Below are 51,018 nucleotides of genomic sequence, written 5' to 3'. Positions count from 1 at the left end.
AAGTGTACAATATGAATGATTCTGTTATAAAATAGTTAAACGGAATTCCATGGTTTTAAACAAGCATGGAATTTTTTAGTTAGAAGAAGCTTCTTCCCATTTATCCATCATTTCCAATAACTGCGCCTCATTTTCTTCGATTTGGCAAGTTAATTCATTGTATTTTACGTAATCATTAATGTATTCATCTAAATGAAGCAGGTCACTAAGCTCTTGAATCTTTTTTTCTAATTCTGAGATAGTCTTTTCTATTTTGCGAATTTCATTTTGTTTCTTTCGATCGATTATCTGTTTTGCTTTGTGTTCAAAATAATCAGTCTCTTTTTTTACTTCTACTTTCTGATTACTGATTTGTTCAATATAGTGATCATAGTTACCTGGGAAATTGATCAATTCTTTGGGTGTCATTTCTACAATTCGAGTGGCAATCTTATTAATAAAGTAACGGTCATGGCTGATGAACAAAACTGTTCCTTCAAATTCTAAAAGAGCTTCTTCAAGGATTTCTTTTGAAGCAATATCTAAATGGTTAGTCGGTTCATCTAAAATCAGCAGGTTGGCATTGGTTAAGATTAGCTTTGCTAAAACGACACGACCTTTTTCTCCTCCACTTAGCATTTGAACCTCTTTAAATACATCATCATTTTTAAATTGAAATGAGGCAAGGATACTGCGAACCTGAGTATTATTCATTTTGGGATATTCATCCTGAATTTCATTAAAAATAGATTTAAGCGGATGCAAAGAGGTATGCTCTTGATCATAGTAGGCTGTCTCGACATGTGTGCCAAAGGTAATCTTTCCTTCGCTTGGTGATAATTGCTGCAAGATCAGCTTAAACAGAGTAGTTTTTCCAATTCCATTGGGTCCAATTAAGGCGATGCGCTCACCTCTTTTTACGTCTAAGCTAAGATGCTGAAACAGCCACTCCTGATCATAGCGATAACTTAGATTTTCCAACTGTAATACATTATAACCACTTTGAACCTGTGGGTGAAAACGCAGGCGAATAGTTTCCGGATCACTTTCCGGTTTATCCATCTTTTCCATTTTTTCTAACTGCTTTTCTTTGCTCATCGCTCGCTTAATTGATTTTTCACGATTGTATGAACGCAGCAATTGAATGCTTTCTTCCTGCTTTTTAATTATTCGCTGCTGGTTTTCGTAATGTTTCATTTCTACTTCTTTATCTTTTGAACGAGTATTGACATAAAAACTGTAGTTACCACGGAAAAGCTTAGATTTTCCATGTTCGACTTCCAAGATAGATGTACAGACCTGATCGATAAAATAGCGGTCATGGCTGATGATCACTACAGCGTGATTATAATTCTTTAAATAAGTTTCCAGCCACATGATCGCTTTAGTATCTAAATGGTTCGTCGGTTCATCAAGCAATAAAAGAGTAGGCTGAAGCAATAATAGCTTCGCAAGAGAAACACGAGTTTTCTGCCCTCCGGATAAAGACTGAATACTTAAATTAAAGTCACTTTCATTAAATCCCAGACCTTTTAATACTCCTTTGATACGGCTTTGATAACTGTAGCCATCAAGCTCACTGAAACGATGTGTTAATTCATCATATTCCTTCATGATCGAATCAAGCTGCTGCGTTTGGCTCATTTGGCTTTCTAATTCACGCAGTCTATTCTCCATTAAAATGATTGGTTCAAACACCTTAATCATTTCCGAATAAATCGTTTCATTTAAATGAAGATTACTTTCCTGTGTTAAATAGCCGATAGTTGTTCCCTTTGCTTTATATATATCCCCGCTATCAAAGCTTTCCTGATCAGAGATAATTCGCATTAAAGTTGATTTTCCTGCACCATTAACACCGACGATGGCAATTTTTTCGTTATTTTCTATTTTAAAAGTAATATCTTTTAATATAGATGTCGTTCCAAAAGACTTAGAAATATTACTGCATTGTAAAAGCATTTCTCTCACCTCACATAGTCTTTATTGTAACAAAAATATTTTTTAATTTATATATTGTGTATTACACAGTTACGTGGTATACTGTGTTTGACACATAGATGTGTATTACACATATAAAGAAAGGGGATGGGCAGCTATCAAGAGATTAAGTTGCCAGTTAACTTGGAGTAAGTGTATAATGAGTGATAAAGAGAGTAGGTGAGGACGATGGATACTCAATTTAAAAAAGGAGTGTTAGATATTTGTGTATTAGCGGCCATATCGAAGAATGAAATGTACGGATATGGTTTGAAAGTAGAAATGTCCAAGTTAATGGATATTAATGAAAACACTTTATATCCATTGCTGAGACGATTAGAAAAAGACGGATTATTGGAAACATACACAAAAACAAGTGAAGCAGGCAGAGCTAGAAAATATTATTTAATTACTTCCAAAGGAACTGATTATTTGGAAACAATGAAAAAGGAATGGAAACAATTTACTAAAAGTGTGGATAAGATCCTAGAAGGAGGATATACAAATGAGTAAACAAGAATTTTTAGATATTCTGGAAGAAAAGTTAAGTGCTAAAGTTAACCGTGAAGAGACGGCTTCCTTAGTTCAATATTATGACGGGTATATCGATGAAGCCCTGGATTTTGGAATGAGTGAATCAGAAATTATTGAGCAATTGGGAGATTTAGATTTATTGGTAGATGAAATCACTCAGGGATTGTCTCAGGAAAATATTGATATTTCCACAAGAGAAATTGCAGTCACAACAAATGATCTTGAGGGATTGGAAATGGATCTTCGCAATACTTCGGTAGAGGTTGTATATGATGATACGGTCAGTGGAATCAGTGTGAAAGTAGATAAACGCTTTAAGCAAGATTATTTAGTAAAAACGATTGACGGTGTATTTAAGATTAAACAGATTAAATCATCAATTTCTGTTGGACCGGGATTTGTTGTACGCTATAACCGCGGAGAAGATAAACGTTTGTTTGATTTTGATTTTAACTTTGATCTGGAAATTAAATCTCGTAAATTATATGTCAGAATTCCAACTAGCTATGATTTGGAGACTTCGATTGTTACAACGAACGCTAAAATTGATATTAGCGAGGGAAACAATAAAGTTCAAACCGCACCGGTTCATTTATCGACGACCTGCAGTTCAATTACAGTCAATAATATGAAAATCAGGGATCTGCATTTAAAAACATCGAACGCAGCGATTCGTTTAAATAATGTGGATAGTGAAGTTTTAGAAGCCATAACTTCTAATTCGAAGATTGTGATGGAAGACGTGCTGGCAAAACAATTAAAGGTTCAGACTACCAACGCTAAAATACAATTAGATGATGTCTTATTTTTAGATGGCAGAATAAAAACAACGAATGCAAAGATCAGCTGTGCATTAAGAAACAACGATCTCTCTAAACGTGTTCGCTATAAAACAAGTAATTCAAAGGTCGTCATTGATGGTGTTCGCTATGATAACAGAGGTGAATTGGATTTCAATGATCAGGGAGAATTGATGAAGTTAGATGTTCAGACAACCAATGCGAAAATCGAATTAGAAAACTTTAGGTAGAAGGATGGCAAGGTTGGTCTTGCCGTTCTTTTAGTTTTTGATAAATTTAAATTATCTTTTAAGAAAAATAATAAATATAAACAGAAAGATGTTAAGATTTCGTTAAAAATAATAAAAATATATAAAACGAAAACTAAATATTTAATATTAGTATTTTAAATACAAAAATATATTAAATATATCTAAATTTCATAAATTATTAATATAATTATATTGTATTCTCAATAAACATCATGTATAATTGTATACAATACGAACTATGTATAATGGGGGGATCAGTTTATGAACTTAGCGTATAAGATCTTAGCTTCTAAATTAGTATCTGGAGAATTAGTGCCTGGTCAGGAAATAGGAATTCGATTGGATCAAACATTAACGCAGGATTCAACGGGAACAATGGCATATTTACAGTTGGAAGCTATGGGGATTGACCATGTGGCTGTTGATAAAGCAGTCGCTTATATTGATCATAATATGCTTCAGACAGGGTTTGAAAATATGGATGATCATGAATTTATTCGTTCAGTCGCTAAAAAACATGGGATTGTTTTTTCAAAACCGGGGAATGGTGTATGCCATCAGCTGCATTTAGAGAATTTTGCGAAGCCGGGAAAAACATTGATCGGATCAGATTCGCATACACCGACATGTGGAGCGATGGGAATGATTGCGATTGGAGCCGGTGGTCTGGATGTCGCTGTAGGAATGGCATCAGGAATTTATTATTTATCATGCCCAAGTGTCATGCAGGTTGTGTTGAAGGGGGAGAAACCGGCTTGGGTGAGTGCCAAAGATATTATTTTAGCGGTGTTAAGAAAATTGAGTGTTAAAGGCGGGGTCAATAAGATTATTGAATATGCAGGTACTGGTGCAGCTTCTTTATCTTTGACCGAAAGAGCGACCATTTGCAATATGGGAGCTGAACTGGGGGCAACAACTTCGATCTTTCCTAGTGATGAGCATACTCGTGAATACCTTCTTTTGCAGGGACGTGCTGAGGATTATATAGAATTAAAAGCGGATGATGATGCGGTTTATGATGAAACGATCGAGATCGATCTTTCTCAACTGGTACCCTTGGTTGCACAGCCACATTCACCTGATGCTGTCTGCGAGGTCAGTCAATTAGAGGGCATGTTAATTGATCAAGTCGTAATTGGAAGCTGCACAAATTCTTCATTTGCCGATATGATGAAAGTCGCACATTTATTAAAAGGAAGGAAAGTAGCAGATCATGTCAGTCTAGTAATTGCTCCGGGATCAAGCAGTATTCTTGCGATGCTGGCTGAAAACGGTGCTTTGGCAGCCATGATTCAAGCGGGGGCTAGAATTTTGGAATGTGGCTGCGGACCTTGTATCGGAATGGGACAGGCACCTAAAAGTAAAGGTGTTTCATTGCGTACGATTAATCGTAACTTTAAAGGACGCAGCGGTACGAATGATGCAAATGTCTATTTAGTTTCACCGGAGGTAGCGGCTTTATCAGCGATCAAAGGATATCTGTCCGCTCAGTTTGACGAGGATATGTATTTAGCGGAAATTCCCAATATACCATTTATTAAGAATCCACACTTCTTTATCAATGAATATGATTCTAGGCAGGATGTGATCATGGGACCTAATATCAAACCGGTTCCGCGTGGTCAAAAGATAGCCGATTCGATCAGTGGAGAAGTGGTTTTAAAAGTAGAAGATAATATTTCAACTGACCATATTGTCCCATCGGATTCAAAATTGCTGCCTTATCGTTCTAATGTAGAACACTTGGCTAAATTTGCTTTTAGTAAAGTGGATTCTGAATTTTATGAACGTGCGGTTTTGGCTAAGCAGGGATTTATTGTTGGCGGAGATAATTATGGACAGGGTTCTTCTCGTGAACATGCGGCATTGGTGCCAAGCTATTTAAATATTCGTGGAGTTATAGCGGTGAGCTTTGCCCGAATTCACCGTTCAAACCTAATCAACAATGGGATTTTGCCATTAGTAATCAAAAAAGAGGATTATGAACTGCTTTCAAAAGGCGATCAGTTAGAGCTTGTTGATGTTAAGAATTGTGTAGAAAAGGATCGGGAAATAACGATCTTGAATAAGACAACTGATAAAACATTAAAAGCAGAGCTTAATTTGAGTCAAAGAGAAAAACAGATGCTGATGTATGGCGGCTTATTGAATATGATTAAAGAAACTGGAGGGCAAAAAATATGAAAGCAGTATTGATACCCGGAGATGGAATTGGCAAGGAAATATCAGAAAGTATTCTTCAGATTACGGAAGCATTGCGTTTGGATATCGATTGGGTAACCTATCAGGCAGGAGCGGATTATGCCTTAGCACATGGTGAACTTTTTGAACCGGGCTTGCTGGAGGCGATTAAGGAATATAAATGGGCTTTAAAGGGACCGACAGCAACACCGATCGGAACCGGCTTTCGCAGTGTCAATGTTGCGCTGAGACAATATTTTGAAACTTATGCGAATGTTCGCCCGGTGAAATCATTAGTGGGAATTGCTTCACGCTATGAATTTATTGATCTGGTGACAATTCGTGAAAATACTGAAGACTTATATAAAGGAATTGAATATAAAGTAAACGATAATATGGCAAACGGAGTAAAGCTGATTACTCGAGAGGCCAGTGAAAAAATCTGCCGCTATGCGTTCGAATATACACGAAAGCATAATCGTAATAAAGTGACGGCAGTGCATAAAGCAAATATTATGAAATTAACGGATGGACTTTTTTTAGAAGCCTATCGTGAAGTCGCAAAAGATTATCCTGAGATTCAAACCCAGGAGATCATTGTTGACAACATGTGCATGCAGCTAGTCTTATATCCGGAAAAATATGATGTGTTAGTGGCACCGAATCTGTATGGAGATATCATTTCTGATTTATGTGCCGGGCTTGTCGGAGGATTAGGCTTTGCACCGAGTGCGAACATTGGTGATGACTATCACATCTATGAAGCGGCTCACGGTTCTGCCCCGGATATTGCCGGCAAGAATATTGCCAATCCGAGTGCATTGATCTTATCTTTTGTCATGATGCTGGAAGCACTAGGTGAAGAAAATGCTGCTCAGAAAATTAAAGATGCTTTAAACATGGTAGTAAAAGAAGGAGTGAAAACAACTCCGGACATCGGTGGTCAGGCTACGACAACAGAATTTACTCAAGCCATTATTAATAAAATTCAAGCGGGGAGGTAATCTATGGATACAGCTACAAAAAGTAATATGTTAAAAGAACGCGGGTCATTAGGAAATCGAACATTCTTGATATTAAGAGATAAGATTTTAAATGAAGAATACACTAAAGGGCAAAAATTGAATGAAGTGACTTTGGCAAAGGAACTGGAAATCAGTCGTACGCCGATTCGTGAAGCGTTAAAGCAGCTGGAACTGGAAGGACTGGTTCGCAGCATTCCTAATAAAGGTGTCTATGTCATTGGTTTTAGTGCCCGTGATATCGATGATATGTTTGAAATACGCTTAGCACTGGAAGGATTGGCAATTGAACTGGCAATTGATCGTATGGACGAAGATCATCTTAATAAGATCCAAGAAATTTTTGAATTAATGGAATTTTATACAATGAAAGATGATCAGAAAAAGATCGCTTCATTAAATATCGAATATCATGATGCGATTTATCAATCAACACGTTCTCAATACTTTGCGCAGTTACTAAAAGATATTAATTATTATGTATCGGTTACTTCACGTCATTCGATCTCTCAGCCGGAGCGATTGGATACAGCGCTGGAAGAACATAAAGCAATCTTTGAAGCAATCTTAAATAAAGATAAAAAAAGCGCACGTGAAATGATTAAACGTCATATTCGTTCCACTCAGACATTAGTAAAACAGTTTTATGCGAAAAAGGCGCAGTAAGCTGTTTTTTATGGATAAAAAAATAATCTCTGCTCAATTGTCAGGAAGAACAATTGCTGTCAGCGATATACATGGTCATTTAGATTTATTTGAGCAGCTTCTTGATAAAGTTCATTATTCTGTGCAAGATAACTTGATTATTATTGGGGATTATGTAGAAAAAGGGGAACAGATCTTAGAAACGATCCATCGCATGCAAGATTTAGCGCTATGTCAGAATGTTTATATTTTGAATGGGAATTGTGAATGGGCTGTCTTGGATATGGTCTATCATTCTTTTCATCTGAAGCATTATCTCAATAATGTAAGCTATAGTATTTTTCATGAAGTGTTTCGCAAACACCGTATTGATTATCGTCAGCATGAGGAATCGACATTAAAAATTTTAGCACAGCTGCTTTTAAAAGAAGAGCTGGTTTTTATTGAGTCTTGTGCGGTGATGCTGAAAACGAAGGAGTATATCTTTGTTCATGCCGGGATTGAGGATCGTTTGGATTTTGAAAATAGTTCACTTTCCTCACTATTGGAACAGCGCTATTTTATGAATGGTCAGCATCCTTTGGCGCAGTGTGTAGTCGTCGGGCATCTACCTGCCGCTAATTACCATCTATACCATATTGATAACCGCATCATCATTGATGAAAATAAGCGTATGATCAGCATCGATGGCGGTGTTGGAGTAAAAATTGTCTGTCAGCTAAACGCATTGATCATTAATCAAGGATATCAGACACAGTATGTGCGACCATTTAAACGTGCCACTATTAGGAAAGCCTATTATCCGGGGATATGCCATCATCATAAAGTGACATGGCCGCATTATGAGGTCGACGTGCTTAAAAGACAGACAGAATTTTCCCTTTGTCAAAAAGTGTATAATAAAGAAAAACTTTCGATTAAAAATGAATTTTTATATTTAAAAAATGATCAGTGGTACTGTAAGGATGACTATATTGACTACCATGTGAGTGTTGAGGTAAACGATGTCGTGGATGTGATTGATATTTACGGACAATATGCCTACATTATAAAGGATCATGAGGTTGGCTGGATTTTAAAAGATTGTTTAATGAATATGTAATAAAACGATTAGAAACGCTCAAACTATAATGGGTGATAAAAATGGAACACGATATTGAAGTGTTAGAAAGTTTAGTATCCGGAATTGATATGGGAATCAATGCCAGCGATGAAGTCATGAAAAATGTTGAGGATGAAAAGCTGAAAATGGTCTTGATTGATCAGGCGCGTTCATATAAAGCATTGAAGGCGGAAGCGGAAGAACAGCTTGAAATTTATCAGCGTGATAAAGAAAACAAGCATGTTTTTGAAACCGCAATGCTTAAATCAATGGTGAAAATGAAAACAATGATGAATAATGATGATCATAAAATCGCAAAAATGTTAATTGAAGGAAGCACACAGGCGATTATGTCAATGCAGACATTGATCAATGATTATCCGGATATTGAGGAAAAACCAAAAGCGTTATGTGAGCAGTTTTTGAATTTATCAAAAGAGCATATTAACCAATGGAAGGATTTTTTATAAGCAGGCAAAAGCCTGCTTTTAACGTCTTTATTATTAAAAAAATAAATTGTTATTACATTAGATTTCGTCTATAATGTTGATAAAGGAGTGTGGAAATATGCATCCAATATTAGAGCCATACGCTAAATTTGTTGACTTCTTAGGAGAAGCCTTAGGAGACAACGTAGAGATCGCTTTACATGATTTAACGACTAAAAATAAAGAGATCGTTGCTTTACGAAATGGGCAGATTAGCGGTAGGGATATAAATTCGGGGTTATCCAGCTTAGCTGTACATCTATTAGATGACAAACAGTATTTAACCAAGGATTATGTATTTAACTATAAAACAGTCGGTGCAGACGGCAAGTTGCTGAGAGCTGCTACCTATTTTATAAAAGATGGACAAAACGCCGAACCGGTAGGAATGATCTGTATCAATGTTGATATAACCGATTTTAATTATATCGAAGATACATTGAAAAAAATCTTAGGAATCAAGGATGAGACACCGGCTGAATTCGGACGTGAAAATCCTATCGAAGTTTTATCTAATTCATTGGATGAAACCGTTGAAAGATATATTAAAGAAGCACTGGAGGAAATGGGATTCCCAAGCTATTTCCTGCCGGAACGCTTAAAGGTTGACGAAAAAATCAAAGTCGTGAAGTTTTTACAGGAAAAAGGAACATTCAAAGTTAAAGGGGCGTTGGTTTTCGTTGCCAATAAATTAGGGGTATCTGAACCCACCATTTACCGTTACTTAAAAAAAGATGCTATATAGGAGGAATAAGAATGGCAAATAAAGTATACGTTTCAGGTCACAAAAATCCTGATACAGATTCAATCTGTTCTGCAATCGCTTATGCAAACCTTGTAAATCAGTTAAAAAAATATGATGCAAAACCAGTGAGATTAGGAAATGTCAGTTTAGAGACACAATATGTTTTGGATACCTTTAAAGTACAGGCTCCGGAATTATTGAAAACAGTCAGACAAACAGTAGCTGATTTAAAATTTGATCGTGTTGTGAAGTTTACAAGTGACTTTACATTAAAAACAGCTTGGGATCTCATGAAAGCAAAGTCATTAAAGACAGCACCGATCGTAGATAAGAATGCAACATTATTGGGAATCCTTTCTTCAACAAGCCTGATTGAAGGCTATATGGGAGGATGGAATGCAAATATTTTAGCGGAAAGTAAAACACCTGTGGAAAACATTATCGAAGTGTTGGAAGCTAAATGTTTATATCGCAATAACGATGATACTTATTATGGAGAATTACAGATTGGTTCGATGTCTTCAGCGGAAATGAAAAAACGTATTCAAGAAAAGGATATTGTTTTAGTAGGCGGAGATCGTCGTTCAGCAATTGAAGTATGTATTCAAAATAAAGCCGGATTGATTGTTCTGACAGGTAATCTGCCATTAAGTCAGGAATTGGCAAAACAAATCCGAGAAGCAAATATCACAACTATCTTAACTCCATATAATACATACATGGCTTCACAGATTATCGTACAGGCAATTCCGGTAAGCCATGTTATGGATACGGATAACATTACCTGTGTTCATGTAGAAGATTCAATTGATCAGGTTAAAGAAGTGATGACCGAAACACGTTATCATAACTATCCGGTATTGGACGTTAATAATAAGGTGTTAGGAACACTGAGCCGCTATGATGTGATTGTAGATGAAAAGAAACAGATCATTCAGGTGGATCATAATGAACGCGGTCAAGCTGTTGATGGCATTGAAGAAGCTGAAATCTTAGAAGTGATCGATCATCACCGTGTCGCTGATTTTGCAACAATGTCTCCATTATATTTTCGTGGAGAACCGGTTGGCTGTACAGCGACGATTGTTGCGAAGATGTATCATGAAAATGGGGTAGAAATTACTAAAGAAATGGCGGGATTAATGTTGGGCGCTATTATTTCTGATACCCTGTTGTTTAAATCACCGACATGTACGCCGGTTGATGAACAGATGGCAAGAGAACTGGCGAACATTGCCGGAGTAAAAATCGAAGATTTTGGGATGGATATGTTCAGAGCCGGAACTTCATTAAAAGGAAAAACAGTTTCTGAAATCTTAAATGCGGACTATAAACCATTTAAATTCGGTGACAGCAAAGTGGGAGTAGGACAAGTAAACAGTATGGATATTGATGGATTCTTACCATTGAAAGAAGAAATGCTGGCATACATGAATGAAAAAGTTGAAAAAGATGGCTTAGATTTCATTATGTTGTTAGTGACAGATATTATTAATGCCAATAGTGAAGTATTTGTTGCCGGAAAAGAGCAATTAGTGGAACAGGCATTTAATTGTCAGTTAGTAGATCATCAAGCAACTTTACCGGGGGTAATTTCACGTAAAAAACAAGTTGTTCCGGTGATTACGGCTTTATATTAAAATAAAAAGATTTACCAAGTGGACATCTCGGAAAGGTTAGGTCAAAACGCTAACCAATAGAGGAGTTTAAAAGGTAAATCTTTTTTGTTAACGATGCTGTGTATTTTTCAAAAGCAGCTGTCGATAGGCAGTGGGGTGACTCGAAAGGCTTTAGGATTTTTATGAAGCAGCTTACAAAAAACGGTTTGTTCAGGATAGAAACAGACCGTTTGATAGTTCGAATCTTCTGTTTTTCAGGGGGACTGCCATCTTTTATCAACATCTATTGAGATCGGCTTGGCTTGATGAGTACACAGACTTGAGGAATGTTGACAGACTATATTAAAAAGTATAAGTGGATGTTGGCGTTATCATTGGTGTTAACATTTATTATTATTTTAAATTATCCTAAAATCGAACAGGATAAAGAAAGGAACTGCTATCAAAGATATAGAAATCTTTTGAAAGATAACTCTTTCTTATTTATCTTCTTTTTAGCGGTATTCAATAATATTCCTATGAAAAGTGTATCTTCCTATATTGGCAGTGCTCACTAGTTCAGGCTAGCGGTTCTGATAAGCACAAAAAGATTTAATGCGCTGCGTCAAAACAAACAATAGAACATTCAAAAAACAATCGGTAAACATAGGTGGTGTTTTCATTTTATCTGCACAAACAACTCCTTTTTTATTTTCTGAAAAGATTTTCTTTATAAGAAGAATCGAGTATAATAGGAACATGGAGGTCGTGATATGGCAAAAATATTATTTAGTGATTTAGATGGAACTCTTATTGAAAAAGGAGGACCAACATCAGATAAGAATTTTGAAGCGATGAAGAAAATGCAGGAACAAGGGCATTTGATTGCACTATGTACAGGAAGAAACCATATTGACATTCAACCGGTGTTAAATAAAATGCATATCCCGTATGACTATTTGGTTTTATGCAATGGTTCTTATATAGAAGATAAATCCGGGAATATTTTATTTGAAGAACATATTTCCAAAGAAGTAGGACAGTCAGTCATTCGTTTGGCTTTGAGTCATCCGGATATTGTTGCAGCTTTTTGCTATGATGATGGGTGTCCGGTATTAGTGGATGGAGAAACTAAAATTTTAGATCTTGACGGGTTAAAAGACAGTGAAGATGATTTTTATACATTATTGGATAAGGCAGAGCGTTTCTATATGCTCTCACTGCATCATAAAGATTTGTCTGTCGACATTATTAAAGAAGTCGCAAAAGAAATCACGGACCACTTTGGTGAGATTGAAACGCACTTGAATCAGCAGTATATTGATGTGGCACCACGCGGACATTCCAAAGGAACCGGTATGAAAAAACTGATATCTTTGTTAGAGAATATTGAATCTTCTTATGCGATTGGCGATTCTTTTAATGATTTACCGATGATTAAGGCGGCAGATATCGGGGCAACCTTTACCTATGCTGTTCCTGAAATTCAAGAAGAAGCGAATAAAGTAGTACGTTATGTTTATGAACTTATTGAAGAAGAAATTTTAAGTTAATCTGAAATTCATTTATATGGGGTAAACTAAGGGGGAATAATGAAATGAGCTGGAAAGATTATTTAAGAGATGTTGAACCGTATGTAGCTGGAGAACAGCCTAAGATGGCTAATTTGATTAAGCTGAATACGAATGAAAATCCATATGGACCCAGTCCAAAAGTAGAAGCGGCACTAAAAATGTTGAGAAGTGAAAAGCTGCGTTTATATCCGGATGCGGATGCGTCAGGACTTAAAAAAGCACTGGCAGATCTTCACCATTTAAAGCCGGAACAGATTTTTATCGGCAATGGATCAGATGAAGTGTTAGCGTTAAGCTTTTTAACGTTTTTTAACAGTGAAAAACCTCTTCTTTTTCCGGACATTACCTATTCGTTCTATCCGGTGTATACACGTCTATTTGATATTCCTTATAAAAGTATACCGTTAAATGATCGGTTCGAGATTGTATTAGAAGATTATAAACAGGAAAACGGTGGTATTATTTTTCCTAATCCCAATGCGCCGACCGGTATTTTAGTTAGTGTGGATTTCATTGAAGAATTGCTTCAAGCCAATCCGAACAGTATGGTTATCATTGATGAGGCGTATATTGATTTTGGCGGAGAATCATGTGTCCCTTTACTCGAACATTATGACAATCTATTGATTATTCAGACATTCTCTAAATCACGTTCTTTAGCGGGATTAAGAATCGGTGTGGCTTACGGAAACAGGGATGCCATTAAGGCATTACAGAATGTGAAAAACTCATTCAATTCTTATCCTGTGGACTATATTGCCCAACATTTGGCAACGGCATCAGTTTTAGATCATGAGGATATGCTGTATAAAGCAAAGAAAGTAATAACCGCAAGAGAATATACTATAAAGGAACTGCGTCAGTTAGGGTTTGAAGTTTTGGAATCAAAAACAAATTTTGTTTTTGCACGTCATCCACAGCTGGAAGCTGAAAAATTGCTGGCAGATCTAAGAGCGGCGGGCATTATTGTACGTCATTTTAATCAGCCGAGAATTGATCAGTTTTTAAGAATATCGATTGGAACAATCACACAGATGGAGGAACTCATCAAATTTTTAAAAGAATATTAACCCAGGAGGTTAGTTATGGATCAAACAAATAATATATTAAAAGAATACAGAGAAAATGCAGAGATCTATCAAAGCTTGAAGGATGATATTGAAGATATTTTAAACAGTATCGTTCAGCTTAACGGGATTAAGATTTCTAACTTATCTATTCGTATTAAACAGGAAAAATCTTTATATAAAAAGATTATGTATAAAAATAAGTATCACCACATTAATGATATTACCGATGTGGTGGCATGCCGTGTCATTACTTTATTTGAAGATGATGTGGAGAAACTTAAAAAACTGGTATGTGAAAATTTTGATATTCTCGAACTGCGTGATAAACGTAAAAAAGAAAATCAAATCCGTGAAGAATATGGCTATAATTCGCTTCATATTATCGCTAAATTTACAAAGGAACGATGTGCTTTAGTGGAATATGCCCCTTATCAGGATATTGCTTTTGAAATCCAAATTCGTACAGCTTTACAGCATTCTTGGTGTGAAATTGAACATGGGCTGGGATATAAATCAGAATATGAAATTCCGAAGCATATTCGCCGCCGTTTAAATCGTTTATCGGCAACGATCGAATTGTTAGATGAAGAGTTCGTGGCAATCGCGAAAGATGTAGAAGCCTATAATAATGGCTTGGAACATGAAGAAAAAATTATGAAAACAGATATCAATATCCTATCCTTGCAAAAGTATGTGCTTCATCAGCCTTACTTAAAAGAATTGATGAATCATTTATCGGAAGAATATCAAGTACCGTTAGAATATGATGTAGGACTTTTATCTCAATTCAGAGTGGTTCAGCGTCTAAATTATATGGGATATGGCTATATTCATGAGCTTGAACATATTATTCAGACGCATAAGGAACAGATTCAGTTTATTTCTAAAACATGGATGGAATTACTGGTGAAAGAAAAGACAGCCTTTAATTACTATATCTGTATTGTATGGCTGACAATCTGCAATATGATGGAAACAGGCAATGAAGAGGTGAATGAAATCATCAACAAAGAAACGATTGAAAAAATTAAGCAGTCTGAAATTATTACGGTACCGCAGGGACTGAGCAATTAGTGCTTCTTGAAACTAAGAGGGTTAATCGGTTATAAATCTCGTTTTGTGAATTAAAATAAGGGTAAGATTTCATCAATAAAGGGGGAAGTCTATGAAAAAGGAAATTATTTTAATACCGAATGCAATTAAAGCGCATGAATTGGCAGCTTTGAAAGAGGTGGCACCAGAGTGCGAATTTATTCTTTGTGATAAAAGTCATCCGGCTAATTTAGAACAGTTAGAAAGAGCAACGATTATTTTTGGTAATGTTTCACCAAAGGAATTGAAGCAGGCTAAGAACTTAAAATGGATTCAAACACATTCGGCTGGTGTTGATCCTTACTGCAAACCGGGAATTTTAGCGGAGGGTGCCATTATCACTAATGCGACAGGGGCATATGGAATGCCAATCAGCGAATATATGGTGGGTACTGTGCTGGCTTTCTATAAAAACTTATTGAAGTATAAAGTACGTCAGCCTCAGGCAATCTGGTCAAACGTAGGTCATATAAAATATGTGGAGAACACTAAAGTCTTATGTATCGGACTAGGGGATATTGGCTCTAATTTTGCCAAAAGAATGAAAAAGCTAGGGGCTTATACGATGGGGATCAAACGAACAACAGCGAATAAACCCGATTATATGGATGAACTTTATACAAGTGAACAACTTAAAGATATCCTGCCTAAAGCGGATATTGTCGCTTTGAGCTTGCCTCGCACATCGGATACAATCCATTTAATTAACAAAGAAATGCTGGAATTAATGAAAGATGATGCCTTGATTATTAATGTAGGACGAGGTGAGGCAATCGATACCGAGGCTTTAGTTGATTGTCTCCGCTCAGGAAAACTGATGGGGGCGGCTTTAGATGTCTTTGAACAGGAACCACTGCCTAGTGATCATCCGCTTTGGCAGATGGAAAATGTTTTGATTACACCTCATGTTTCCGGTGGAAACTATGATAAGGAAACAGGTGATATCGTTTTTCATCTGACTTACAATAACTTTAAGCGTTATTTTAATGATGAACCGTTAGAAAATATTGTCGATTTAACAACCGGATATAAAGTATCCAATTCTTGATCCCAAATGACAGGGATCTTTTTTATTAGACCAACTTTTTACATGTAATTTTTGTATTCAAACAACATCGATTGTATTTTTTTTATAATAGTGGTAATCTTTAAAAAAGGAGGCGATCTTATGGCTTTGAAGATTACCAGAGCAGATTCATCCCATTATCAATATTTTAAAGCAGAGATATTGGAACAGGGGGCAGGATATATCGTATCAAATGCAAATTCAATCGTAGGCTTATTTTCGTTCTTGCCAAAAGACAATCACGCAGAACTTAATTTTACCTTTGTTTTTGACAATGATGCTATTAAGCTGGCAGTGCAGACATTTTTAGAAGATCATCCCAAGATAGAAACTATTCAGTATATGGGAAATCAAAATCTCGCTAAGGTTGGATTTAAACAGAAAGTATATAAGAGGAGCTAATTATGGATAAACAATTTTTTTATGAAATGCTGAAAACAGATTCAGTATCAGGAGACGAAATCAAACTGCAAAAGAAAGTATTAAAGCATTATCAGCCAATTACCGATCAGCAGCTGACTGATGAAACGGGAAATGTGATTAACGTGATTAATCCGAATAGTCCGATAAAAGTTTTAATGTCAGGACATATTGATGAAATCGGTTTGGTTGTAACCGGATATACGGCAGATGGTTTTTTAAAAGTAACGAATGCAGGAGGAATCTATGTTTCTAGTTATTTAGGACATCAGGTAGTCGTTCATACTGTCAATAAGGATATGTATGGCGTTGTCGTGTGTACGCGTTCTCTTTCAAAGAAAAGTGATCTAGCAGTCGGTGATCTGTCTATAGATATTGGAGTCAGCAGCAAGCAGCAGGCAGAGGAGCTTGTGAAAATCGGGGATACGATCACATTTGATACTCATATTCGTGAGATGCAAGACGGGAAAATTTCAGCAAGAGCGATCGATGATCGCGGGGGTGCTTTCATTATTCTCGAAGCACTTAAAAAAGCAAAAGAAAAAGGATGTCAGATTGGAGTCTATGCAAGTACCAGCGTAGGTGAAGAAACCACGATGCGTGGGGCATATTTTGCAGCAGCACGCATAAATCCGACGATGGCAATTATAGTTGATGTGACATATACTTCCGATTATCCGGGGGTGAATGACTACGATTCCGGACATGTTGAATTAGGAAAAGGTCCGGTGCTGTGCTGCAGCAGTATAGTGAATAAAAAAATGAACCAGAAATTAAAAGAAATTGCTCAGGAATTAAAGATTCCTTATCAAATTGAAACTTTTGTCGGGAGAACGGGAACAGATGCAGATAAAATTCATTTAGCGAACCAAGGAATTCCGGTATGCTTAGTTTCACTGCCGTTACGTTATATGCATACACCATCTGAAACTTGTCATGAAGAAGATATTCAAAATAGTATTGATTTGATTGCAGAATTTTTATGTCAGATTGATGAAAGATTTGATTTAAATCCATTTTCATAATTGAGGGGGAATGAAGATGTATAGTTTTAAAAGTGACTATTGTGAAGGGGCACATCCACAAGTCATGGAGGCTTTGGTAAGAACAAATTTTGAACAAACCACAGGGTATTCACAAGATGAATACTGCGAGCAGGCACGACTGAAAATAAAAGAGCAGTTAAAGCGTGAGGATGTGGATATCCATTTTTTAGTGGGAGGGACACAAGCCAATTTAACCGTTATCGCTTCGGCTTTAAAACCTTATCAGGCTTGTATTGCTGCCGATACAGGACATATCAACGTTCATGAAACGGGGGCGGTTGAAGCAACCGGGCATAAAATCTTAACCATTCCCAGCGATGATGGAAAAATCACCTGCACACAAGTCCAGCAGATTTTAAATGAACATACCGATGAACACATGGTACAGCCTAAAATGATCTATATTTCGAATCCAACAGAAGTGGGAACGATTTATAGTGCGGACGAATTAAAAGCTTTATATACCTTTGCAAAAGAAAATAATCTTTATTTATTTGTCGATGGGGCACGTTTGGCAAGTGCTTTAGCCCTGACAGAAAACAGTATGACATTAGAAGATCTAGCAAATTATAGCGATGTTTTCTATATTGGCGGGACAAAATGCGGAGCATTATTTGGCGAGGCTGTCGTCATTGTCAATGAATCCCTGAAACCTGATTTTCGCTATATGATGAAACAAAGAGGCGGAATGTTGGCAAAAGGAAGATTGCTTGGCATACAGTTTCTTACTTTGTTTGAAAATAATCTATATTTTCAGATTGGTGAATACGAAAATAAGATGGCAGCCCGAATGCGCGATGTCTTTATACAACATGGTTTAACATTCTTGGCAGATTCACCAAGCAATCAGCTGTTTCCGATATTAAAAGACAGTATCATTGAAGCAATCGGCGAAAAATATGAGTATACGTATATGCAGAGAATCGATCCGCAGCATTCATGCATTCGTCTTGTCACTTCTTTTGCGACTAATGCTAAGAAAGTGGAAGAGTTCATCAGTGATGTGGAAAATCTTTTAAAATAAATGAAAATGTTAATATCAAGTTCATAAAATGAGGCTATTATTTAGGTGTAGACAAAAAATAATCATTTTTCTTCCAAAAAAAATAATTTGTCTCTAAAAGATATCGCACCAACGGTATCTTTTTTCCTTTGTTGTCGTTTTTTCTATCAATTTAATTCTGACAATGGTAGAGTAAAGGTAAGAAAAAATATAGGAGGAACTAAAGATGATGCGTGATGCAGTTAAAACAATAGGTAATTTGATTGACAAACAATCGATAGGCTATATCAGCTCTATTGATGAAGATGGGTATCCTGCGACAAAAGCGATGTTTGCCCCTAGAATACGTGTTGGAATTAAGGTGTTTTATTTTTCAACAAACACTTCTTCATTAAGAGTAAGTCAATACAGAGAAAATCCTAAAGGATGTATTTATTTTTGTGACCGTCGTTTTTACAGAGGAGTCATGCTTCAAGGAGAGTTTGAAATTTTGGAAGAACATGAAATTAAAGAAAGACTATGGCAGGAAGGGGATACGATGTATTATCCGCTGGGGATCGATGATCCGGATTACTGTGTATTAAAATTCACAGCTAAAAAGGGGCGTTATTACAGTCAGCTAAAGTCAGAAACATTCATGGTCAGCGACTAAATATGATGTTTTTTATTTGCAAATAAAGTAGATTAGGGTATGATAATAAATGGACTATAAAAGTAAGGGGTGATGATATGAAATTGATCGTAGGATTAGGAAATCCTGGAAGAGAATATGAAAATACACGACACAACTGTGGATTCATGATGATAGATCGTTTAGCAGATCAGTTAAAGGTCGAGATCAATCAGGCTAAATTCAAAGGACTGTATGTGAAAACAAAGATAGAGGGGGAAGACGTTATTCTGCTTAAACCGCAGACATATATGAATTTATCGGGGGAATCTATCGGAGAAGTCATGCGCTTTTTTAAGATTGACAAGACAGATATTTTAGTAGTTTATGATGATTTGGATTTGCCTGTTGGAAAGATCAGGATTCGTGAAAGTGGCAGTGCCGGTGGCCATAACGGAATCAAAAGTACAATCGCACACCTGGGCGGACAGGACTTTAAACGTATTCGTATCGGAATCGACAAGCATCCGCTGATTCCGGTCGTGGATTATGTATTGGGGAAATTTACAGCCGAAGAACAAACTAAACTGAACGAGGCTTTAGAGAATGCCTGCAAAGCGGCAATGGCATTTATGACACAAGACTTTAATAAAGTCATGAGCCTGTATAATAAGAAATAAGATGGAAAAGATATTCCGCTTATTAACCCAAAATCCGGCTGTACAAACACTGGCAAAAGGTAAAGGAAATGTGGTGACTACTCACATTAGCGATGAAGCTTATTTGATCGCTAGTGCCTTTTTGGCTGCTCAAAAAAATATTCTGGTTGTTAAAAGCAATCAATATGAAGCACTTCAGCTCTATCGACAGCTTATTGATATGAATCAAAAGGATGTGCTGTTTTTTCCAGTAGATGAATCTCAGCGTATCGAAGCCTTGGTGCAGTCTCCTGAACTGATGGCAGAGCGAATCAATACACTTTATCAACTGCAAGGGGATGAACCGAAGATCATTATTGCACATACCGCGTCCCTTATTCGCTGTCTGCCCAGTGCATCATTATTCAAAGAGAGAATGCTTCGTCTTCAGGTCAATCAGCAAATTGAGATTAACGATTTAAAACGAGCATTAATTTATAATGGCTATCAGTATACGACACGAGTAGATCAGCCATTCTACTTTGCTCAGCGCGGAGGCGTGATCGATGTCTATTCCATGCAATATCCTAATCCGATCCGTATTGAGTTTTTTGATGATGAAATTGAAAGCATCCGTTTCTATAATGCAGATGACCAGAGAACAATCGAAAGTATCTCGGAGATAGAAATCATTCCTGCAACGGACATTATCTATGAAGATGATGAGGTTGAAGCCTGCTGTGAAAAAGTATTGGCAATAAAGCAGGACTGCATTGGCAAGCTGGATACGTTTAAACAGGATGAATTAGACGAAAATATTGCGATCGATTTAGAAAATTTAAGACAACATGATACCTCTTTTTCAATGTATAAGTTCTTACCTTTTTTAACAACGATCAATACGATCAAAGACTACTGTCATAACCCGATTCTTTTCTTATCGGTATATACCAGCATTTTAGATAACTATAAAATGTATGTGGAAGAACTGTTTTATTATAATAAGGAATTATTTGAAGAAGGACGTTCTTTATTGAATTTGTCATTGTATGTGGATATTAATGATGTGATTAAAGGGAATGCGGTGTATGGTGAGATCTTTAAGTCAAAAGAAAAAGAAGTGTCATTTAATGCCCGTCAGATTCAATCCATCTATCAGTCAGAAGCACAGTTGATTAATGAATTAACCGGTTACGCAAAAATATCTAAAGTACTTCTCATTCTAAAGAATGACATGCATTTTAGAAATATTACAGAACTGCTTGAACGTCATCAGATCGCTTTTACATTAATCAGTGAGCAAGATGACATTTATCCGGGGATTAATATCATACGTGGAGAATTAAGCGGCGGAATCGAATTAGTCGATGAACGCTTAACGATTATCACAGAAAAAGAATTGTATGGGACTACACCTGAAACGAAAAAGAATTTTGTGAAGTATAAGAACGCTAAGGTGATTCAAAACTTCAGTGAATTAAATGTGGGTGATTACATTGTCCATGATACGCACGGGATTGGGCAGTATATGGGAATTAAGACGTTAGAGGTACAGGGTGTTCACCGTGATTACCTTTATATCAGTTATCGTGGAAACGATACACTCTATGTTCCTGTCGATCAATTCAAGCTGATTCGTAAATACACATCAGCAAATGGACATGCACCAAAAGTGCATAAATTAGGCAGTGCCGAGTGGCAGCGTACTAAACAAAAGATTAAAAGTAAAGTCGATGATTTGGCAGATGAACTGATTGCTTTATATGCAAAACGTCTGACACAGCAGGGATTTGCCTTCGATCAGGATAATGCCATGCAGCAGGATTTTGAGAATGAATTTAATTATCAGTTAACTCCGGATCAGCAGCAGGCAGTCAATGAAATCAAAGCAGATATGGAACAGCCTCGTCCGATGGATCGCTTGCTTTGCGGAGATGTTGGTTTTGGTAAAACAGAAGTAGCCCTGCGTGCAGCTTTTAAAGCGATTTTAAGCGGCAAGCAGGTGGCTTTTCTATGCCCAACAACGATTCTGTCATCACAGCATTATCGCACTGTGACAGAGCGTTTTAAGAACTTTCCAGTGAATTTTGCACTGCTGAATCGATTCACCACACCAAAGCAGACAAAAGAGATATTAAACAGTGTCAAAGACGGGAGTTTAGACCTGCTGATTGGGACTCATAAGATTCTCAATAATAATGTTCAATTCAAGGATATTGGGCTATTGATTGTAGATGAGGAACAGCGTTTTGGGGTGCGTCATAAAGAAAAAATTAAAGAATACAAGGAAACCATAGATGTCTTAACGTTATCGGCAACTCCGATTCCAAGAACTTTGCAGATGTCATTGATGGGAGTTCGAAGCTTGTCTCAAATCGAGACAGCCCCTACCAACCGTCTTCCGGTTCAAACCTATGTGATGGAAAAGAATCCGGCTCTAATCAAACAGGTCATCGAAAGAGAATTATCACGTCAGGGACAAGTATTCTATTTATATAATCGCACTTCCAGCATAACGGATGTCGCTAATAAGATAGCGATGACGATTCCCGGTGCTAAAGTAGGTATTGGGCATGGACAGATGCATAAAGATGATTTAGAAGATGTCATGATGAAATTCATGAATAAAGAGTATAATGTATTAGTGTGTACAACCATTATTGAAACAGGAATCGATATTCCTAATGCCAATACTTTAATTGTAGAAGATGCGGATAAATTTGGACTGTCACAGCTGTATCAGATTAAAGGACGTGTGGGACGAAGCGACCGTAATGCCTATGCTTATTTACTGTATCGTCCGAATAAGCAGATGAGCGAAGAAGCCGCTAAACGTTTAAAAGCGATCAAAGAATTTACACAGCTGGGAAGCGGTTATAAGATTGCGATGCGTGACTTAACGATTCGCGGTGCCGGAGATATTCTAGGCGGACAGCAGGCAGGCTTCATTGATACGGTTGGATTTGACATGTATATGAAAATTCTGATGGAAGTCGTAGATGAAAAGCGCGGCATCGAACAAAAAGAAGATGTCCCGGTTTTAAATGTCAATGTAGACGGTTATATTCCGAGTGATTATGTGAATACTGATTTAGAAAAGCTGGAACTTTATCAGCGTTTAGAGCATGTTCAGTCCCTTGAAGATTTGGACGCTATTAAAATAGAATTGAATGATATCTATGGAAAACTACCGAAGACTGTAGAAACATTAGTTCAAAAAAGAGAATTTGATCTTATTATGAATGATGAAAAGATCGATGAGATGAAAGAAGAAAAAAATCTCGTTCAGATCATTTTAACACAGGCATTCAGCGATCGTTTAGATGGTGAAAAACTTTTCAACATGATTAGCGAATATAGAAAAAAGGTAAGTTTGACTTACACTATGAAAAAGATTGTGATAAAATTTTTAAAGGATGAGAACTGGTTAGCGAGAGCTAATGAGCTCCTGCCGAGAATAAAAGAATTATAAAGATAAAGGGGTGAAAGTATGGGAGAACAGATCAATATTGAAGAATTATTGCTGAATGGCACACCTGCTCAAATTGAAGCAATGATTCGTTTTATCCACCCAGCAGATGTGCTGGATGTCTTGCATGAACACGAGGATCTTGCGCGGGAGATTCTGCAAAAATTACCCGATGAAATGATCGGGGCAATTATCGATGAAGAAGAAGCCGAGGATAAATATGAGTTATTGAGAGGGTTTACCCGTACGCACCAAAAGACGATCCTCGATGAGATGTCATCCGATGAAATCACCGACATGATTGGTTCGATGGATGATGAAGAGGGGAAAGATGTCTTCAACATCTTGGATAAAGAAGATCAAGAGGATGTCAAACAGCTGTTATCTTACGATCCGGATAGTGCCGGGGGGATCATGACAACGGAATTTATTGGTATTTATGACAATAAAACCGTTTTGAAGACTCTCGAATATTTAAAAAGCGAATGCCAGGATGTTGAGATGGCAACTTACATATATGTCATCAGCAGAACTATGGAATTAAAAGGCGTTGTCTCATTAAGGGATTTAGTCTTTACTGCTTTTGATACACGCATTTCAACCATTACCAATCACAATGTCATTTCAATCGATGTTGATATGGATCAGGAAGAGGTTGCCAATACCTTTGATAAATACGGGTTTGTGATGATGCCGGTTGTTGATAAAGAAAATAAGATATTAGGGGTCATCACGATCGATGATATCTTGGAAGTCATTAAAGAAGAAGCAAGTGAAGATATTCATCATATGGCGGGGTTAGCGAAAGAAGAACGTGTTGATGGAACCATCGGTGATTCGATAAAATCACGTCTGCCATGGTTGATTATCAATTTATTAACGGCACTGTTAGCTTCAACGGTAATCGATCTGTTCCAATCTACCATTTCTCAAGTTGTCGCATTATCAGCGGTCATGACCATTGTTTCGGGAATGGGTGGAAATGCCGGAACCCAGTCTTTAACTATTATCGTTCGTGGGCTTTCTCTTGGCGAGCTGACAAAAGAAAATGCACGAAAGGTATTGATGAAAGAATTAACAGTAGGATTGGTGAACGGACTGGTTATCGCAGTCTTTGTATCGATTTTGGCACTTTACTACGAATTTAATATGATGTTTGGACTTATTGCCGGAATTGCTATGGTGTTGAATATGATTATGGCAAACTTCTCCGGTTATTTGGTACCGGTAGTGTTGGAAAAAATGAATATTGATCCGGCATTAGCCAGCGGTGTTTTTGTAACAACGGTGACCGATGTTTTGGGATTCCTGTTCTTCTTAGGATTAGCAAGCATGTTTATGCAGTATCTTGTATAAACGTGCTTTTTTATTGATAAATTATCATAATATGAGCAAAACAAAAAGACCCAGCAGGTCTTAAATAGGTAAATCAATATTAGGAAGTGTAAATCCTCTTCCTTTTACTTCATGAACCTCAGAGATAATTGTAAAGGCAGTAGGATCAATGGATGCAATCCCTTCATTTAAAGCATGCAGCTGTCGTTTCGACAGAACGCACATGACAGCTTTTTGACTTTCATTGTGAAGACCTGTGGTAATTTCTAAATAAGTCGTTCCACGATCGATATGATGGTGAATCCAATTATTGATTTCACTGTATTTTGGAGTAATAATGACAACCTGAGTCTGAGTAGATCCCAGCATCAGGGTTCGATCAATCGCAACAGAACTGATAAATAGAATAATGAGACTGTACAGCAGGCTTTGAATATCCGTTGAAAAAGCCTGTGCCATAATAATAACGAAATCAAATGCATAAATTAGGACAGAAGTTGGGATTCCCAGCTTTTTATTAAGCAGGATTGGGGGAATATCCATTCCTCCGGTGCTTGCCCCTTGTCGCAGGACTAAACCGATTCCCAAGCCGATAAATAACCCACCAAAAATTGTACTGATCAGTAAATCAAATGTTGGCTGATAGAAAGCCACCAGCTGCTGGGAAATTTGCAGGAAAAGAGGATAAACGATCGTACTGACAATGGTCAGCATGGCAAACTTCCTACCTAAAAAAAGCAGTCCGATAATAAACATTGCAATATTAATAACGAGTACCGCGAAAGAAATATCAATGCCAAAATAATTGTTTAAGGCAAAAGCAATTCCGGTTCCGCCGCCCATAATAAGATGAGTGGGGGAAACGAAAAGGCTCACGCCAAGAGCGAGCAATGCATTGCCAATCAGTGTTGCAACTAAATTATAAATCGATTTTTTCATGTTTCAACCTCCAAAATAGATAATTATACATTTATTTTTAGTATAACCTAGTTTTAAATTTCTACAATTAAAACTGGTTTCTTTAAATGACTGTCAAACGAAAACGGTGTGTATCACACCGTTTATTGCGAATCATTCAATCCGTTTGTCGTATCAAAATTATATTGATCATAAGGCTCATTTGCATTAAATGAGAACTTGCTTGATGGAAGTGGATAATCTTCCAATCCCATGATACGGCGAATCTCGGTTGCTGCAGCCTGCAATGACTCTTTGTATGGAATATAGTAGTAGATCTCTGTTCCTGCCCAATCCGTATAAATCATCGAATCATATCCGGCAATGGTGCTGGATGAAATGGATAAAGCAGAAGTATTTGAGAATGTAGATTTTGATCCTAAACTTGTCAGCATGCTGAATAAACCATACATATCACTCTGTTTCATGTTCGTTTGAACGTTGTTTCCTAATACAGAAAGCAAGCTATCCAGACTGGTCAGAATTTGACCGGAAGCTAATTTACTGATCATGCCCTCAATCACAATTTGCTGATTGACACCACGACCAATATCACCGTTTGGCAAAGTTTTACGATGACGAGATAAGGCTAAGGCTTGTTCACCGTTTAAATGCTGGTAACCTTCATTGATACATAAGGCATCCGGTGTGTCTTTGGAATCCTGTTCACAGAATGATAAAGGCACGGTAACGTCGATTCCACCGATCGCATCGACTAGATTGACAACAGCGTTAAAGTTTACTTTGACATAATAGTTAATTGTAATTCCTAATGTTTCTTCGAGAGAATCAATCGTACAAGTCACACCACCGGAACCGGAATGGGTAATCTTGTCATTGATGTTTCCGCGGCAGGTTACAGGAATATAAGTATCACGTGGAATAGAGATCATTGAAAGCTTCAAGGTTTTTGGATTAAATGTCGCTAGCATAATCACATCGGCATTCGATCCGGAAGAAAGATCACCGTCACGAGAATCCACTCCATTGATTAAAACTGTGAATGGCTCGGTTGACATATTGACAGATGTGGATGAGTTTGAATTATCAATCGTTTGCTTATAAGAAGCGATCTGTACGGTTGTTTTGGCAAATTCGGGATAAATTTCGCCGATCATGCTTAATCCCTGCTCATCAACTGCAATCGCATCGACCTTTTTGTTTATCAAGTCTCCGGCGGCTGTAACGAAGTTGCTGTAGGTTTCAATTGTATAAGAACTTTCGGCGATTCCTTTTTTATTTAAGCCTTCGATCACTGTACTATAGCAAGTAGTGCTTGTTGAAGATTGTAAACCAAGTTTTTTACCGGTTAATTCTTCAGGGGCAGTAATCGCAGAATCTTTTAAGACATAGATATAGCTGTAAACATATTCCTGAGTAGAAGAGATTTTTCCCAGCTCATAGTGCAAACGGAAATAAAGATAATCCGCATAAGCGATGCCACTGCTGCAAAGAATGCTTAATACAATCGCAAAGATTGTCAAGTTGCGAATTGCTTTTTTCTTTCCTAGGATAAAGCAGAGAATAACGATTGCCGACAGCAATAAGATTACACCGCTGATCATTAAATTGATTTTAGTTCCTAAATAGGGAGAATTAAACAGTAAAAAAATACCAACGACAGAAAAAAGCAAAGGTAAATACATCAGTATAATACAGGCAATATTTTTAAAGTTTATTCCTTCTTTTTTGTGTTTACTCATGAGTAACCTCCTTCTCTACGTATTCATCACGCAGATACTGTTTTTTATATTGATTTGAAGTTGTTTCCTGAATGAATTCGAAAAAATGCGGATCATCAACAAAGCATGTGTAAGTGACAGCTTCATCATACTCTTTGTTTATGACTAAAATCGCCATATTTTTTATATAGTGATCGATGAGTTTTGTAAATGTATAATCAAAACTGATCTTGTATAAAGGCTTTAATTCGTAGATGACTAAATCAGCATTTAATAAGGTTTGACTGGTCGCCTGACTGTAGGCTCTTACTAATCCGCCGGCACCTAATTTAATTCCGCCAAAATAGCGTACAACGATAGCTAAAACATGATTTAATTCCTGTTTTTGAATAACATTTAAAATAGGCATTCCGGCTGTTTTAGCGGGTTCGCCGTCATCACTTGCTTTCATCGCCCCATCAAAGATATAGGCATAGCAGTAATGATTCGCTTCAGGATATTTATTTTTATAAAATTCTAAATAAGAAGAGACATCTTCAAGTGATTGAAGATGAACGACAATGCCGATAAATCGTGATTTATTAACGATAATTTCATGTTCACAATTATTTTTCACAGACTTAATCATGTCGCACCTCCAATAAAAACATTATAGAGTATAACTGTCGATTTTAAAAGGAAAACTAATATTTGTCACATAATAAAATACAAAATGTGAAATTTGTCGCACTTTTTAAGCAAAAATTTAGAGACTTTTTTTAGATTTGTGCTAATATACTTAAGGGAGGAATGAACATGTCAAAAATCGCAATACTAGCTGACAGTGGCTGTCAGATTAAAAAAGATGCCCTAATTAAAGAAGGAGTCTATATTGTTCCGTTGCAAATAACGGTGAATAATCAAAATTATTTAGATGGAATTGATATTCAATCCGAAGAAGTGTTCAATCGCATCAAAGATGAAAAATGTATCGCAACGACTTCCCAGCCGGCAACTGGTTCTTTAGTAGAAGTCATTGCCCAAATAAAAGCAGATGGCTACGATGAAATCTTAGGAATCAGTTTAGCCTCTGGGTTATCTTCAACGATTGAAGGAATGAAGATTGCCGCAGATATGGAAGACATGCCAATTACATTAGTAGACAGCAAGGCAACAGCTGGAAATCATAAGTATTTAGTAAAAGTTGCGATGACGTTAGTTAAAGAAGGAAAAGGCGTACAAGAGATCAAGACTGTTTTAGAAGACTTAGTCAAAGATTCAGCAACCTTGATTTTAGTCAGTGACTTGCAGCATTTAAAACGTGGCGGACGTATTACGGCTTCTGTGGCAGTGCTGGGTGGTTTATTGAAAATTGTACCGGTCATGAAATTAAATGAGGATCTTGGCGGAAAAATTGATGAATTCGATAAAGTAAGAACGATCAAGAAAGCCAATATTCGTATTATTGAATACTTTAAAGAAAAAAATATAAATTCTCAGGATTATATATTAACACTTGAAGATGTATTAGCTACAAAAATTCGTGATGAAATGAGAGATTATGCAAAAGAAGCACTTAATAGCGACACTATACATACAGGACTGCTGCCGGCTGTGGTTGGCGTTCATATGGGAATCGGTGGCGTTGGTTATCAGTATATTCGTAAATATCAGGGAATTGAACAGTTAGAGGATGCTTAAAACATCCTTTTTTTGTTCATAATAGATTCAGGTGATAATAATGGACGAAAGAAAAGAAATATTAGAAAAGATATTCCAGCAAACGCAGTCAACACTATGTGATGAAGAAACCATGCAATTGCTGTTGGGAAAAAAATATGACAGCGACAGCAAGGATGACAAGCCTTCTTTTAGTGAAAAAGCGGCAGATATGATAGCCCGCATTGCCGGAAGCTGGGCGTTTATCATTATTTTCGGGATTGTGCTGTTTAGCTGGATGTATGTCAATATCCTTTTTTTGAAATCCCCCTTTGACCCCTATCCTTTTATTCTGTTAAATTTAGTGTTATCCTGTGTATCTGCCTTTCAGGCGCCTTTAATTATGATGGCACAGAATCGACAGGATCATAAGGATCGGGTACGGGCACGCAACGATTATATTCTAAATATTAAAACAGAAGTGATGATGGAAGATATTTATCAGAAAATAGAGAATATAATAAAAACTCAAGAAGAAATTTTAGAAAAAATAAATAATGAGATAAATTAATTTGCAATTTAACTTAAAAATGTTTAATATAGGGATATAACTTACAGGGGGGTATTATATGAAATTCGAATTTTCCAATAGAATGCGTAATGTACAGGCTTCGGCAGTCAGAGAAATATTAAAAGCGGCGTCAGATCCTAAGGTGATAAGTTTTGGCGGCGGCAATCCGGCAATGCAGGCTTTTCCGGTAGACAGCATTAAAACCATTTCGAATGAATTGTTTGAAGAAGATCCCATCAGTATGCTTCAATATGGGATTACAGAAGGCTATGGACCGCTTCGTGAATCTGCTAAGGCATTTTTCAATCGTCATGAACAAGTTTCCAAAGAATACGATGATTTGATTATTACTTCCGGATCACAGCAGATTATGGATTTTTTAGCTAAATGTCTATGTAATGAGGGAGATACGATTATTTGTGAAGATCCAAGCTTCTTGGGGGCTTTGAATGCTTTTAGAAGCAACGGTGCAAAGCTGATCGGAGTCAGCTTAGAAGAAGATGGCATCAACATGGAAGAATTAGAGAAAGCGATGCAGCAAAAACCAACGCCTAAATTCTTATATGTGATTCCTAACTTTCAAAACCCAATGGGAACAACGATGTCATTGGAAAAAAGAAAAAAGACCTATGAACTGGCTAAGAAATATGGCGTGCTTATCTTAGAAGACAATCCTTACGGCGATCTACGATTTTCTTCTAAAGCCGTTCCTTCTATTAAATCAATGGATGAAGAAGGGATTGTCTTATATGCGGCAAGTTTATCGAAGATTATTGCACCGGGAATGCGTGTTGCCGTTGCGATCGGACATAAAGACTTATTGTCACGCTTAACAGTCGCTAAACAGGTAGCGGATGTGCATACGAATGTATGGGCGCAGCGAGTGATGGATCGTTTCTTGCGTACCACAGATATGGATCAGCATTTAAAACGTCTGCAAGCGATTTATCGTGATCAGGCACAATTAATGCTGGATACAATCAAAGAACATTTTCATCCTTCAGTACAATACACAAAACCCGAAGGCGGAATGTTTATCTGGGCAACTTTCCCTGATGATGTTGATGTATTAGAGTTCATTCAAGAAGCGATCAAGCAGAATGTGGCGGTAGTACCGGGCAGTGCTTTTATGGTGGATGAGAATGCACCTTGCCACAGCATTCGTTTAAACTTCTCTACGCCAACAAAAGAAAATATTCAAAAAGGGATTAAAATTTTAGGTGACTTAACCTATAAATTTTGTCGATAATCGAGACCGATCCGGTCTCATTTTTTTATATTTCAAAATTAATTGAATATTCAACTATTGTATGCTAATATGTTTTTAGTTGAGTGTTCAACCATTTGGAGGGCGTATGGAAAGTAATAATTATTTGTTGATGAATTCGTCAATTTTATACCGCTGTACTCAAAAATACTATGATAAGCAATTAAATCCGTATGAGATCGGTGCCGGACAGCTTCAGTTTTTAATTATGATTTATGAAGAAGAAGGAATCACGATGCAGGCGCTTGCTAACAAAGGCAACTTTGACAAAGGCACGATCACCAAAGGGATTCAGAAACTAGAAGATTTAGGTTATGTGCGATCTGTAGTAAATGAACAAGATAAGCGCGTGCGCTGTTTATACACCACCGATAAAACAAAAGAAATTATCGGCAGCCTGTATTTGATTCGACGTGACTGGTGGGAACGGATTACAAAAGACATTACCCTTATAGAAGCGGAGCTTTTTGAAAGTCTTTTACAAAAAATTGCGGAGAGTGCCAGTCAGTATATGGTTGAAGAAGAAAAAGAGATTGCCTTTTTCGGAATGCAGAAACTCACATTATTAGATTATCCCGGAAAGATGGCGTGTACTCTGTTTACCGGAGGATGTAATTTTAAATGCCCGTTTTGCCATAATGCCGATTTAGTTTTTTTACCGGAAAATATGGTGGAAATTAAAGGGCAGGATGTTTTAGATTATTTAAAAAAGCGTCAAGGAATCTTGGAAGGGGTTTGCATCAGTGGCGGAGAACCGCTCTTACATGATGAAATCGAACCTTTTTTAAGAAAAGTAAAAGCTTTAGGGTATCCAATCAAATTAGATACAAACGGATGCTTTCCCGATAAAATCAAGTATTTAGTAAAAGAAGGTTTGATTGATTATGTCGCTATGGATATCAAGAATTCATTTGAAAGATACCCGGAAACAATTGGGACTCAGACAATTTATATAGAGGCGATGAAGGAAAGCATAGACTATCTGTTAAGCGGAGCGGTTGATTATGAGTTTAGAACCACGATGGTGAAAGAATTTCACTCTATCGAAGATATATCAGCAATCGGAAAGATGCTGAAGGGGGCTAAGCGCTATTATCTGCAAAACTTTATAGACGGAGAGCGTGTGATTCAAAAAGGATTGCATGGATTTACAAAGGAAGAATTGGAAGCATTTGCTAAAGTGGTAAAACCATATATTGAAACAGTAGAAATTAGGGGAATATAGAAAGAAGGATAAATCATGTATAAAGTTATTAAAAGAGATGGGAAAGTTGCAAATTTTGATTTGACAAAGATCAGTTCTGCTATTGCGAAAGCGTTTGAAGCACTAGAACGTCAGTATGAACCCAGCATTATCGAATTACTGGCATTAAGAGTGACAGCTGATTTTGAGCCTAAAATCAGTGATGGTCATGTGCATGTGGAAGCAATTCAGGACAGTGTTGAAACGGTGCTTAGTGAATCCGGCTATGGAGATGTCGCAAAAGCATATATTTTATATCGTAAACAGCGTGAAAAAATCCGTAACATGAAAGCAACCATTTTAGACTATAAAGAATTAGTGGACAGCTATGTAAAATCAACAGATTGGCGTGTTAAAGAAAACTCAACGGTTACTTATTCTGTTGGCGGATTGATCTTAAACAACAGCGGAGCGATTACAGCGAATTATTGGCTGTCAGAAATCTATGATGAAGAAATCGGTAATGCCCATCGTAACGGGGATATTCATATTCATGATTTATCAATGCTGACTGGCTATTGTGCAGGCTGGTCACTGCGTCAGCTGATCAGTGAAGGACTTGGCGGAGTAACTGGAAAAATTACGTCTGCTCCGGCAAAGCATCTAGCGTCATTATGCAATCAGATGGTTAATTTCTTAGGGATCATGCAGAATGAATGGGCAGGCGCACAGGCTTTTTCTTCGTTTGATACGTATTTGGCGCCTTTTGTTAAAGCGGATCATTTAGAATATAATCAGGTTAAAAAATGTATCGAATCATTTATCTATGGTGTCAATACACCAAGCCGCTGGGGAAGTCAGGCACCGTTTACCAATATTACATTGGACTGGACAGTACCGGCTGATTTAGCGGAACAGCCAGCCATTGTTGGTGGAAAAGAAATGGATTTTAAATATAAAGACTGTAAGAAAGAAATGGATATGGTCAATAAGGCATTTATTGAGATTATGATTGAAGGAGATGCCAACGGACGCGGATTCCAATATCCGATTCCAACATATTCGATTACCCGTGATTTTGACTGGTCAGATACAGAAAATAATCGTTTATTATTTGAAATGACATCTAAATATGGAACCCCATATTTTTCTAATTATGTCAACAGTGATATGGAACCTTCCGATGTAAGAAGCATGTGCTGCCGTTTACGTCTGGATTTACGCGAATTAAGAAGAAAATCAGGTGGATTCTTTGGCAGTGGAGAAAGCACCGGCTCAATCGGAGTTGTTACAATTGACTTGCCTAGAATTGCTTATCTGGCAAAAGATGAAGCAGATTTTTATGCTCATTTAGATCATATGATGGATATTTCCGCACGTTCATTAAATGTCAAACGTACAGTCGTCACAAAACTATTGAATGAAGGGCTATACCCTTATACAAAACGCTATCTTGGATCGTTCGATAACCATTTCTCAACGATTGGATTAATCGGAATGAATGAAGTAGGACTGAATGCCAACTGGCTCAAAGCTGATTTAACGCATAAAGAAACACAGGAATTTGCGAAAGAAGTACTGAATCATATGCGTGAACGCTTAGTGATTTATCAGGAAGAATACGGAGATTTATATAACTTGGAAGCAACGCCGGCGGAATCAACGACCTATCGTTTAGCGAAACATGATAAAGAACGCTATCCGAATATTATTACCGCAACAGATAATGATAATGCTCCTTATTATACGAATAGTTCACATTTACCGGTAGGTTATACGGAAGATATTTTTGAAGCATTGGATGTGCAGGATGAATTGCAGACACTATATACATCAGGAACGGTATTCCATGCTTTCCTCGGTGAAAAATTACCGGATTGGCGTTCAGCGGCAACCTTGATTCGTAAGATTGCTCAAAATTATCGTCTGCCTTACTATACCCTTTCGCCTACTTATTCGATCTGTAAGGATCATGGCTATATTAATGGTGAAATCTATACTTGCCCAAAATGCGGGGGAGAAACAGAGGTTTACAGCCGTATTACCGGATATTATCGTCCTGTAAAGAACTGGAACATCGGTAAGTCTCAGGAATTTTCAGAAAGAAAAGTTTACAATGTCGGTCAGACAATCTTGAATGGAAAAGAAGCTTTTCCTGAATCATCAGCACCTAAAAATAACGATGTGGAAGTAAAAAGCGGCGGAAAATTATATTTATTTACAACGAAGACATGTCCAAATTGTCCGACTGCAATCCATATCTTAAATCAAGCGAAAGTAGCATTCGAGAAGATTGATGCGCAAGAAGAAATTGAACTGACTAAAAAATTCGGTATCCTGCAAGCACCTACTTTAGTAGTGGTACAGGGGGATGAATATCAAACCTTCAGTAATACCGGGAATATTAAAAAATATGTAGATACATTAAATAAATAAGACAGAGTCGCCTTTTATGAGGCGATTCTTTTAATTTGGGTGAATTATTCTAAATAATTCTTACTATACCGTTTTTTTTAACGCACATATTTTAGATTGAGGAGGTGAAAAAATGAGTCAGTTAGGAATTGATATAAGTGAATTTCAAGGCGTAATAGATTTTGAAGCCATAGCCGGAAACATTGATTATGTGATTATTAGGGCGGGCTATGCGGACGTGGTGGATCCCCAGTTTGAACGAAGTTATGCTGAATGTAAACGATTGAATATTCCCTGTGGCACCTATTTTTATTCGTATGCCTTGAATACTAAAGAAGCACAAGCGGAAGCAGATTTTTATTTGAGTTTATTAGCCGGTAAGGTTTTTGAGTATCCTATTTATCTTGATATGGAAGATGGCGATCATTATAAAGAAGAACATGGACTTACCGATCCACAAGAATATGTGGCGATTACACAGGCCTTCCTAAGCCAAGTAGAAGCTCAAAATAACTATGTTGGGATATATTCATCACAATCTTGGTTTGATAAGTGTTTAGGGGCGCCTTCTTTAAAGCGCTATGACCGCTGGATTGCCAATTGGGGAACCAATGATGGAACAATTCAGGTCGATGTCAGTGATCAGGCAGGAATGCTCCAATATACTTCGGTAGGATCTATTGAAGGATATGACGGCAACGTAGACAGAGATATTGCCTATTTAGATTATCCAAGTATTATTGTCGGAGGAAATTTTAACGGTAATGGTCAAAATGAAGAGCCGCCGGCACAAACAGAATATAAGATTGGTGATCACGTTAAGTTTGAAAGCTGTTACCGATCATCAACAGCTAAAATAGGCTGGCCCCCAGAAGGTGAGGCGCTAGTGCCGGATACCAATCATGGAGTGATTACTGCTATCTATGATGGAACCAATAACCCCTATTTAATTAATGATGGCATGTGCTTCGTGAATAATGGTGATATTCAGGGGTATTATGAGGTAAAACAAACCACTTATGAAGTGGGAGATCATGTGATGTTTAACAGCTGTTACCGATCATCTACAGCGACAGTCGGCTGGCCGCCGTTTGGCGAAGCACTGGTACCGGATGTTGATCATGGGATTATTACAGCTATTTATGATGGAACTAATAACCCTTATTTGATCAATGATGGCATGTGCTTTGTGAACAATGGCGATATTACAGGGTATTATGATAAAAACACTTATGTGGTACAGGCGGGTGACACATTGAGTGAAATCGCAGAACAATATGGAATCAGTTATCAGGCTTTAGCACAGATGAATCAGATTAGCGATCCTAATCTTATTTATCCGGGACAAACATTAAGGGTCCCCTAAAATAAAAATTTCCCCATCATGGGGAAATTACATAGCACCGTTCTTAGAAATCACATCTTTATAGTAATAAAAACTATCTTTTTTTATACGTTTTAATTCTTTAAGATCATCATTTGTACGATCTACATAAACCATGCCATAGCGCTTGTCCATTCCTTGTGAACTGCTTAATAAATCAATGAATGACCAAGGATTAAACGAGAAAAGTTCAACCCCATCACCAATCGCTAAAGACATCTGTTCAACCATTTCTTTAAAATAAGCAATTCGCAGATCATCGTGGATTTTTCCGTCTATTCCCAATTTTTCGTTGGCAGACCATCCATTTTCAGTAATCATGACAGGTAGGCGATAACGTGCATAAAGACGCCTTAAAGCAAAACGAAGTCCAATTCCGTCACGATTCCAATTATATTCACTGTATGGAGTATAAGGATTTTTATAGTATTGGTATTCTCCGGCAACACTTCTGCCTTGTCTTGGCAAGTCGGGACCACTATACTCCTCAGGCATATTTTCATTGACATATTGTCCCACTACTTCTGTTACATACCAGTTAATCGCAATGAAATCAGGACGGGCATCTGCCAACATCTCTTTATCTTCCGGTAAAACATCAAACATCAGATTCTTTCTTTTCAGTTCATTAATAAAATAAGGTGGATATTCTCCATAATAATGTACATCAATCAATGAAAATACATTAAGATCATCCATTTGATAGGCAAGCATCATATCTTTTGAATTGACGGTTGCAGGTAAACGAGTCGTATAGGAAATGCAGGGACCAATTTGACCGTTAAAGTGCATAGAACGATACAGCTTAGTTACTAAGGCATGCGCTATACACATATGATGGAATGCCTGATACGATGTTTTTAAATCGGTTAGTCCTTGGAAAAATGGCAGTTCAGTGATGACCATCTGCTCATTGATCGTTAACCAGTAAGGAACAATATCACCAAAGCTTTCAAAGCAAACTTTAGCGTAACGAACAAAATCTTGAATGCATTCGCGGGAAGCAAACCCATTGTATTTTTCAATCAGTGCCTGTGGAAAGTCAAAATGATATAATGTAACAATTGGAACAATATCATTTTTTAATAGTTCTTCGATTAAACTGTGATAATAAGCTACCCCTTTAGGATTAATTTCTCCACAACCATCCGGAATAATCCTTGACCAAGCAATTGAAAAACGAAAACTCTTTAAACCACACTCTTTCATTAATTGAATGTCTTCTTTATAGTGATGGTAAAAATCAACCGCGATAGAACTATCTGCGAGTCCGTTTTCATCACTTGCCTTTTTTAATCTTAAATCAGCAACAGTTAAACCTTTGCCATCTTCTAAATAGGCACCTTCAGCCTGAAAAGCAGAAATACTTCCGCCCCATAAAAAATCTTTTGGAAAACTCATGTATTATCACCTCAGCTTCATTATAATTAATCAGCACTCACATAAATTTCAAAATTTGAAGAGTTTATTCATAGATATTTTCTCCTATCTTATTATGAAAACGATCAATCAAACGCTCATAAATACGCATAATCGCATACCTGCTTAACCCATTGTGGCTGTATTTTCCGCAAAACAGCACAATATCAAATAAAGCTAATAAAGAAGGATCATGGGACTGGGTAATTAAAATCTTAGTACAGGGTAGTTTTTGAATAGACGGATAGTAAGCTTGGTCGCTGTTAAGATGCAGGTATTGCCCATTAATGCTAGTCACAATGATTAAATCAGTAGGGCAAATACCTTGTATGTAATCATCAAAAAAATTCACTTTAGCAACAATTTCACTAAGTTTTCCGTGTGAATATAACTGTTTTTGAAAGTATAGAGCAGGATATTGAAATTCACCATAGCCAAGCAAATAGATATTGTCTGCTTGCATAATCTTTATAGCTGCTTGGTCTAATTGGTAAATTGGCTCCACCTCTATTAAACGCATATTTTCATTCATATGTTGTAAGTAGGATTGCTTTTCATTGAAATTATAAATTTGAGGATAATTTTTCAATTCTTTCCTACTTGCCTGCTGTCTAAAATGCTTATAATTCTTATAGCCAATTAATTTAAAAAAACGATGCAACGTAGAATCTGACACATGACAGAGTGCGGCTAATTCCTCTAATGAACAATTGGGCACTTCCTTTAAATGGATCAGCAGTGTTTTGGCAATATCATAGTTTGTATCTTTTTTTATAGAACAATTAATATAATTGAGTAAAGTATAGATAAGTGTCTGCATAATCAATTTCTCCTATACCTTATATTATAACTAAGTTATGTAGTCTGTTCATCTTTTTTAGTGAAAACGTCAATGAAAATAACGATAATCAGCTCATTCTATTATTCTTCCATCTTTAATACAGCTATTTGATTGCGGTAGATAGATGCTTTCATATTGTCGCATTGGTACCTTTGTGATAGTATTAAATATAAATAGAGAAGTATTATATATAGAAGACTAGATCAGGAGTTTGAGAGGTAATTTAATGAGTGGGTATATTTATATTTTAACCAATCCTTCTTTTAAGGAATATGTGAAAATTGGTTATGCAGATGATGTTCAGAAAAGATTAAATCAACTTAATCGAAGTGAATGCATCCCATATGCATTTAGAGTGTATGCAATTTATGAAGTTGAAATGCGACTTTCTGATAAGAAATTACATAGTATTATTGATAAATTAAATCCTAATCTTCGATCTATAGAAACTTTTGCTGGAAAGAAACGAGTAAGAGAGTTTTATGCTATGTCACCAGAAGATGCGTATAGTATTTTGGAAGCAATGGCAGAAATACATGGACGCAAAGATAAATTAAAGAAGGTTCAACCATCTGACTATGAAGAGAATGAAGAAGAAACAGCAAGTGAAATTGAAGCGGAACATAAAGAACGTATGGCTCCTTTTGAATTTTCAATGTGTAATATTAAACCGGGATCTATATTAGAGTTTTACAATAGCGGAAGTGTTAATTCAGGTCGTACATGTAAGGTTGTCGATAATAAGCTGGTGGAATTTGAAAATGAATTATGGTCTTTATCTGCTCTTGCAACAAAATTATTAGGTTCTAAATGGGGTGTTGCCGGACCAAAATATTTTAAATATAATGGAGAATGGTTGAATGATATTCGAGAAAAAATGCAAAATAAATCGGGTGATTAAAATATTATGATGATGTAATGAATACCTTGAGTTTTTATTAATAAAAAAATGAAATAGTATTTGCTTTTATTTAAACTCTATGTTATACTATGTATATAGTAACTAGCAACGATATACAATTACATGGATCATCCATCAACATTGTCTATTCTTAGTACAGTGTTGGCGGATGATTTTGTTTTTAATATAATGCTTCTTATTAAATAAAAAAGGAGGTATTTCATAGTATGAATACAGGAAAAGTAAAGTGGTTTAATCAAGATAAAGGATTCGGTTTTATTACAAGTGATGCAGATAGAAAAGACATCTTTGTACATTTCTCAGCAATCCAATCAAGTGGATTTAAAACATTAAACGATGGAGATAATGTTAGCTTTGATATCGTTATGTCTGATCGTGGTGAACAAGCTTCAAACGTTACAGTTATCTAATTTGATAATGAAAAGGAAAGCAATTACAGCTTTCTTTTTTTTTATACAAAATTGTTTGCTTATAGTTATTTTTAATAAATATATTTATATGAATTATTGGTAATTCTAAATTTCTTTTGCATATAAATCAATAATTTGTGGTAAAATAAAGATATCAAGCATATACTTAATAGAAAGATAGGTGGATATATGTATGAAAAAGGAGATTTGATTGTATACGGGAACCAAGGTGTTTGTAAGATTGAAAATATAGGGAAATTAGATATTGGAAGCAGTTCTAATGAAAAAGAATACTATACCCTTGTTCCGGTTTTTAGAGAAGGAAGGACGTATACGCCAACGGATACAAAGGTGCATATGCGACCTCTTATTACGAAAGAGGCGGTTGATCAGCTGATTTCAATGATCTCAACCATGCAGGAAGATGCATTAGAAAATCAGACTGCTCAGCAGTTGACTTCTTATTATAAAGATCTTATTGATGAGTATTCTTGTGGAGACTTACTGCAGGTTATTCATAGTGTGAGAATGAAACAGGAAAAAATGGAATCGCAAGGTAAGAAGCTAGGACAGATCGATACACGTTATCGAAAAGAAGCCGAAGAATTGCTTCATGAAGAATTTGCGGTTGTACTGGGAATCTCAAAAGATGAGGTAATCCAGTATATCACGGATCAGATGAAACTATCCGTTTAATTGAATAATATTGGGCAGGTACTTTTTAACGAAAAGTATCTGTTTTTCTTTCCAACTTCCCTATATCCTATTATAAATGCTGGGAATTATGCTAGAATATAAAATATTTTTTCTTTAATAAATTGTACAGACAAAAAGGTAAACACTGATAAACATATTTAAAGATGAGAATGTTGAAATAGGGGGGGATCACTGTGTTATTTTGATAATGAAGGAAGAAATGAAACTACAAGCAAATAGAATTGTATAATTTCATTTAGAGGGAGATTAACATGGAATATTCAGACTTAATAGCAGGGATGCAGCGTTTTGGAGCCAACAGTAAAGACATCTTTTATAATTGTATGGGAGTAGATGTAAAGGTTATTAGAGAAACTGTGATTATTTCACCGGGCTGGACACCGCAAAAATTATCGGGATTGGGAATATTTGAATTGATTGTGGATTCATCGCCTTTATTTGGTTATAAGGTATGGGATGTCCGTTACGATGATTTAAACATGACTTTTATAAAAACCGGTTTTGGGGCACCGGCATTGATGGATGCAATGCTTTTATTAGGACTTAGTAAATGCAAACGTGTGATTTTTGTAAGTTCAGTCGGCGCATTAAAGATGGATATCGGAATCGGTGATCTTGTCATCCCTAAATGTTCAATATCCGGGGATGGAGCGAGCCGCTATATTTCTTCAAACAGTTTTACGAATGATGTTTTTGGTCAAAAAAACACCCCGGATAAAAGTCTGTTTGAAAAGTTGAAAAAAGAAACGGAAATAGTGTGTGCAGATCAAGAGGTCTGCTGGCATATTGGAACACCGTTTTGTACGGATACTATTTTTGCTCAGTATCCTTATATTAAGGATATTGTAAGTATGGGATGTGATACAATTGACATGGAAAGTGCAGCCGCTTTTAAAACGGCGGAAATAATGGGAATCCCAATGGCAGCTTTGCTTAATGTTTCCGATAACTCTATGCAGGATCAATCGCTGATGAGTGCAACAACAAACGAGATTCAAGAATATCGCCAATTTGTAAGATGTGAAGTCATACCAAAAATTATTCATCGTCTGATTATTGACGATTGAACAAAATAGGTGTAAATGCGAAGTGTACAGTCTCTCCGTTTTTTAATATTTTAACTGTATATTCTTTAGTCATATAAAATCGCTCCTTTATAAATATTTTTAAATATGTTATAATGAGCACGATAAAAGGAACTGTCGGCGAGACAATTTTTATCATGCTTAGATATATTGGTAGCATATCTTTGAATCTCCGTGTTGGTAGCAGGGGGATTTTTATATTTGTCCTCTAATTCATTTTGTGGATTTTTAACAATGGTATTATTTTTATACATTGGATCTATATACCTGTCATTGTAGAAAGCTTCTTTTAAAAGTTTTAATTCTAAATATTGAGGTTCTGTTAACGCTAGTTTTCCTTGATGCAATCCACCCTCAACAACGTGTACTTTTTGTTTGCAATGAGGACAACTTTTTTTCTGTTTTGGCATTTCAATTTTCTTTTTACAATATGGGCATATTCCATCAGTATATAAGGTAATAGCATCGGTAAGACTATCCTCATAATCAATACATTTTTGACCAAAGAGAGAAATATACGTATTGGTACTGTTAGCATAAATGTTCACTCTATCATCAACTCTTATATAATTAGAAGTAACTTTAGTTTCTTCAAAGGTCACATCTAATTTCATTTTTTTATCTTGACTATTTTTTATTTTAAAATAAGACATATGTAATGAGCTGCGGTGCATGGCAATGTGAAATATATTTTGATCAAGTACAGTTTATAAAAGAGTAAAGTAAAACCCTAGGTCCTATTTGGACTTAGGGTTATTTGTTAAATCCAATAAACACTTAGTTCAACTATTGCAACTAATATAAATATGGATATTGGCAATGGGATATTAATAATTCTACTTGATAATACTATTAATACTAAAGTAATAATAAAAATAATTGAAGTAGTGTACTTTTTTTTATTATCAATTCTTTCCCTGGTCATTCTTCTTGTACTATATATGACACTTACTAGAGATACCGCAAAAAGGATTACTTGCATAAAATTGGCTTTTTGAACCGAATTCACATTGAAAACTAGATTAATAAATATACTTGTACCAATGACACTGACTAAAGATTCAATGATTTTCATCATTTTTTTATCCATATTAATAATTCATACAAGCCCCGCCCGCTTCATCGGGTCTTATTGAATGAAATTTATACTGATATGTTTTTACTAAGTCAGTATAATTTGGTTTAGCATAGTACCATTGAGTTTCTAATACATAAGATGGACAATCATCCATATAAGCCTGCCAATATTCAATGTACAAAGTTGCATAAGCAACACTTCCTACAAAACTTATAACTCCTGTTATTGTTGATATTGTACCTAATATAGGGTGAATAAAGCTTACCATTGCTGTTGCACCACTTACATAACCTAATACTTCTACAACAACTTTATTTGTTTTATAATAGGGACCATAATTTTTCCCCCAACTACCGTATGTTGATATATTATAATCTCCATTAGGGTTTTCCACTTCTTCACTTTTAGAAATATAAAATTTATTTCCAAATTCAGATGTTGCTGTTAGATTATCCAAGTTTCCTTCAATAACATAACGTTCACCATTAACAATGAATAAAAAACTATTATTTCTTATATTCCCTTCGTATAAGATATAATTATTATTATTTATATCTTGTATAATAGAAGTACCAGCGTTTTCTGTGTCATTGGAATACACAATTTTAAAATTTGGATTTTTATCTGAAGATATATTTAAAAGAGTATTAAAATCCCCAGATTGCAATGCTTCATAGTTATAGTCTCCAAATTGAGATGGATCCTGAGATGAGTATAGTTTAGGTGATTTATTTTGACTGATTAAATTTAAATATTTTTCCTCTGCTGTTTTATCATGAATTTCGAATTTTTCATTGAATGAATTTTCTGTATTCTCGGCAGCTAAAGCGGTAAGATTTAATGAACAAAATCCAATAGTTAATGCTAAAAATAATGTGCAAATTATTTTTTTAAATTTGTGTTTTGACTTCATGATTGAATCTCCTTTTAATTTTCAAAACGAGACTTCGCATTTCTGCTACTAGAAATTATTAAGATAAAATATTATATGCATTGGTGATACACCTCCTAACCTTATTAATATTTCTTTAAATCTACTTAAATGTTAACATAGTTTCCCATAAATTTGTTGATTCCAATGAACAATGCAACAAATTATAAAGAAATAGCTAAATGAAAACGCTTATACTATAATTGTTTATACACACTCATATCTTTACAAATAATAAGTTTAAGATTAACACTGTTCTTAAATATAGTAAGAGGTAAAAATATGAATTTTAAATGTAAATGCGGAAAAGTAATCATAACTTATGATGTATTTTATGAAGAAAGTGGAAAGTTTAAAGCATATGTATATACATATCCCGTTTGTGGCTGCTGTCAGATAGATATACATTATAAAAATAAGGTTAAAATAATAAAAAGATTCTTAAAGAAATAATGCCATTTACACATATCCATGTTATTATACTATTAGTAATGTGTAGGAAGAATGTGGATATGGAAATAGGAAAATTAAAAAGATTGTATTTTTAAATCTTATATCCTCTTATGGGGATTATGTTAAAGCAATCAAGGAAGATCAAACAAATGTAGAGGTAATGGAATACTGCGAGGGGATTATATTCGGGCAACTTAAAATGACGCTAGATTTAGGGCTGATAGTACAAGATGATTTAAGCAATGTTTATCATTCGATTATAGATTATAAATATGCAGCAAAAGCTATCAATTAAGATAGCTTTTTTACTCTAAATTTACTCCTAATCGTATAAAAAATATAGCTAATTAATCTAAAAAACATTAAAAATGAGCCTGTTTTATGTATAAAACACATAAAAATTATGTGTTAGATTTCAATAAACGAAAATAATTGAGAAATCTAAAAAATAGGTATAGTATATATGGGTATGGGGAGGTATGGGAATGGATGAGAGTAGAACAATGACAAGAGGTTCGATTTGGAAATCGATCGTTTATTTTTCAATTCCATTATTAATCGGAAATGTATTTCAGCAATTATACAACACAGTCGATAGTATCGTTGTAGGGAACTATGTAGGAAAAGAGGCTTTAGCTGCGGTAGGATCATGTACCGTTATCATTAATATGCTCGTTGGTTTTTTCATGGGGTTATCTACCGGAGCCAGCGTTGTTATTTCACAGTATTATGGGGCGAACGATCATAAGAAGCTGCATGATGCGGTTCATACATCAATCATGATGACATTAATCTTAGGCGTTATTATGACATTTGTGGGAATCTTACTGTCACCGACATTATTGAATTTTATGAAGACACCTGCTGATGTTATGCCGAATTCATCACTTTATTTAAAGATTTATTTTGCCGGTATTTTAGGATTGATGATCTATAATATGGGGGCTGCGATTTTAAGAGCGATTGGCGATTCAAAAAGACCGCTTTATTTCTTGATTTTTTCTTCGATAGTAAATACGATATTAGACTTAGTGTTTGTTATTGTGTTTGACATGGGGGTTGCCGGAGTTGCATGGGCGACTTTAGTAGCACAGGTACTATCCGCTGTTTTGGTCATTGCTTTATTAGTAAGATCAAAAGAAGCATATAAAATTATTTTAAAAGATCTGCGTTTACATAAAGATATGTTTACTAAAATGCTGAAGATTGGATTGCCGGCTGGATTGCAGCAATCAATTACAGCATTCTCAAATATATTTGTTCAAGGCTATGTTAATGTATTCGGTTCTTCGGCAATGGCCGGATGGAGTTCCTATACGAAAATTGACCAGTTTGTTATTTTACCGGTACAAAGTATTTCATTGGCATCTACAACATTTGTTGGTCAGAACTTGGGAGCAAAGGACGTTGAGCGTGCCAAAAAGGGAACTAAAACTTCTTTGATGATTTCAATCGGTGTTACTATTTTCTTATCTGTACTATTGAATATCTTTGGTAATCAGGTATTAAGCATTTTCTCACAAGATGCAGAAGTATTAAAGTATGGAAATATCTTTTTAAGAACCTTCTCGCCATTCTATTTTGCGATTTGCTTTAATCAGATATATGCCGGAGCTTTGCGTGGGGCAGGGGATTCCAATGCGCCAATGGTGATCATGCTGTTTTGTTTTGTTGTTTTTAGACAAATTACTTTATTCTTTGGAACCCAATTCTTTAGTTCCATCAATTTTGTTGCTTTCAGCTATCCTTTAGGTTGGGTTCTATGCAGTGCTTTATTAGCTTACTATTACTATAAAGGAAAATGGCAGAAGAAGTTAAACAGTGTTGTTGATTAGGAGGAATTAAGATGAAAATCCCAAATAAACCAGGAGAAATAAAAGACTACTCAATGTATCGAGTAGAAAAATTAAAAGATCATATATTTCATATTGAAGATCGTATTGATAATCCTTCAAGCATGTACTGTATTATCGGAAGTGAGAAAGTACTATGGGTTGATACTGCCAATACGCATGCCGAGTATGAAGAAGAATTGACACAAATAGCCGAAACTTTAGCTGATGGCAAAGAGATAATGGTTGCGATTACGCATAATCATTATGACCATGTTGGAGGACTAAATGCTTTTAAAAACAAAACAATTTTGTTTCCCTTGAAAGATAAAGAGGATAACTTAGAAACAAGGGATTATCAGTTTATCGAAGATGGGGATATAATTGATTTAGGAGATAAGCAGTTAAAGGCAGTTGAAGTACCCGGGCATACAGCTGGATCAATGGTTTATATCGATGCTAAAGAAGAATTGGTGATCACGGGGGATGCCATTGGTTCAAGCTATGTCTGGCTGTTTTTCATGGATCAGGTTTTAGAACACTATAAAAAAGGAATTCATCATTTGTATAATGAAATCAAACATTATCAAAATCCGTTGTTTATGTGCGGACATCGTTGGCAGCAGTATCAAAGTATCGGACGTGATCCATTGTCACCGGTCAATGCACCTATGACGATGCAGTACCTGCTTGATATGATAAAGCTGGTAGATATGATTGAAGCTAAAACGGCTTTGACAAGACCTTTTAATACTTTGGGAAAACCTGAAGAGCATTGTGTGTACAGCTTTACAGGCTCTAAAGCAGAGATTGATTCATTTGTATCTCTGATGAAATAAGCGCAGCAGCGCTTTTTTAATGTTTAAATAAGAATGTTTCATCAAGCATAAAATACAATAAATTTCTAATTAATTATTTATAATTTGTGACAAATCGATTTTATTCTACAATTTTCATTCTTTTGTTGTCTTACAATAGGAATGAAAAGGAGGGCTATGTATTGTGGAAGGTACTAAACAAGTATTGGATGATATAAGTGGTAAATTATCTGATATTAAGGATCAATTACAAAAAATTGATGCTGATGTATTATCTGTAGAAACGATTTTGGCTGATATCGTTGCAGATAAAGAAAAAGACGAATAGGGAAAAAGAACCTGATAAATGATATATACCTAGAATCCTGGATACATATCAGAAATCAGGTTTTTTATTATCCGATTTTGGAAAATGAAATATCTTTTGTTATGCTTTTCTTTCTTTTATGATGAAGATGAAAGAGAGGTAATTATATGAAGAAAAATCCAGATCAATTTCCGAATCATTTTTTATGGGGAGGAGCATTAGCGGCAAATCAGTGCGAAGGAGCCTATGATGTCGGCGGCAAAGGGCTATGTATCGCAGATATTAATCCTTATAAAGATAATGTTGCATTAAAAAAGAAATCAAATAAAGAGATGAGTTCAAAAGATATTGAATCCCTGCTTCATGATCCGAGCATGGTTTTTCCGAAAAGATATGCCATTGATTTTTATCATACGTATAAAGAAGATTTAAAGCTATTAGCAGGAACCGGAATGAACAGTTTGAGAATCTCTATTAATTGGGCAAGAATCTTTCCTAATGGGGATGAAACCGAGCCCAATGAGGAAGGATTAGCTTTTTATGATCACTTAATCGATGAAATCATAAAAAATAAAATGGAACCGATGGTTACAATATCCCATTATGAAATGCCATTGCATTTAGCGACACATTATAATGGTTGGTATAACCGACAATTAATCGAATTTTTTGTTCGCTATTGTGAAACATTGTTTAAACGTTATCATGATAAAGTGAAATATTGGATTTTAGTGAATCAGATGAACCTGATTAAATATGAATCTTTTAACCATTTAGGGATTCCCAGTGATCGTGTAGAAAACTTACTGGAGGCAAAATATCAAGGTGTACACCATGAATTGGTGGCATGTGCATTGAGTATTGATATCGCCAAAAAGATTGATCCAAGTATGCAGATTGGAATGATGTCTTATTATGCAAATTGTTATCCGGAAACATCGGATTCAAAAGATGTCATGGCGGCGATGCGTATCAATCAAATGGAATTCTTTTATTCTGATATTTTAGTCAGAGGAGAATATCCTAAGTATGCCTATCGTTTCTTTGAAGAAAACAATCTTGATATTAAGATTACAAATGAGGACATAGAAGCGTTTAAACATACAGTCGATTTTGTCAGTTTCTCCTATTACTATACAAAAATTACCAGTGCAAAAAACTATGGCACTGAGGAGGCGGTGAAAATTAATCCTCATATTAAAACGAATGAATGGGGATGGGGAATAGATCCGGTAGGATTAAGAGTAGCATTGAATGAGTATTATGATCGTTATCAGCTGCCGATTTATGTAACAGAAAATGGTATGGGATTTATCGAAACGCTTAATGAAGATGGCACTTTGCATGATCCGTATCGTATTGAGTTCTTGCGTGAACATATTCGACAGATTAAAGAAGCCATTAAAGATGGTGTGGATGTCAGAGGTTATTATCCTTGGGGACCGATTGATATTGTCAGCTGTTCAAGCAGTGAGATGAAAAAACGCTATGGATTTATTTATGTGGATTTAGACGATTACGGAAAAGGCAGTGGGAAACGTTCATTGAAAGACAGTTATTACTGGTATCAGACAGTAACAAAAAGCAATGGAGAAATATTATAAGAATGAAAGCGGAATCAACTGAAAGGTTCTGCTTTTTTGTTGGTAAAGTCAGCAAGTTGTTGTATAATAATTGAAGAGGTGAGGCAAGATGGATATTCCGATTAAAGATATTGTAGAGGCTTTTAAACAGGATTTTAATCCTCAGGAATGTGAAGGAATTTATAATCTTACACATCAAGATATTATATTTACGATAACCAAGCTTAAACAGTTTATTTTACATGCTCAGCTTCAGGAAATTACCTTTAGTGAATTAGAAGAACTGTTTGATTTTATACAAAGTGATGAAGTGTTGGAAACCTATATTAATGAATTAGTTGCACCGTTCGCACCGGGGATGATGGTGGGGCAAACTTTGGAAAGTGAATTTGTCGGATCGATTGGTATTTATGATCGGTTTGTATATGAAAAGGAAAGACAGGGCGGAACGATTATGATTGCTCCGATTCTCGTGGTCTGTACACTGGTTCAGAATGCCTATCTGTTTATTAATGATATTATGCTTCATCATGATATTAGCTATTGCTTAGATAAATGCAAAGGGCTCAGTGAGCGTGAAATTGAAATAGAAGATATCTATCGTCATGTGGTTCATTTGATTATTAAGCCGCTTTTAGAAGTTCTTCATTACCGTGCGCTTAATCCAACTCAAAATATTCCACAGTATATTGTGACTTCGTTTGGGTTGATTGAAGCCGAATATGCTATTGAACATGGTTATGAAATTACACAGCAAATAGAAAAGACGTTAGACGATATGTTGAAATCGTTAACGCCTGAAGATGTTAAAGAAAATAAGTTGATTAATTAATCTTTAATAAATACATAACGAGATGAGGCAGAATGCGTTGGACTATAGTGAAAATCATCCACAATGATTTCCTTTATTGTCTCAAGATCTCTTATCTCATGCTTTATCAAGTAATTCAACATGGATCCTCGTGCTTTTTTGATCAGCATTGAGGGTCTTTTTAATTGTTCATTATTCTTGATTGCAAAATCGATGGTGATAAGGTTGGGGTGTTTCACTTGCTTAGCGTACTCCAAAGAGGCAAGGCTGATAATAAAGTCTTCCTCTTGCAGCAATTTATTAACCTCTTTGTCCCAGTATTCATAAAGATTTATACCATCAATCTGACATAAATAATCCAAACGATAGAATGAAATCTCATCTAAATAGCGCAGACATCCATATAATGCATCCAGTATGTAGAGGTGTTCCGATAAGTAAGCATGGTGTTTAGAGGTATAAGTGGAGAGTTCCAATTGTTTAAAGACAGTGCCAGTATAATAGTATAATGCAGGTATTTTTTTAGTTTCACGCAGTCCGTCATAAATGCTTTGAGCCAATTTTGCAGAGACATGCATTCTTTTTTCTATCATAGCAGGATCATCGTTTAATAGTGTGTTTTTTATCGGTTCAGTCAGTTCTAAAAACATTGGCTGTGTAGACGGCAGTGAGCAAGGCTGCTCTTTTAGAGTTTTACTTGGGGATATAATAATCTTCATTGCTTTTCCTCCTAAAAAATACTATATATAAAAAACTCCGGCGTGTCAAAAGATGTAATTTTATGATACAATGGGGTGGGTGATAAAAATGAATACAATAATTATAGATCGAATTTTAATGCATATGATGGATTTTGAACATCATCAAATTTTCTTTTCTGATGACTTTTTAGAATTGAGTCCGACGATGCAGGAATATTATGACAAAAAACTGGAAAAGGCATGGTTGAGTCCGCAGTTAAAGGAGTTAACTTTGGGGGATTTTGCTCCCATTATTTTAAGAAGCAAGGATATGGTTGAAGATGATGATAAATTTTTTCAGCACGCTAAATCGATTACACAGGAATTGTTTGATTTAGGAAAGATGATCCAGCTGATGCCAAATTGCAATATTATATTTGTGGAATGCAAAATTGATGGAATGAAGCACATGGTCATCATTAAATTAAATTATAAATTGGCGCCGGTCAATGTACTAGAAGAAGATGAAAATGGAAATAAAGTAGTAAGAATCACAAATCGCCAAACTGTTCCGACAAAAACAGCTAATGTCGAAGAAGCCATATTGGTGAATGTGGAGGATAACCGAGTTTATCTTATAGAGAAACGTTTTGAAATTGACGGACGTCCTGATTATTATTTGAATCCACAATACATCAAAGGGGAACCTAAGATGACGGATAAGCAAAAAGTATCTCTTTTAAATAAGACGATTACTAAAATCGAAAGTCAGTTTGGAGTAAATGAGTTTGAGCCAAAGGCACTGATTAAACAGGAAATGGCAAATCGTGTTTTAGATCATCAGGATATTAAACCTCATGAAATTGCATCGGTCATATTGGAAAGAGACTATAATGCAAAAGAAGAAGCCTTAGATATCTTGACAGACTTAGGTATTGCAGAAGAAGATACAATTTCACAGAATTTTGAAACAGTGGAAAAATTATCTAAATGCAAACTTGTTACAGATACTGAAATTGAGATTACATTGAATGTCAGTGACTATCTTGAGCAGAATCATATAAAAAAGACACGCCATGAAGATGGTACCTATACAATCGTATTAGAAGATATCCATGATATAACATTGAAATAAATTTAACCTCCTGTTTGCCCTTGTTTACTGTATAATATGGGTAAGGAGGTTTTCTTTATGGCAATTGAATCAATCGTTAATTTTTATCCTTGTAAAGACATTGAGGAAACAACGGAGTTTTATTTAAAAGTCATTGGACTCACTTTGTTTCAGGATCAAGGAAAAGCAAGAATTTTTGACAGTGGGTATGGCTATTTAGGGTTTTGTCAGTATGATCATGACATGCTGGCAACGCAGACCTGTATCTCTTT

46 protein-coding genes (1 of these 46 cut by a window edge) are annotated in these 51,018 nt (G+C 35.9%); 37 read left to right on the top strand and 9 right to left on the bottom strand.

The features are described from left to right. Positions 1-75: 75 nt before the first annotated feature. On the bottom strand, positions 76-1,941 hold the full coding sequence (locus ACLRVU_RS10760; protein ID WP_147551379.1) for an ABC-F family ATP-binding cassette domain-containing protein: 1,866 nt from the start codon (positions 1,939-1,941) through the stop codon (positions 76-78). Positions 1,942-2,148: 207 nt separating this feature from the next. On the opposite strand from ACLRVU_RS10760, the gene ACLRVU_RS10755 reads away from it, so the two are divergent. From ACLRVU_RS10755 to mgtE, 20 genes are all read left to right on the top strand, one after another. Continuing rightward, positions 2,149-2,472, top strand: a complete 324-nt coding sequence (locus ACLRVU_RS10755) for a PadR family transcriptional regulator (protein ID WP_041137908.1) — start codon at positions 2,149-2,151, stop codon at positions 2,470-2,472. Beyond that, on the top strand, positions 2,465-3,523 hold the full coding sequence (locus ACLRVU_RS10750) for a DUF4097 family beta strand repeat-containing protein (protein WP_147551381.1): 1,059 nt from the start codon (positions 2,465-2,467) through the stop codon (positions 3,521-3,523). Before ACLRVU_RS10755 ends, ACLRVU_RS10750 begins: the two co-directional genes overlap by 8 nt. Positions 3,524-3,805: 282 nt before the next feature. Further along, positions 3,806-5,728 (top strand): aconitate hydratase, encoded by a 1,923-nt coding sequence (locus ACLRVU_RS10745; RefSeq protein WP_147551383.1) that lies wholly within the window; start codon positions 3,806-3,808, stop codon positions 5,726-5,728. Then, entirely contained in the window at positions 5,725-6,729 is a 1,005-nt protein-coding gene (locus tag ACLRVU_RS10740) for an isocitrate/isopropylmalate dehydrogenase family protein (RefSeq protein WP_147551385.1), read from the top strand. Before ACLRVU_RS10745 ends, ACLRVU_RS10740 begins: the two co-directional genes overlap by 4 nt. 3 nt (positions 6,730-6,732) lie before the next feature. Continuing rightward, a complete protein-coding gene (locus ACLRVU_RS10735) occupies positions 6,733-7,413 on the top strand; it encodes a GntR family transcriptional regulator (protein WP_147551387.1) in 681 nt (226 codons plus the stop codon). A 10-nt stretch (positions 7,414-7,423) separates the two neighbouring features. Continuing rightward, positions 7,424-8,494: a metallophosphoesterase gene (locus tag ACLRVU_RS10730; protein ID WP_412891860.1), complete on the top strand. Its 1,071-nt coding sequence runs from the start codon at positions 7,424-7,426 to the stop codon at positions 8,492-8,494. A gap of 41 nt (positions 8,495-8,535) precedes the next feature. Next, positions 8,536-8,964 carry a DUF2383 domain-containing protein gene (locus tag ACLRVU_RS10725; protein WP_147551392.1) on the top strand — a complete coding sequence of 143 codons (429 nt, stop codon included), beginning with the start codon at positions 8,536-8,538 and terminating at the stop codon, positions 8,962-8,964. Positions 8,965-9,061: 97 nt separating this feature from the next. Beyond that, positions 9,062-9,727, top strand: coding sequence for a transcriptional regulator (locus tag ACLRVU_RS10720; RefSeq protein ID WP_412891859.1), 666 nt, complete (start codon positions 9,062-9,064; stop codon positions 9,725-9,727). Positions 9,728-9,738: 11 nt separating this feature from the next. Further along, entirely contained in the window at positions 9,739-11,367 is a 1,629-nt protein-coding gene (locus tag ACLRVU_RS10715; protein WP_412891858.1) for a putative manganese-dependent inorganic diphosphatase, read from the top strand. Positions 11,368-12,098: 731 nt separating this feature from the next. Continuing rightward, on the top strand, positions 12,099-12,878 hold the full coding sequence (locus ACLRVU_RS10710) for an HAD-IIB family hydrolase (protein WP_412891857.1): 780 nt from the start codon (positions 12,099-12,101) through the stop codon (positions 12,876-12,878). Between the two features lie 44 nt (positions 12,879-12,922). Continuing rightward, positions 12,923-13,969: a histidinol-phosphate transaminase gene (gene hisC, locus ACLRVU_RS10705; protein WP_412891856.1), complete on the top strand. Its 1,047-nt coding sequence runs from the start codon at positions 12,923-12,925 to the stop codon at positions 13,967-13,969. Between the two features lie 15 nt (positions 13,970-13,984). After that, entirely contained in the window at positions 13,985-15,043 is a 1,059-nt protein-coding gene (locus ACLRVU_RS10700) for a hypothetical protein (RefSeq protein ID WP_147551405.1), read from the top strand. Between the two features lie 91 nt (positions 15,044-15,134). Continuing rightward, on the top strand, positions 15,135-16,109 hold the full coding sequence (locus ACLRVU_RS10695; RefSeq protein WP_412891855.1) for a D-2-hydroxyacid dehydrogenase: 975 nt from the start codon (positions 15,135-15,137) through the stop codon (positions 16,107-16,109). A 120-nt stretch (positions 16,110-16,229) separates the two neighbouring features. Continuing rightward, positions 16,230-16,529 carry a hypothetical protein gene (locus tag ACLRVU_RS10690; protein ID WP_412891854.1) on the top strand — a complete coding sequence of 100 codons (300 nt, stop codon included), beginning with the start codon at positions 16,230-16,232 and terminating at the stop codon, positions 16,527-16,529. Between the two features lie 2 nt (positions 16,530-16,531). Beyond that, positions 16,532-17,572 carry a M20/M25/M40 family metallo-hydrolase gene (locus ACLRVU_RS10685; RefSeq protein ID WP_412891853.1) on the top strand — a complete coding sequence of 347 codons (1,041 nt, stop codon included), beginning with the start codon at positions 16,532-16,534 and terminating at the stop codon, positions 17,570-17,572. Between the two features lie 16 nt (positions 17,573-17,588). Further along, a complete protein-coding gene (locus tag ACLRVU_RS10680; protein ID WP_412891852.1) occupies positions 17,589-18,617 on the top strand; it encodes a threonine aldolase family protein in 1,029 nt (342 codons plus the stop codon). A 208-nt stretch (positions 18,618-18,825) separates the two neighbouring features. Beyond that, the gene (locus ACLRVU_RS10675) at positions 18,826-19,248 is read left to right on the top strand and encodes a pyridoxamine 5'-phosphate oxidase family protein (RefSeq protein ID WP_412891862.1); all 423 of its coding nucleotides are present in this window, start codon (positions 18,826-18,828) and stop codon (positions 19,246-19,248) included. 77 nt (positions 19,249-19,325) lie between these two features. Next, positions 19,326-19,886 (top strand): aminoacyl-tRNA hydrolase, encoded by a 561-nt coding sequence (pth, locus tag ACLRVU_RS10670; protein ID WP_412891851.1) that lies wholly within the window; start codon positions 19,326-19,328, stop codon positions 19,884-19,886. Position 19,887: 1 nt separating this feature from the next. Continuing rightward, complete coding sequence (gene mfd, locus ACLRVU_RS10665; RefSeq protein ID WP_412891850.1) at positions 19,888-23,316, top strand: transcription-repair coupling factor; 3,429 nt, start codon at positions 19,888-19,890, stop codon at positions 23,314-23,316. An 18-nt stretch (positions 23,317-23,334) separates the two neighbouring features. Further along, positions 23,335-24,669: a magnesium transporter gene (gene mgtE, locus ACLRVU_RS10660; protein WP_412891849.1), complete on the top strand. Its 1,335-nt coding sequence runs from the start codon at positions 23,335-23,337 to the stop codon at positions 24,667-24,669. Between the two features lie 60 nt (positions 24,670-24,729). On the opposite strand, the gene ACLRVU_RS10655 is transcribed toward mgtE, so the two are convergent. From ACLRVU_RS10655 to ACLRVU_RS10645, 3 genes are all read right to left on the bottom strand, one after another. Further along, complete coding sequence (locus tag ACLRVU_RS10655; protein WP_412891848.1) at positions 24,730-25,587, bottom strand: YitT family protein; 858 nt, start codon at positions 25,585-25,587, stop codon at positions 24,730-24,732. Positions 25,588-25,709: 122 nt separating this feature from the next. Continuing rightward, positions 25,710-27,308 (bottom strand): LCP family protein, encoded by a 1,599-nt coding sequence (locus ACLRVU_RS10650; protein ID WP_412891847.1) that lies wholly within the window; start codon positions 27,306-27,308, stop codon positions 25,710-25,712. Next, positions 27,301-27,915 carry an IMPACT family protein gene (locus tag ACLRVU_RS10645; RefSeq protein ID WP_412891846.1) on the bottom strand — a complete coding sequence of 205 codons (615 nt, stop codon included), beginning with the start codon at positions 27,913-27,915 and terminating at the stop codon, positions 27,301-27,303. The genes ACLRVU_RS10650 and ACLRVU_RS10645 overlap by 8 nt, the downstream gene beginning before the upstream one ends. 167 nt (positions 27,916-28,082) lie before the next feature. Between ACLRVU_RS10645 and ACLRVU_RS10640 the strand changes: the two genes are divergently transcribed. From ACLRVU_RS10640 to ACLRVU_RS10615, 6 genes are all read left to right on the top strand, one after another. Continuing rightward, positions 28,083-28,967, top strand: coding sequence for a DegV family protein (locus ACLRVU_RS10640; RefSeq protein ID WP_412891845.1), 885 nt, complete (start codon positions 28,083-28,085; stop codon positions 28,965-28,967). 40 nt (positions 28,968-29,007) lie between these two features. After that, positions 29,008-29,496: a DUF1003 domain-containing protein gene (locus ACLRVU_RS10635; protein ID WP_412891844.1), complete on the top strand. Its 489-nt coding sequence runs from the start codon at positions 29,008-29,010 to the stop codon at positions 29,494-29,496. Positions 29,497-29,554: 58 nt separating this feature from the next. Then, on the top strand, positions 29,555-30,745 hold the full coding sequence (locus ACLRVU_RS10630) for a PLP-dependent aminotransferase family protein (protein WP_412891843.1): 1,191 nt from the start codon (positions 29,555-29,557) through the stop codon (positions 30,743-30,745). Between the two features lie 106 nt (positions 30,746-30,851). Next, entirely contained in the window at positions 30,852-31,988 is a 1,137-nt protein-coding gene (locus ACLRVU_RS10625) for an anaerobic ribonucleoside-triphosphate reductase activating protein (protein ID WP_412891842.1), read from the top strand. A 15-nt stretch (positions 31,989-32,003) separates the two neighbouring features. Beyond that, positions 32,004-34,382 carry a ribonucleoside triphosphate reductase gene (locus ACLRVU_RS10620; protein WP_412891841.1) on the top strand — a complete coding sequence of 793 codons (2,379 nt, stop codon included), beginning with the start codon at positions 32,004-32,006 and terminating at the stop codon, positions 34,380-34,382. Positions 34,383-34,494: 112 nt separating this feature from the next. Then, positions 34,495-35,727: a GH25 family lysozyme gene (locus tag ACLRVU_RS10615; protein WP_412891840.1), complete on the top strand. Its 1,233-nt coding sequence runs from the start codon at positions 34,495-34,497 to the stop codon at positions 35,725-35,727. Positions 35,728-35,754: 27 nt separating this feature from the next. Here the strand turns inward: ACLRVU_RS10615 and ACLRVU_RS10610 are convergent, their stop codons facing one another. Continuing rightward, positions 35,755-37,146, bottom strand: a complete 1,392-nt coding sequence (locus ACLRVU_RS10610; RefSeq protein ID WP_412891839.1) for a glycoside hydrolase family 1 protein — start codon at positions 37,144-37,146, stop codon at positions 35,755-35,757. Between the two features lie 64 nt (positions 37,147-37,210). Then, a complete protein-coding gene (locus ACLRVU_RS10605; RefSeq protein ID WP_412891838.1) occupies positions 37,211-37,984 on the bottom strand; it encodes a MurR/RpiR family transcriptional regulator in 774 nt (257 codons plus the stop codon). Between the two features lie 247 nt (positions 37,985-38,231). Here ACLRVU_RS10605 and ACLRVU_RS10600 point away from each other — a divergent pair, with 247 nt between their 5' ends. From ACLRVU_RS10600 to ACLRVU_RS10585, 4 genes are all read left to right on the top strand, one after another. Beyond that, a complete protein-coding gene (locus ACLRVU_RS10600) occupies positions 38,232-38,906 on the top strand; it encodes a GIY-YIG nuclease family protein (RefSeq protein ID WP_147551443.1) in 675 nt (224 codons plus the stop codon). A gap of 227 nt (positions 38,907-39,133) precedes the next feature. Beyond that, on the top strand, positions 39,134-39,337 hold the full coding sequence (locus ACLRVU_RS10595; RefSeq protein ID WP_041137880.1) for a cold-shock protein: 204 nt from the start codon (positions 39,134-39,136) through the stop codon (positions 39,335-39,337). 189 nt (positions 39,338-39,526) lie between these two features. Beyond that, positions 39,527-40,033, top strand: a complete 507-nt coding sequence (locus ACLRVU_RS10590; RefSeq protein WP_147551445.1) for a CarD family transcriptional regulator — start codon at positions 39,527-39,529, stop codon at positions 40,031-40,033. Between the two features lie 272 nt (positions 40,034-40,305). Beyond that, the gene (locus ACLRVU_RS10585) at positions 40,306-41,121 is read left to right on the top strand and encodes a phosphorylase (protein WP_147551447.1); all 816 of its coding nucleotides are present in this window, start codon (positions 40,306-40,308) and stop codon (positions 41,119-41,121) included. A 65-nt stretch (positions 41,122-41,186) separates the two neighbouring features. Here the strand turns inward: ACLRVU_RS10585 and ACLRVU_RS10580 are convergent, their stop codons facing one another. Both ACLRVU_RS10580 and ACLRVU_RS10575 read right to left on the bottom strand, forming a co-directional pair. Next, entirely contained in the window at positions 41,187-41,753 is a 567-nt protein-coding gene (locus ACLRVU_RS10580; protein ID WP_147551448.1) for a hypothetical protein, read from the bottom strand. 477 nt (positions 41,754-42,230) lie between these two features. Then, on the bottom strand, positions 42,231-43,130 hold the full coding sequence (locus ACLRVU_RS10575) for a hypothetical protein (RefSeq protein WP_147551451.1): 900 nt from the start codon (positions 43,128-43,130) through the stop codon (positions 42,231-42,233). Positions 43,131-44,086: 956 nt separating this feature from the next. Between ACLRVU_RS10575 and ACLRVU_RS10570 the strand changes: the two genes are divergently transcribed. The 5 genes from ACLRVU_RS10570 (at position 44,087) to ACLRVU_RS10550 (ending at position 48,973) form a co-directional block, all read left to right on the top strand. Continuing rightward, positions 44,087-45,436: an MATE family efflux transporter gene (locus ACLRVU_RS10570; protein WP_412096832.1), complete on the top strand. Its 1,350-nt coding sequence runs from the start codon at positions 44,087-44,089 to the stop codon at positions 45,434-45,436. 11 nt (positions 45,437-45,447) lie between these two features. Further along, positions 45,448-46,272, top strand: a complete 825-nt coding sequence (locus ACLRVU_RS10565) for an MBL fold metallo-hydrolase (RefSeq protein WP_147551453.1) — start codon at positions 45,448-45,450, stop codon at positions 46,270-46,272. A 163-nt stretch (positions 46,273-46,435) separates the two neighbouring features. Beyond that, positions 46,436-46,579, top strand: coding sequence for a hypothetical protein (locus ACLRVU_RS10560; protein WP_412096833.1), 144 nt, complete (start codon positions 46,436-46,438; stop codon positions 46,577-46,579). A gap of 146 nt (positions 46,580-46,725) precedes the next feature. Further along, a complete protein-coding gene (locus ACLRVU_RS10555) occupies positions 46,726-48,162 on the top strand; it encodes a glycoside hydrolase family 1 protein (protein WP_412891837.1) in 1,437 nt (478 codons plus the stop codon). Positions 48,163-48,250: 88 nt separating this feature from the next. Then, on the top strand, positions 48,251-48,973 hold the full coding sequence (locus ACLRVU_RS10550; RefSeq protein ID WP_412891836.1) for a hypothetical protein: 723 nt from the start codon (positions 48,251-48,253) through the stop codon (positions 48,971-48,973). On the opposite strand, the gene ACLRVU_RS10545 is transcribed toward ACLRVU_RS10550, so the two are convergent. After that, complete coding sequence (locus ACLRVU_RS10545; protein ID WP_412891835.1) at positions 48,970-49,671, bottom strand: YaaA family protein; 702 nt, start codon at positions 49,669-49,671, stop codon at positions 48,970-48,972. The two genes, ACLRVU_RS10550 and ACLRVU_RS10545, sit on opposite strands and share 4 nt — an antisense overlap. Before the next feature lie 88 nt (positions 49,672-49,759). On the opposite strand from ACLRVU_RS10545, the gene ACLRVU_RS10540 reads away from it, so the two are divergent. Both ACLRVU_RS10540 and ACLRVU_RS10535 read left to right on the top strand, forming a co-directional pair. Further along, positions 49,760-50,767, top strand: a complete 1,008-nt coding sequence (locus ACLRVU_RS10540; protein WP_041137832.1) for a nucleoid-associated protein — start codon at positions 49,760-49,762, stop codon at positions 50,765-50,767. A 57-nt stretch (positions 50,768-50,824) separates the two neighbouring features. Continuing rightward, positions 50,825-51,018: the 5' portion of a VOC family protein gene (locus ACLRVU_RS10535; RefSeq protein ID WP_412891834.1), read on the top strand. 166 nt of this gene lie beyond the right edge of the window; the window shows 194 of its 360 coding nt (coding positions 1-194); it begins with the start codon at positions 50,825-50,827; its stop codon lies beyond the right edge, outside the window.

The sequence above is a fragment of the Beduini sp. genome (assembly GCF_047239305.1).
Classification (GTDB): Bacteria; Bacillota_I; Bacilli_A; order Erysipelotrichales; family Coprobacillaceae; genus Beduini.
The sequence above is the reverse complement of the archived record's forward strand: the minus strand, read 5'-3'. Positions and strand labels throughout refer to the sequence as shown.

Excerpts from the sequence above, each read along its gene's own strand:
- ACLRVU_RS10760 (WP_147551379.1), bottom strand. The coding sequence starts at position 1,941 with ATGCTTTTACAATGCAGTAATATTTCTAAGTCTTTTGGAACGACATCT.
- ACLRVU_RS10755 (WP_041137908.1), top strand. The coding sequence starts at position 2,149 with ATGGATACTCAATTTAAAAAAGGAGTGTTAGATATTTGTGTATTAGCG.
- ACLRVU_RS10750 (WP_147551381.1), top strand. The coding sequence starts at position 2,465 with ATGAGTAAACAAGAATTTTTAGATATTCTGGAAGAAAAGTTAAGTGCT.
- ACLRVU_RS10745 (WP_147551383.1), top strand. The coding sequence starts at position 3,806 with ATGAACTTAGCGTATAAGATCTTAGCTTCTAAATTAGTATCTGGAGAA.
- ACLRVU_RS10740 (WP_147551385.1), top strand. The coding sequence starts at position 5,725 with ATGAAAGCAGTATTGATACCCGGAGATGGAATTGGCAAGGAAATATCA.
- ACLRVU_RS10735 (WP_147551387.1), top strand. The coding sequence starts at position 6,733 with ATGGATACAGCTACAAAAAGTAATATGTTAAAAGAACGCGGGTCATTA.
- ACLRVU_RS10730 (WP_412891860.1), top strand. The coding sequence starts at position 7,424 with ATGGATAAAAAAATAATCTCTGCTCAATTGTCAGGAAGAACAATTGCT.
- ACLRVU_RS10725 (WP_147551392.1), top strand. The coding sequence starts at position 8,536 with ATGGAACACGATATTGAAGTGTTAGAAAGTTTAGTATCCGGAATTGAT.
- ACLRVU_RS10720 (WP_412891859.1), top strand. The coding sequence starts at position 9,062 with ATGCATCCAATATTAGAGCCATACGCTAAATTTGTTGACTTCTTAGGA.
- ACLRVU_RS10715 (WP_412891858.1), top strand. The coding sequence starts at position 9,739 with ATGGCAAATAAAGTATACGTTTCAGGTCACAAAAATCCTGATACAGAT.
- ACLRVU_RS10710 (WP_412891857.1), top strand. The coding sequence starts at position 12,099 with ATGGCAAAAATATTATTTAGTGATTTAGATGGAACTCTTATTGAAAAA.
- hisC (WP_412891856.1), top strand. The coding sequence starts at position 12,923 with ATGAGCTGGAAAGATTATTTAAGAGATGTTGAACCGTATGTAGCTGGA.
- ACLRVU_RS10700 (WP_147551405.1), top strand. The coding sequence starts at position 13,985 with ATGGATCAAACAAATAATATATTAAAAGAATACAGAGAAAATGCAGAG.
- ACLRVU_RS10695 (WP_412891855.1), top strand. The coding sequence starts at position 15,135 with ATGAAAAAGGAAATTATTTTAATACCGAATGCAATTAAAGCGCATGAA.
- ACLRVU_RS10690 (WP_412891854.1), top strand. The coding sequence starts at position 16,230 with ATGGCTTTGAAGATTACCAGAGCAGATTCATCCCATTATCAATATTTT.
- ACLRVU_RS10685 (WP_412891853.1), top strand. The coding sequence starts at position 16,532 with ATGGATAAACAATTTTTTTATGAAATGCTGAAAACAGATTCAGTATCA.
- ACLRVU_RS10680 (WP_412891852.1), top strand. The coding sequence starts at position 17,589 with ATGTATAGTTTTAAAAGTGACTATTGTGAAGGGGCACATCCACAAGTC.
- ACLRVU_RS10675 (WP_412891862.1), top strand. The coding sequence starts at position 18,826 with ATGCGTGATGCAGTTAAAACAATAGGTAATTTGATTGACAAACAATCG.
- pth (WP_412891851.1), top strand. The coding sequence starts at position 19,326 with ATGAAATTGATCGTAGGATTAGGAAATCCTGGAAGAGAATATGAAAAT.
- mfd (WP_412891850.1), top strand. The coding sequence starts at position 19,888 with ATGGAAAAGATATTCCGCTTATTAACCCAAAATCCGGCTGTACAAACA.
- mgtE (WP_412891849.1), top strand. The coding sequence starts at position 23,335 with ATGGGAGAACAGATCAATATTGAAGAATTATTGCTGAATGGCACACCT.
- ACLRVU_RS10655 (WP_412891848.1), bottom strand. The coding sequence starts at position 25,587 with ATGAAAAAATCGATTTATAATTTAGTTGCAACACTGATTGGCAATGCA.
- ACLRVU_RS10650 (WP_412891847.1), bottom strand. The coding sequence starts at position 27,308 with ATGAGTAAACACAAAAAAGAAGGAATAAACTTTAAAAATATTGCCTGT.
- ACLRVU_RS10645 (WP_412891846.1), bottom strand. The coding sequence starts at position 27,915 with ATGATTAAGTCTGTGAAAAATAATTGTGAACATGAAATTATCGTTAAT.
- ACLRVU_RS10640 (WP_412891845.1), top strand. The coding sequence starts at position 28,083 with ATGTCAAAAATCGCAATACTAGCTGACAGTGGCTGTCAGATTAAAAAA.
- ACLRVU_RS10635 (WP_412891844.1), top strand. The coding sequence starts at position 29,008 with ATGGACGAAAGAAAAGAAATATTAGAAAAGATATTCCAGCAAACGCAG.
- ACLRVU_RS10630 (WP_412891843.1), top strand. The coding sequence starts at position 29,555 with ATGAAATTCGAATTTTCCAATAGAATGCGTAATGTACAGGCTTCGGCA.
- ACLRVU_RS10625 (WP_412891842.1), top strand. The coding sequence starts at position 30,852 with ATGGAAAGTAATAATTATTTGTTGATGAATTCGTCAATTTTATACCGC.
- ACLRVU_RS10620 (WP_412891841.1), top strand. The coding sequence starts at position 32,004 with ATGTATAAAGTTATTAAAAGAGATGGGAAAGTTGCAAATTTTGATTTG.
- ACLRVU_RS10615 (WP_412891840.1), top strand. The coding sequence starts at position 34,495 with ATGAGTCAGTTAGGAATTGATATAAGTGAATTTCAAGGCGTAATAGAT.
- ACLRVU_RS10610 (WP_412891839.1), bottom strand. The coding sequence starts at position 37,146 with ATGAGTTTTCCAAAAGATTTTTTATGGGGCGGAAGTATTTCTGCTTTT.
- ACLRVU_RS10605 (WP_412891838.1), bottom strand. The coding sequence starts at position 37,984 with ATGCAGACACTTATCTATACTTTACTCAATTATATTAATTGTTCTATA.
- ACLRVU_RS10600 (WP_147551443.1), top strand. The coding sequence starts at position 38,232 with ATGAGTGGGTATATTTATATTTTAACCAATCCTTCTTTTAAGGAATAT.
- ACLRVU_RS10595 (WP_041137880.1), top strand. The coding sequence starts at position 39,134 with ATGAATACAGGAAAAGTAAAGTGGTTTAATCAAGATAAAGGATTCGGT.
- ACLRVU_RS10590 (WP_147551445.1), top strand. The coding sequence starts at position 39,527 with ATGTATGAAAAAGGAGATTTGATTGTATACGGGAACCAAGGTGTTTGT.
- ACLRVU_RS10585 (WP_147551447.1), top strand. The coding sequence starts at position 40,306 with ATGGAATATTCAGACTTAATAGCAGGGATGCAGCGTTTTGGAGCCAAC.
- ACLRVU_RS10580 (WP_147551448.1), bottom strand. The coding sequence starts at position 41,753 with ATGAAATTAGATGTGACCTTTGAAGAAACTAAAGTTACTTCTAATTAT.
- ACLRVU_RS10575 (WP_147551451.1), bottom strand. The coding sequence starts at position 43,130 with ATGAAGTCAAAACACAAATTTAAAAAAATAATTTGCACATTATTTTTA.
- ACLRVU_RS10570 (WP_412096832.1), top strand. The coding sequence starts at position 44,087 with ATGGATGAGAGTAGAACAATGACAAGAGGTTCGATTTGGAAATCGATC.
- ACLRVU_RS10565 (WP_147551453.1), top strand. The coding sequence starts at position 45,448 with ATGAAAATCCCAAATAAACCAGGAGAAATAAAAGACTACTCAATGTAT.
- ACLRVU_RS10555 (WP_412891837.1), top strand. The coding sequence starts at position 46,726 with ATGAAGAAAAATCCAGATCAATTTCCGAATCATTTTTTATGGGGAGGA.
- ACLRVU_RS10550 (WP_412891836.1), top strand. The coding sequence starts at position 48,251 with ATGGATATTCCGATTAAAGATATTGTAGAGGCTTTTAAACAGGATTTT.
- ACLRVU_RS10545 (WP_412891835.1), bottom strand. The coding sequence starts at position 49,671 with ATGAAGATTATTATATCCCCAAGTAAAACTCTAAAAGAGCAGCCTTGC.
- ACLRVU_RS10540 (WP_041137832.1), top strand. The coding sequence starts at position 49,760 with ATGAATACAATAATTATAGATCGAATTTTAATGCATATGATGGATTTT.